Source organism: Collinsella aerofaciens (assembly GCF_902501475.1).
GTDB lineage: Bacteria > Actinomycetota > Coriobacteriia > Coriobacteriales > Coriobacteriaceae > Collinsella > Collinsella aerofaciens_AL.
Genome location: NZ_CABWIF010000055.1, coordinates 1 through 56,304 on the forward strand (window position 1 = coordinate 1; position 56,304 = coordinate 56,304).

Annotated in this window: 51 protein-coding genes and 1 tRNA gene; 38 read left to right on the forward strand and 14 right to left on the reverse strand. The window is 61.0% G+C overall.

Annotated features, from left to right (window positions below; all coding sequences use genetic code 11):
* Nucleotides 1-172: 172 nt before the first annotated feature.
* The 3 genes from GDJ93_RS08330 to GDJ93_RS08340 all read right to left on the reverse strand — a co-directional run bounded on the left by GDJ93_RS08330 (nucleotide 173) and on the right by GDJ93_RS08340 (nucleotide 2,687).
* Nucleotides 173-1,474, reverse strand: a complete 1,302-nt coding sequence (locus GDJ93_RS08330; protein WP_152068444.1) for an ATP-binding protein — start codon at nucleotides 1,472-1,474, stop codon at nucleotides 173-175.
* A 473-nt stretch (nucleotides 1,475-1,947) separates the two neighbouring features.
* Nucleotides 1,948-2,032: transfer RNA gene (locus GDJ93_RS08335), tRNA-Leu, on the reverse strand.
* 31 nt (nucleotides 2,033-2,063) lie between these two features.
* The gene (locus GDJ93_RS08340; protein WP_006235902.1) at nucleotides 2,064-2,687 is read right to left on the reverse strand and encodes a hypothetical protein; all 624 of its coding nucleotides are present in this window, start codon (nucleotides 2,685-2,687) and stop codon (nucleotides 2,064-2,066) included.
* A 163-nt stretch (nucleotides 2,688-2,850) separates the two neighbouring features.
* Here GDJ93_RS08340 and GDJ93_RS08345 point away from each other — a divergent pair, with 163 nt between their 5' ends.
* Both GDJ93_RS08345 and GDJ93_RS08350 read left to right on the forward strand, forming a co-directional pair.
* A complete protein-coding gene (locus tag GDJ93_RS08345) occupies nucleotides 2,851-3,138 on the forward strand; it encodes a PTS sugar transporter subunit IIB (protein WP_006235903.1) in 288 nt (95 codons plus the stop codon).
* A gap of 11 nt (nucleotides 3,139-3,149) precedes the next feature.
* Entirely contained in the window at nucleotides 3,150-3,524 is a 375-nt protein-coding gene (locus tag GDJ93_RS08350; protein ID WP_035137716.1) for a VOC family protein, read from the forward strand.
* A 75-nt stretch (nucleotides 3,525-3,599) separates the two neighbouring features.
* On the opposite strand, the gene GDJ93_RS08355 is transcribed toward GDJ93_RS08350, so the two are convergent.
* Genes GDJ93_RS08355 through GDJ93_RS08365 form a run of 3 tightly spaced genes read right to left on the reverse strand, consistent with a single transcriptional unit; the run spans nucleotide 3,600 to nucleotide 6,210 of the window.
* Entirely contained in the window at nucleotides 3,600-4,895 is a 1,296-nt protein-coding gene (locus tag GDJ93_RS08355) for a sensor histidine kinase (protein WP_152068445.1), read from the reverse strand.
* A complete protein-coding gene (locus tag GDJ93_RS08360) occupies nucleotides 4,879-5,649 on the reverse strand; it encodes a response regulator transcription factor (protein WP_152068446.1) in 771 nt (256 codons plus the stop codon). The genes GDJ93_RS08355 and GDJ93_RS08360 overlap by 17 nt, the downstream gene beginning before the upstream one ends.
* An 18-nt stretch (nucleotides 5,650-5,667) precedes the next feature.
* Nucleotides 5,668-6,210: a UBA domain-containing protein gene (locus tag GDJ93_RS08365; protein WP_152068447.1), complete on the reverse strand. Its 543-nt coding sequence runs from the start codon at nucleotides 6,208-6,210 to the stop codon at nucleotides 5,668-5,670.
* Nucleotides 6,211-6,563: 353 nt separating this feature from the next.
* Here GDJ93_RS08365 and GDJ93_RS08370 point away from each other — a divergent pair, with 353 nt between their 5' ends.
* Both GDJ93_RS08370 and GDJ93_RS08375 read left to right on the forward strand, forming a co-directional pair.
* Nucleotides 6,564-6,803, forward strand: coding sequence for a hypothetical protein (locus GDJ93_RS08370; protein WP_152068448.1), 240 nt, complete (start codon nucleotides 6,564-6,566; stop codon nucleotides 6,801-6,803).
* Nucleotides 6,804-6,888: 85 nt separating this feature from the next.
* Nucleotides 6,889-7,614, forward strand: coding sequence for a metallophosphoesterase (locus GDJ93_RS08375; RefSeq protein ID WP_152068449.1), 726 nt, complete (start codon nucleotides 6,889-6,891; stop codon nucleotides 7,612-7,614).
* Nucleotides 7,615-7,629: 15 nt separating this feature from the next.
* Here the strand turns inward: GDJ93_RS08375 and gluQRS are convergent, their stop codons facing one another.
* A complete protein-coding gene (gluQRS, locus tag GDJ93_RS08380; protein ID WP_226812556.1) occupies nucleotides 7,630-8,640 on the reverse strand; it encodes a tRNA glutamyl-Q(34) synthetase GluQRS in 1,011 nt (336 codons plus the stop codon).
* Between the two features lie 508 nt (nucleotides 8,641-9,148).
* On the opposite strand from gluQRS, the gene GDJ93_RS10015 reads away from it, so the two are divergent.
* On the forward strand, nucleotides 9,149-11,092 hold the full coding sequence (locus GDJ93_RS10015; RefSeq protein WP_193221502.1) for a DUF2207 domain-containing protein: 1,944 nt from the start codon (nucleotides 9,149-9,151) through the stop codon (nucleotides 11,090-11,092).
* A gap of 138 nt (nucleotides 11,093-11,230) precedes the next feature.
* Here the strand turns inward: GDJ93_RS10015 and GDJ93_RS08390 are convergent, their stop codons facing one another.
* Nucleotides 11,231-11,872, reverse strand: a complete 642-nt coding sequence (locus GDJ93_RS08390) for a GNAT family N-acetyltransferase (RefSeq protein ID WP_055310399.1) — start codon at nucleotides 11,870-11,872, stop codon at nucleotides 11,231-11,233.
* A 277-nt stretch (nucleotides 11,873-12,149) separates the two neighbouring features.
* Here GDJ93_RS08390 and purH point away from each other — a divergent pair, with 277 nt between their 5' ends.
* Nucleotides 12,150-13,757, forward strand: coding sequence for a bifunctional phosphoribosylaminoimidazolecarboxamide formyltransferase/IMP cyclohydrolase (gene purH, locus GDJ93_RS08395; RefSeq protein ID WP_152068450.1), 1,608 nt, complete (start codon nucleotides 12,150-12,152; stop codon nucleotides 13,755-13,757).
* A gap of 277 nt (nucleotides 13,758-14,034) precedes the next feature.
* Entirely contained in the window at nucleotides 14,035-14,745 is a 711-nt protein-coding gene (locus GDJ93_RS08400; RefSeq protein WP_152068451.1) for a hypothetical protein, read from the forward strand.
* 18 nt (nucleotides 14,746-14,763) lie between these two features.
* On the opposite strand, the gene GDJ93_RS08405 is transcribed toward GDJ93_RS08400, so the two are convergent.
* Nucleotides 14,764-15,945, reverse strand: a complete 1,182-nt coding sequence (locus GDJ93_RS08405) for a PucR family transcriptional regulator (RefSeq protein WP_152068452.1) — start codon at nucleotides 15,943-15,945, stop codon at nucleotides 14,764-14,766.
* A 217-nt stretch (nucleotides 15,946-16,162) separates the two neighbouring features.
* On the opposite strand from GDJ93_RS08405, the gene GDJ93_RS08410 reads away from it, so the two are divergent.
* The 4 genes from GDJ93_RS08410 to GDJ93_RS08425 all read left to right on the forward strand — a co-directional run bounded on the left by GDJ93_RS08410 (nucleotide 16,163) and on the right by GDJ93_RS08425 (nucleotide 20,244).
* A complete protein-coding gene (locus GDJ93_RS08410; RefSeq protein WP_152068453.1) occupies nucleotides 16,163-17,194 on the forward strand; it encodes an ornithine cyclodeaminase family protein in 1,032 nt (343 codons plus the stop codon).
* Nucleotides 17,195-17,218: 24 nt separating this feature from the next.
* Nucleotides 17,219-18,349 carry an aminotransferase gene (locus GDJ93_RS08415; RefSeq protein ID WP_152068454.1) on the forward strand — a complete coding sequence of 377 codons (1,131 nt, stop codon included), beginning with the start codon at nucleotides 17,219-17,221 and terminating at the stop codon, nucleotides 18,347-18,349.
* 170 nt (nucleotides 18,350-18,519) lie between these two features.
* Nucleotides 18,520-19,191 carry a response regulator transcription factor gene (locus tag GDJ93_RS08420; RefSeq protein ID WP_152068455.1) on the forward strand — a complete coding sequence of 224 codons (672 nt, stop codon included), beginning with the start codon at nucleotides 18,520-18,522 and terminating at the stop codon, nucleotides 19,189-19,191.
* 9 nt (nucleotides 19,192-19,200) lie between these two features.
* Nucleotides 19,201-20,244, forward strand: coding sequence for a sensor histidine kinase (locus GDJ93_RS08425; protein ID WP_152068456.1), 1,044 nt, complete (start codon nucleotides 19,201-19,203; stop codon nucleotides 20,242-20,244).
* Between the two features lie 201 nt (nucleotides 20,245-20,445).
* On the opposite strand, the gene GDJ93_RS08430 is transcribed toward GDJ93_RS08425, so the two are convergent.
* Nucleotides 20,446-20,883 carry a universal stress protein gene (locus tag GDJ93_RS08430; RefSeq protein WP_006235921.1) on the reverse strand — a complete coding sequence of 146 codons (438 nt, stop codon included), beginning with the start codon at nucleotides 20,881-20,883 and terminating at the stop codon, nucleotides 20,446-20,448.
* 264 nt (nucleotides 20,884-21,147) lie between these two features.
* Here GDJ93_RS08430 and GDJ93_RS08435 point away from each other — a divergent pair, with 264 nt between their 5' ends.
* The 4 genes from GDJ93_RS08435 (at nucleotide 21,148) to GDJ93_RS08450 (ending at nucleotide 27,464) form a co-directional block, all read left to right on the forward strand.
* Complete coding sequence (locus GDJ93_RS08435; protein ID WP_152068457.1) at nucleotides 21,148-22,122, forward strand: undecaprenyl-diphosphate phosphatase; 975 nt, start codon at nucleotides 21,148-21,150, stop codon at nucleotides 22,120-22,122.
* Nucleotides 22,123-22,414: 292 nt separating this feature from the next.
* On the forward strand, nucleotides 22,415-25,315 hold the full coding sequence (locus GDJ93_RS08440) for an ATP-dependent helicase (protein ID WP_152068458.1): 2,901 nt from the start codon (nucleotides 22,415-22,417) through the stop codon (nucleotides 25,313-25,315).
* Nucleotides 25,316-25,686: 371 nt separating this feature from the next.
* Nucleotides 25,687-26,709 carry a hypothetical protein gene (locus tag GDJ93_RS08445; protein WP_152068459.1) on the forward strand — a complete coding sequence of 341 codons (1,023 nt, stop codon included), beginning with the start codon at nucleotides 25,687-25,689 and terminating at the stop codon, nucleotides 26,707-26,709.
* Nucleotides 26,697-27,464, forward strand: coding sequence for a hypothetical protein (locus tag GDJ93_RS08450; protein WP_152068460.1), 768 nt, complete (start codon nucleotides 26,697-26,699; stop codon nucleotides 27,462-27,464). The genes GDJ93_RS08445 and GDJ93_RS08450 overlap by 13 nt, the downstream gene beginning before the upstream one ends.
* Before the next feature lie 242 nt (nucleotides 27,465-27,706).
* On the opposite strand, the gene GDJ93_RS08455 is transcribed toward GDJ93_RS08450, so the two are convergent.
* Both GDJ93_RS08455 and GDJ93_RS08460 read right to left on the reverse strand, forming a co-directional pair.
* A complete protein-coding gene (locus tag GDJ93_RS08455; RefSeq protein WP_370739726.1) occupies nucleotides 27,707-28,639 on the reverse strand; it encodes a type I phosphomannose isomerase catalytic subunit in 933 nt (310 codons plus the stop codon).
* Nucleotides 28,640-28,713: 74 nt separating this feature from the next.
* Nucleotides 28,714-29,433 carry a GntR family transcriptional regulator gene (locus tag GDJ93_RS08460; protein WP_152068462.1) on the reverse strand — a complete coding sequence of 240 codons (720 nt, stop codon included), beginning with the start codon at nucleotides 29,431-29,433 and terminating at the stop codon, nucleotides 28,714-28,716.
* A gap of 282 nt (nucleotides 29,434-29,715) precedes the next feature.
* Between GDJ93_RS08460 and GDJ93_RS08465 the strand changes: the two genes are divergently transcribed.
* The 3 genes from GDJ93_RS08465 to nhaA all read left to right on the forward strand — a co-directional run bounded on the left by GDJ93_RS08465 (nucleotide 29,716) and on the right by nhaA (nucleotide 33,384).
* A complete protein-coding gene (locus GDJ93_RS08465) occupies nucleotides 29,716-30,669 on the forward strand; it encodes an ROK family protein (RefSeq protein WP_226812558.1) in 954 nt (317 codons plus the stop codon).
* 166 nt (nucleotides 30,670-30,835) lie between these two features.
* On the forward strand, nucleotides 30,836-31,759 hold the full coding sequence (locus GDJ93_RS08470) for a manganese-dependent inorganic pyrophosphatase (RefSeq protein ID WP_006235927.1): 924 nt from the start codon (nucleotides 30,836-30,838) through the stop codon (nucleotides 31,757-31,759).
* Nucleotides 31,760-32,025: 266 nt separating this feature from the next.
* Nucleotides 32,026-33,384 (forward strand): Na+/H+ antiporter NhaA, encoded by a 1,359-nt coding sequence (nhaA, locus tag GDJ93_RS08475; protein ID WP_152068464.1) that lies wholly within the window; start codon nucleotides 32,026-32,028, stop codon nucleotides 33,382-33,384.
* Between the two features lie 99 nt (nucleotides 33,385-33,483).
* Here the strand turns inward: nhaA and GDJ93_RS08480 are convergent, their stop codons facing one another.
* Nucleotides 33,484-33,738 (reverse strand): hypothetical protein, encoded by a 255-nt coding sequence (locus GDJ93_RS08480; protein WP_152068465.1) that lies wholly within the window; start codon nucleotides 33,736-33,738, stop codon nucleotides 33,484-33,486.
* A 158-nt stretch (nucleotides 33,739-33,896) separates the two neighbouring features.
* Here GDJ93_RS08480 and GDJ93_RS08485 point away from each other — a divergent pair, with 158 nt between their 5' ends.
* The 7 genes from GDJ93_RS08485 to GDJ93_RS08515 all read left to right on the forward strand — a co-directional run bounded on the left by GDJ93_RS08485 (nucleotide 33,897) and on the right by GDJ93_RS08515 (nucleotide 40,849).
* On the forward strand, nucleotides 33,897-35,201 hold the full coding sequence (locus GDJ93_RS08485) for an aspartate aminotransferase type Ic (RefSeq protein ID WP_152068466.1): 1,305 nt from the start codon (nucleotides 33,897-33,899) through the stop codon (nucleotides 35,199-35,201).
* 66 nt (nucleotides 35,202-35,267) lie between these two features.
* Nucleotides 35,268-35,582 (forward strand): STAS domain-containing protein, encoded by a 315-nt coding sequence (locus GDJ93_RS08490; protein WP_152068467.1) that lies wholly within the window; start codon nucleotides 35,268-35,270, stop codon nucleotides 35,580-35,582.
* 153 nt (nucleotides 35,583-35,735) lie between these two features.
* Nucleotides 35,736-36,308 carry a twin-arginine translocase TatA/TatE family subunit gene (locus GDJ93_RS08495; RefSeq protein WP_193221503.1) on the forward strand — a complete coding sequence of 191 codons (573 nt, stop codon included), beginning with the start codon at nucleotides 35,736-35,738 and terminating at the stop codon, nucleotides 36,306-36,308.
* The gene (tatC, locus tag GDJ93_RS08500; RefSeq protein ID WP_193221504.1) at nucleotides 36,308-37,102 is read left to right on the forward strand and encodes a twin-arginine translocase subunit TatC; all 795 of its coding nucleotides are present in this window, start codon (nucleotides 36,308-36,310) and stop codon (nucleotides 37,100-37,102) included. Before GDJ93_RS08495 ends, tatC begins: the two co-directional genes overlap by 1 nt.
* Before the next feature lie 6 nt (nucleotides 37,103-37,108).
* Nucleotides 37,109-37,465: a hydrogenase maturation nickel metallochaperone HypA gene (hypA, locus tag GDJ93_RS08505; protein ID WP_152068469.1), complete on the forward strand. Its 357-nt coding sequence runs from the start codon at nucleotides 37,109-37,111 to the stop codon at nucleotides 37,463-37,465.
* Between the two features lie 54 nt (nucleotides 37,466-37,519).
* Nucleotides 37,520-38,203 (forward strand): hydrogenase nickel incorporation protein HypB, encoded by a 684-nt coding sequence (gene hypB, locus GDJ93_RS08510; protein ID WP_152068470.1) that lies wholly within the window; start codon nucleotides 37,520-37,522, stop codon nucleotides 38,201-38,203.
* A gap of 54 nt (nucleotides 38,204-38,257) precedes the next feature.
* On the forward strand, nucleotides 38,258-40,849 hold the full coding sequence (locus tag GDJ93_RS08515) for a DNA topoisomerase I (RefSeq protein ID WP_152068471.1): 2,592 nt from the start codon (nucleotides 38,258-38,260) through the stop codon (nucleotides 40,847-40,849).
* 151 nt (nucleotides 40,850-41,000) lie between these two features.
* Here the strand turns inward: GDJ93_RS08515 and GDJ93_RS08520 are convergent, their stop codons facing one another.
* On the reverse strand, nucleotides 41,001-41,984 hold the full coding sequence (locus GDJ93_RS08520; RefSeq protein WP_152068472.1) for a zinc-ribbon domain-containing protein: 984 nt from the start codon (nucleotides 41,982-41,984) through the stop codon (nucleotides 41,001-41,003).
* A gap of 247 nt (nucleotides 41,985-42,231) precedes the next feature.
* On the opposite strand from GDJ93_RS08520, the gene tmk reads away from it, so the two are divergent.
* The 13 genes from tmk (at nucleotide 42,232) to GDJ93_RS08585 (ending at nucleotide 56,087) form a co-directional block, all read left to right on the forward strand.
* Entirely contained in the window at nucleotides 42,232-42,915 is a 684-nt protein-coding gene (gene tmk, locus GDJ93_RS08525) for a dTMP kinase (protein ID WP_152068473.1), read from the forward strand.
* Nucleotide 42,916: 1 nt separating this feature from the next.
* Complete coding sequence (locus tag GDJ93_RS08530; RefSeq protein WP_152068474.1) at nucleotides 42,917-44,044, forward strand: DNA polymerase III subunit; 1,128 nt, start codon at nucleotides 42,917-42,919, stop codon at nucleotides 44,042-44,044.
* Nucleotides 44,035-45,735 (forward strand): PSP1 domain-containing protein, encoded by a 1,701-nt coding sequence (locus GDJ93_RS08535; RefSeq protein ID WP_152068475.1) that lies wholly within the window; start codon nucleotides 44,035-44,037, stop codon nucleotides 45,733-45,735. Before GDJ93_RS08530 ends, GDJ93_RS08535 begins: the two co-directional genes overlap by 10 nt.
* A 102-nt stretch (nucleotides 45,736-45,837) precedes the next feature.
* On the forward strand, nucleotides 45,838-46,644 hold the full coding sequence (locus GDJ93_RS08540) for a ComF family protein (RefSeq protein ID WP_226812559.1): 807 nt from the start codon (nucleotides 45,838-45,840) through the stop codon (nucleotides 46,642-46,644).
* 11 nt (nucleotides 46,645-46,655) lie between these two features.
* Nucleotides 46,656-47,765: a hypothetical protein gene (locus tag GDJ93_RS08545; RefSeq protein WP_152068476.1), complete on the forward strand. Its 1,110-nt coding sequence runs from the start codon at nucleotides 46,656-46,658 to the stop codon at nucleotides 47,763-47,765.
* Nucleotides 47,766-48,498: 733 nt separating this feature from the next.
* Nucleotides 48,499-49,524 (forward strand): substrate-binding periplasmic protein, encoded by a 1,026-nt coding sequence (locus GDJ93_RS08550; protein ID WP_226812567.1) that lies wholly within the window; start codon nucleotides 48,499-48,501, stop codon nucleotides 49,522-49,524.
* 317 nt (nucleotides 49,525-49,841) lie between these two features.
* Nucleotides 49,842-50,426, forward strand: coding sequence for a ribosome hibernation-promoting factor, HPF/YfiA family (hpf, locus tag GDJ93_RS08555; protein ID WP_035137685.1), 585 nt, complete (start codon nucleotides 49,842-49,844; stop codon nucleotides 50,424-50,426).
* Between the two features lie 80 nt (nucleotides 50,427-50,506).
* Nucleotides 50,507-51,460: a DegV family protein gene (locus GDJ93_RS08560; protein ID WP_117769910.1), complete on the forward strand. Its 954-nt coding sequence runs from the start codon at nucleotides 50,507-50,509 to the stop codon at nucleotides 51,458-51,460.
* 98 nt (nucleotides 51,461-51,558) lie between these two features.
* On the forward strand, nucleotides 51,559-52,638 hold the full coding sequence (locus tag GDJ93_RS08565; protein ID WP_152068478.1) for an NAD(P)-dependent oxidoreductase: 1,080 nt from the start codon (nucleotides 51,559-51,561) through the stop codon (nucleotides 52,636-52,638).
* A gap of 5 nt (nucleotides 52,639-52,643) precedes the next feature.
* Entirely contained in the window at nucleotides 52,644-53,072 is a 429-nt protein-coding gene (locus tag GDJ93_RS08570) for a hypothetical protein (RefSeq protein WP_152068479.1), read from the forward strand.
* 15 nt (nucleotides 53,073-53,087) lie between these two features.
* Nucleotides 53,088-53,786 (forward strand): HEAT repeat domain-containing protein, encoded by a 699-nt coding sequence (locus GDJ93_RS08575; RefSeq protein ID WP_152068480.1) that lies wholly within the window; start codon nucleotides 53,088-53,090, stop codon nucleotides 53,784-53,786.
* A gap of 6 nt (nucleotides 53,787-53,792) precedes the next feature.
* Nucleotides 53,793-54,878, forward strand: a complete 1,086-nt coding sequence (locus tag GDJ93_RS08580) for an isocitrate/isopropylmalate dehydrogenase family protein (protein ID WP_152068481.1) — start codon at nucleotides 53,793-53,795, stop codon at nucleotides 54,876-54,878.
* A 126-nt stretch (nucleotides 54,879-55,004) separates the two neighbouring features.
* Nucleotides 55,005-56,087 (forward strand): hypothetical protein, encoded by a 1,083-nt coding sequence (locus tag GDJ93_RS08585; RefSeq protein ID WP_152068482.1) that lies wholly within the window; start codon nucleotides 55,005-55,007, stop codon nucleotides 56,085-56,087.
* Nucleotides 56,088-56,304: the final 217 nt, after the last annotated feature.

Here is a 56,304-nt window from a genome sequence, read left to right on the forward strand (position 1 = left end):
GGGAGCCCCTTCCATGAATGCGGCGTGGCCGCCACGGTTGGATTAGACACTCACCATTGTCGGCCTAATCCGCGGTCTTTCATGCAGCAGGGGCTCTCAATGTTTTTATGTCCTGCTCATATCGTCTCTGCCGGCACCTGGGGACAGTCCTTGCAGGGCGTCCCCACAGCGCCTATGCCAGCTTGTCGATTTGCCCAATCTCCCAAAGCGGAATATTGACGAGCATGCCCTCGTCTCTATATGCCGCCAGGGAGCTCCTCACGCAACGCTCGAGTTTGAATTTTTCGCAGGCTATTTTCAGACTCTTCGCTTTAAGGTTCTCTGCCGCCTTGACCTCAAGCGGAAGCACAGTTCCCGCATGGTCGATGGCAAAGTCGGTTTCGGCATTGCCAGAGGTAGAGGACCAATACGCGGGAGTTTTGTCCTGGAGCAAAAGCTCCTGCGCGACGTATTGTTCGGTCAGCGAACCTTTGAACTCGGTAAAAACAGCGGATCTGTTAAGAACGATGGCCGGAGAGAGACCGGAGAGCGCTCCGAGGATGCCGGTGTCGATGCAGAACAGTTTGAAGCCCGAGAGGTCTTCATAGCTCGAGAGCGGCGCCTTTAGAGCGGAGACACGTGGCACCTTATGAACGATTCCGTAGTCCGTGAGCCACTGGAGGCTTTCCTCGAAATCGCGTGCGCGCGCTCCGGGGCGAAGGGCGCCATAGACAAACTTCTTGTTCTCCTTTGCAAGCTGGCCGGGAAGGGATTTCCAAACCAACCTCATGCGCTCGACGATGCGGGCGGGTGCATGTTTGCCAAAATCGGATTCGTAAGCCTCGATGATTTGCTGCTGAAGCCTTCGGGCTTCGATGAAGTCGCGTGTCTCGGCGAAAGTGGAGACAACTTCGGGCATACCGCCGACAACAAGGTATTCCTTGAGCAAGCGTTCGAGCTTTTCGGCAACGTTTGCCAGAAGGTTCATGTCTGCGGCAAGGATGGCGTCGGCGAGCGGGTTGCCGTCGACGGCACGAACGAATTCGGCAAACCCCATGGGACGCATGGTGAGCTGGTCGATTTTACCGACGGGAAATGACTCATTTTCGCGTCGGAGCGCGAGGCCCATATAGGAACCGGCTGCCACGATGTGGTATTCGGGTGCAAGTTCGTTGAAGTACTTGAGCGAGGTGATCCCGCGTAGCGCCTCTTGGATCTCGTCGAAGATGATGAGCGTGTCTGCCGGCGTTACGGTTTGGCCACGTAGGAGTTCTATCTGGGAGATGATGCGCTTGGGGTCGAGGTCCCCATCGAACAGCGAGCGTGTGCTCGGCTCGAGCATAAAGTCAAAACGAATGACGTTTCGATACTGCTGGCTTGCGAATTCGTTAAGAAGCCAAGTCTTTCCTGTCTGGCGGGCTCCCTTAAGCAAGAGAGGTTTGCGATTCGCCCTTGATTTCCAAGCGATAAGTTCACTCATAAGCTGTCGCTGCATATTGCCTCCCAACCCTCTCGGCTAGTATAAGGCCATTTGGGCGTTTCCATCGGAAAATGTGGGAGACAGCCACGTTTTTCCATCGGAAAATGTGGGAGACAGCCACGTTTTTCCATCGGAAAATGTGGGAACACCAACCTAAGTTGCGGTGGAATAGTTCCTAAATGGGCTGGTAAACTGCCAAAACAGGAACTATTCCACCGCAACTTAGAGCCCCGCCGTCGTGTAAAAGAAACGAGCCCGCATCCCCGGGGGACACGAGCTCGTAAAAGCCAAATGGTAGGGGCGGTGGGACGTCCGCGTATTTGCTGCGCAAATCCGCATCGGCTTCGGACGCCTGCCGGCGCCCTCGCCGGCTCGCTACGGACGCTGCGCGTCCGCTTAACGCTCGCCCCCTCGCGGGTTCGAGTCCCACCGGCATCTAAAAGAAGCGAGCCCGCATCCCTGAGGAACACGGGCTCGAAAGCTCCATATGGTAGGGGCGGTGGGACTCGAACCCACAATCCTTGCGGCGAGAGATTTTAAGTCTCCTGCGTATGCCAATTCCGCCACGCCCCCGTGAGACTAGAAGTCTAGCACAAGCCGTCCGTTACGCGTTGACGGCCATCGAGTGTTGGCCCGACTTCTCCAGGAACTCCTGGAACTTGGCTTCGTCGCCCTTGTTCTGGTACTGCAGGGCTAGCAGGTACTCCAAGCGGCAGCGCTTGACCGGGTCGTCGCCGACATCCTCGAGCATGCGCTCCAGCTCGGGAATGTCGTTGTGGCGCTTGAGGATCATCGTGTCGTACATCAGCTGACACTCGTGCGCAACTGCCTCGGCCTGACCGCCCTCAAAGCCCTTGATCTCGTGCAACAGCTCTTTGGACTTTTTGCGGTCCTCCTGGCCAACATAGTAGTTAAAGGCCTTAATCACCAAGTCGACGCGCTGCATCTTGGGGAGGTTGAGTCCCAGCAGTAGGTCGAACATCTCGCTGGCGCGCTCGTGGTCCTCGCGCAGCAGATAGGAGTTCAGACGCAGGTAGTCGCGGTTGTAGCGCGGGTACAGCATGCTGGTGAGTTTGCCGTCGAGCAAACGATCGAACTCGTCCCACTGCTTGGCAGCCATAAGCTGCTGCAGGCGCTTAAACGTGGTGCGTTTTTTGACGCTAAAGAACACCGACACGGCGATGCAGATGATAACGACGGCGGTCCAGAGGGTGCGGGAATCGGGCATATTAGGGTCCTTAGTCGCTCATAAAGCGAGCGGTATGACAACACGTACTAGATGTATTATACGCAGCGCGCAAGCAAACTGGCATAAAAGCTCATCGAGGCCGAGTGCCATCGCTCGCTGCGGTACACTTACCTAAAGTAAACCATGAAGGGAGACATTACCTATGAAGAAGATCGTTTTGGCTTGCGGTGCTGGCGCTGCTACTTCCACGCTCGTTGCCCAGAAGGTCGCTACTCTGCTCGACGCCAACGGTTATGCCGACAAGTACGAGATCGTGCAGTGCGCCATCTCCGAGGCCAAGGATTACTGCGACGAGGGCGCTGACCTGCTGATCGCCACCACCGTTGCCCCCGAGGGCCTCACCTGCCCGTACGTGAGTGGCGTGCCCTTCATGACCGGCATGAACCGCGTCGCTGCCGAGAAGGCCGTTCTCGACGTCATGGCTCAGTAGGCGCTGACTGCATGAGTGAGCAGAACGCCAACCCGGTAGAGCTCTTTGGTATGCGCGTTGCCCATGTGGGCATTAACGCCACCGACCCGGCAGACGCCCTGGAGATCGCGGAGCTGTTCTCGACGATGATGGGCCTGCCCGTCACCGAGACCCCGGTTTCGTACTTCAACGATTCGCTGGTCGAGATCATGAAGCAGAACGGTCGTGGCACCAAGGGCCACATCGGCTTTGCCGTTAACGACATCGATGCAGCTGAGAAGTGGTTTGCCGAGCGCGGGCTCGAGGTCAACGAAGAGTCGCGCGCGCTGCTGCCCGACGGTGGTACCAAGCTCGTGTACTTTAAGCGCGAGTTCGCCGGTTTCGCCGTGCACCTGTGCCGCGAGTAGCGCACAAGCTGCCATAGCTGGCAAAAAGGGATAGGGTCGCGTGGCCCTATCCCTTTATTTATGCCGAGGGGCTTCCTATCGTGGCAGGCGAATCGTAAAGCGGCTGCCGACCCCTTCGACCGAGGTCACACCGATGACGCCGCCGTGGCTGTCGACGATCCACTTGGCGATCGCAAGCCCCAGACCCGAACCCTGTGCGCCGGCATCGCGCGCGTTGTCGGCACGGTAGAACCGCTCGAACGCGTGAGCTGCGGATTCCTGGTTCATGCCGATGCCCTCGTCCTCAACACTTATGTCGATCGTGTCCGCGCCCGCATCCGGCGTTATGCCAAATGTGACAGTCGTTCCCGCATCCGAGTACTTGGCGGCGTTTTGCACGATCACGCGCAGAGCCTGCTTCACGAGCGCCACGTCGACGGGCGCGTCGCAGCGCGGGTCGCTGGCAAGCAAGGTGTCAAAAGTCAGCCGATACGTGTGCTCGGCATCGATCATCTGTGACTCCTCGCATACCTCGCTGACCAGTGCAGCCAAGTTGGTATGCGCGCGCCGCAGGACCGTGCGCCCGGCATCGCCGCGCGCCAAAAACAGCAGCTGTTCTACGAGCTCTTGCATGTGCTCGCTTTCGGCCTTGAGGGACGCGATAGACTCCGCCAGCACGTCCGGGTCGTCTTTGCCCCAGCGGTCGAGCATGTTTACGTAGCCCTGAATCACCGCGATGGGCGTGCGCAGCTCGTGGCTCGCATCGTTGACAAAGCGCATCTGCTGCAGCTTGGCCTCTTGCATCTGACGCAGTAGGCGGTTGAGTGCGACCTCGATGCTTGCCAGGTCGGCGTCGCCGGTAGTGACGCTCGGCGAGTCGACGCTTGCGCGCTCGATGGCCTGCTCCAGCGTTTCCATCTTGCCGCCGGAGAGCTGCATGCGGCCGAGTTCGTCCACGCGCAGTGCCAAGTCGTTGAGCGGCGCCATGGTGCGGCGCACGCGGCGGGCACCGCCGAGCATGTTGAGCACGCTGATGACCTGCCAACCCACAACGACAAGGTAGAGAGGCCATAGCGCGACGAGGTCCTGCGCGAGGGGGAAAGTCTTGGTGGTACGCGCAAGCTCGACGGTATAGGTGAGCGTTGCCAGGTCCCAGCCGCGCGCGGGCGTCAGCGACATGCCGTGAACGGTGGCGCTGGGGATCCATCCTGCGGTAAACGCGCCGTCGGGCAGCGTCTGGTTGTATCCATAGACGAGGATCGCCGTCGCAATCACCATCAGCAGCAGATCGAGCCAGACGTAGCTTATCAGGCGGCGCCACATATAGCTCCAGTTGATGGCACGGGCGATGGATGTGACGCGCTTGGTCTCGGCGTTACGCGCGGCAGACATAGCCCACCCCGCGCACGGTCTGGATGATGCGGGCACTGCCGCCGTCCTCGATCTTGGCGCGCAAGTGCGCGATGTGTACGTCGACGTTGTTGGTGTCGCCCACGTATTCGTAGCCCAGCGCCTCGTGCGCGATGCGCTCGCGCGTGAGCACGGTTTCGGCATGCGCCATAAGCAGGGCGAGAACGTCGAACTCGCGGGCAGTCAGCACGATGGGCGAGCCGCCGACCGTGACTTCGCGGCGGTCGGGATCGAGCGTGACCGAGCCCGCGGTGAGTGCAGCGGGGGAGGGCACGGCAGAGGTCTTGGCCGAGTCGCCAGTCGGGGGTATCGCAGCGGCACCCGTAGCGCTCTCCCCGGCACCGACGCCGCCAACGCCCGAAGCCGCCCGCACGGCCTCCGCGCGCTTCAACGCCACGCGGATCCGTGCGGGCGGCTCCTCAATCGCAAACGGCTTGGTCAGGTAATCGTCGGCGCCGGCGTCGAGCCCAGCCACCTTGTCCATCACGGCATCGCGCGCGGTGACCATGATCACCGGCACGTCCTTGTGCTTACGTACGCGCCGCAGCACCTCCATGCCGTTGAGCTGCGGCAATAGCACATCGAGCAGAATCAGATCGTAGTTGCGCTCCAGCGCCAGGTCCACGGCGGTGCGGCCGTCGGCGGCGTGCTCCACCTGGTAGCCCTCGTGCTCCAGTTCGAGCGTCACAAAGCGGGCGATTTTCTCCTCGTCCTCTACGATCAGGATCCGTGTCATGCGTGCCCCCGTCTGCGATTACTTGTCGTCGTTGAGATTTTGCTTGATGTCATCCGCGGCATCGGCGGCATGATTCATTAGGTTGTTGATGCTGCCGGGCACGTCGCCGTCGCTGTCGATGCGGTAGCGCATGCCAAAGAACAGGCCAAGCAGCATCAGCCAAATCGTGGCGCCCCAGGCAAACAGGGCGACGATGGGAATCAGGATAGGAATGTTGAGGATGATCGCGTCGCGGCGCGTGGCGATAAACTTGGTGTCCAGGCTCAGGCGGAAGAGCTTTTTGAGGTACTCCCACACGCCGTCCATCTTCTTGGAGAAGTCGGTCTTTTCGCTCGACTTCTCGTAGGCGGCCTGCGCGGCGACCATCTCGGCCGAGGGTTCATCGACCGGCTCGGACTCGGTGGCGGCATGCGCCGACGTGGTCTGCGTCTTGCCCTGCGACTCGAGCCAAATGATGGCATCCAAAACGTTGCCGTCGGCAGCGTCGAGCACGGCCTTGGCATCGGTGTAGCTCACGTTGCACTTGGTGCGGATGGTTTCAACTTTTTCGAGGTCGTCCATGACCTGTCCTTTCGTTCGATGGGCGCGACGCCGGGCGATCTGCCCGGGCGCGAGCGTTGCGTTCGGCGGCCTGCGTGGCGCCGCCCCGCCCTTGGTCGAACTCTATAGTGCAGGTTATAGATTAAGCGACTCTTGAGCCAAGATTAATGTTGGATGAGTTTTTGGGTAGCGGTGGGAAAAGTATTAGACCTCGATAACGGGGGATGTGGTGCCGGTGCAAAACGGCGTCAAAGGTTGGTCGAGCAGGCGGTTTCTCCATTGATGTCCGCACGACATGTGACACTTACCCTGCCGCCCTGCTCTGCCGCGGTGGCATATACCCGAACGGCGACCCTCTAAGGAGTTCGATACCAATGAGCGACAACACCAAGCATCTCGCAAAGAAGTGCGTCAAGGACGCGGGGCCGTGCCTCGCGCTGTGCCTTGCCGGCGCAGCGGTCGCGCTGCTGGCTGTTCTGGGGCCGTTTGATGTGCTCCGAAGTGCCAGTTCTCTGCGCGTTTGCATGGCTCTTGCCGGCGCCATGATGACCGGCGGCGTGCTCGATCTGATCTTTTGGGTGTTTGACCCGTTTGGATGGAAGAGCGAGGGGTAGGTCCCAAAGGATGGAAGGGCTGGAACGGTTGACTTAGTGATCGTGCAGAATGTGGGCTAGCGACTTACAGGGAAGTGGTGATCCGATGACGGTCTATGTGACGGGCGATATTCACGGCGGCGTCGACATGCAAAAGCTTCGCGACTGGGATCTTGGGGATGGTCTGACGAGTGACGACTATCTCATCATCGCGGGCGACTTTGGCTTTCCGTGGGATTTCTCTGCCGAGGAATGTGCCGACATCGCCTGGCTGGAGTCGCGCCCCTATACCGTGCTGTTTGTCGACGGCAACCACGAGCGTTTCGATCACTGGTCGGAGCGCCCCATGGAGTTGTGGCACGGCGGGCTGACGCAGCGCCTGTCGGATACCTCTCCCATACGGCGCCTGACGCGTGGCGAGACTTTCGAGCTCGATGACTCAATGATCTTTACCATGGGCGGCGCCACGAGCGTGGACAAGGAATATCGCATTCCGTATTCCAGCTGGTGGCCGCAGGAGCTGCCGGACGAGCGCAACTTTGAGGAGGCGCGGGCAAAGCTCGACAGCGTGGGTTGGAAGGTCGACTATGCGATTACCCATACCTGCTCCACGCGCATGCTTTCGCCCACGCTTTACCCGGCACCTGGCTGGAATTATCCCGATGCCGATCGACTCACCACGTTTTTCGACGAGCTGGAGGACCACCTGGACTACAAGCGCTGGTACTACGGGCATTTTCATCGTGACGCCAACCCAGCCGAGTGCCACACCGTGCTCTACGACTGTATTGTCCGCCTGGGCGACGAACTCCAGCCCTGGGATGTCGCGTAGGGGCGGGGTGGCTGGCTACTCGACCGTTACAGTGATGTTTTCCCGATGCGTGCGGATAACATCCCAGCTAAAGTGCTCGACCAGCTGTTCGGCAGAGCGCGGCGTGGTGTCTGGCGCGATGCCTGTTTGCCCGGCGAGCCAGCCCAGCAGTGCCTCGGGTGCGCCAAAGCGGGTGCGGAGCTCGCCCAGGTCCAGGTCGCGGTCGCGCTTGGAAAGGCGGCGGCCGTCCGGTGACATGAGCAGTGGAATGTGCGCGTAGTGCGGCGTGGGCAGTCCCAACAGGTGCTGCAGATAGATCTGGCGCGGCGTGGACCCCAGCAGGTCGCATCCGCGCACGACCTCGGTGACGCCCATGGCAGCGTCGTCGACCACCACGGCCAGCTGATAGGCAAACACGCCGTCGCTGCGGCGCACCAAAAAGTCACCGCACTCGGTGGCGAGTGCTTCGCATTGGGCTCCGTACGTGCGGTCCACGAATTCGATCACGTCGCTGGCGAGGTCGTCGACGGTGGGCACGCGCAGGCGCGTGGCCGGAGCACGCAGGGCACTGCGGCGGGTGATTTCATCAGCAGAAAGACCTCTGCAGGCGCCGCGGTAGATGGGCGTGCCGTCGCTGGCGTGCGGCGCGCTCGCGGCGTGGAGTTCGGCACGCGTGCAAAAACAGGGATAGGTGAGGCCGGCGTCTTGCAGCTGGCGCAGGGCGTCCTCGTACAGATCCAGGCGATCGTGCTGGTAGTAGGGGCCTTCGTCCCACTCGAGCCCCAGCCAGGTCAGATCGTCAATCAGTTGAGCGGCAAGTTCCGGGCGCTTGCAGCGATCGTCCAGGTCCTCGATGCGCAGCACGATGCTGCCGCCCTGGCTGCGGGCCGAAAGCCACGAGCACAGGCAGCTGAACACGTTGCCCAGGTGCATGCGGCCCGAGGGCGACGGGGCGAAACGGCCCACGACGGGCGCGGGGGCGGAGGCGGGTGGCGTCGCTGGCGCGTCCGCGGCGGGCGTTGCTATGTTGCGTGTTTTGATATCCATGCGGACGAGTATAGCGCGGGGCTTGGCAGGGAAGGCGTTGCCGCGCTCACAAGTTGGCGGCGGTGCGCATTGCGCACGGTGGGTTTGCGGCTCAAGGTCTCGATCGCTGCGTACCGACTTAGCCTCACAAACGACAGAAACCCCGGCAGCTCTTCGCAACTGCCGGGGTTTCCGCGGAAAAGGGGGACATGATCCTCGAGCGAACGGCAAAGGGGCAAACCGTTTTCGCTCAACTGCTTTATGCCCCTCGGCTGGCGGCTCAATCAGCGCGTGCCGCACCCACACAAAGCCGCTACACCTGTGACAGAGCTGTGAAGTGGTATCTATTGCTGGCGCAGGCCATGCCAAGGAGTGTCCCAGATTGCCGGCAGATAAGGAACGTCCCCAGGTGCCGGCCGCGGGCGTGACTTTCGTCCCGTTTGATACTCCGCTGGCCTAGATGTTCGTCATGTGCGCCCGTAAACGTGGGACAATGGCGTTGCTGGTATCACAGACAAAGGATGTGCCTATGAACGCCCCCGTTGCCAAAACCTGTCGGCAGCGCCGCCCGTTTGCGCGATTTGCTTCCGTCTGCGCACTCGTCGCGCTTGCATTGCTGCTACTGCCCGCCGCCGCACACGCCGACGGTTATTCCATGACCCAAACTTATATCAGTGCCACGGTTGAGGCCGATGGATCGCTGACCGTTGTCGAGGGACGCCAGTTTGATTTCGACGACGACATCAACGGCGTGTTTTGGGAGATCAATGCGGGCACCAACCAGCAGGGCGGCACGGCGGGCGTTGACGTGCTGAGTGTCGAGGAAGAGGACACCGCGTTTAACAAAGTCGATAGCGCGAACAAGGGCGATTCTGGCGTCTACACGGTCGAGCAGACCGGTGACGGCGTAAGGATTAAGGTGTTCAGCCCTCACGAGAGCGGCGACAGCGCGATCTATTACGTGAGCTACACCATGACCGGTGCGGTTATGAACTGGGCCGATACCGCCGAGCTCTACTGGAAGTTCGTGGGCGACGGCTGGTCTGCGGATTCCGACGATGTCGAGATGGAAGTGCGCTTCGCAAATGCCGCTGCCGGGACGGCGGCCGTCAAGGGCGATAACTTCCGCGCATGGGGCCACGGCCCGCTGACGGGCGATGTATCGCTCGATGCGGACGAACCCATGGTCACCTATACCATTCCCCGTGTGCATCAGGGCGAATTCGCCGAGGCACGCATCGCCTTCCCTAGCGACTGGGTGCCGCAGCTTACCGCCTCGGGCGAAGAGCGCATGTCAACGATCCTGAGCGAAGAGAAGGAATGGGCCGACGAAGCTAACGCCCGCCGCGCTCACGCTCGCATGATTGCCAATGCACTTGCCGTGCTAAGTGTTGTTGCGGCGGTGGCCTTTACCGGCACAATCGTTATGCTCAAGCTGCGCAAGCGCAGGCCCAAGCCGTTTTTCCAGGACGAATATTTCCGCGATGTGCCTTCGGCCGACCATCCCGCCGTGCTTTCGGCCCTCATGAGCTGGAACGAGGTGCCCGATCAGGCATATATCGCCACGCTCATGAAGCTCACTGACGACCGTGTGATCAAGCTGGAGCAGGCGACCGTGACCAAGGCCAAGAAGGGTCTGTTGGGGCGTGAAAAAGAAGAGCAGACGTATCGCGTGACGGTGAGTGATGCGGGCTGGAAGTCGGCCAAGGGCATTGACCACATGGTGCTCAAGGTCTTCTTTGCCGGTGCTAAGCCTGACGAGAACGGCGATCGCTCGCGCACGTTCGACGAGCTGCAGCACTACGTCAAGCAGCACGCTACACCCGTGGGCGACAAGCTCGAGGACTATCAGAACACCGTTAAGGGCAAGTTGGCCGATAGCGAGTACGTTGCCTCGGACGGCATTGTTGCAACGGTGTTTTGCCTGGTTCTTGGTATTCTGATCGCCTTTGTTCCCGTGGGATCCATCTTCTTTACCGACGGCGCACAGGCGAACATTATCGCCGCGGTTATCTCAGTGCCGATTGTGCTGGTGGGTATTGGCGTGGGCCTTACGTTCCGCCGCTTTACGCCGGAGGGCGCCGAGGTGGCGGCTCGCTGCAAGGCGCTCAAGCATTGGCTCGAGGATTTCACACGCCTAAAGGAAGCCGTCCCGGGCGATCTGGTGCTGTGGAACAAGCTGCTGGTGATGGGCGTGGCGCTGGGTGTTTCCAAGGAAGTGCTGCGTCAGCTTGCCGAGGCCGTGCCGCCCGAGGTGCGCGAGGCCGACGGCTTCTATGACAATTATCCCTGCTACTGGTGGTACTACCATCATTACGGTATCGAGTCTCCGCTCGATTCGTTCGATGACGTGTATCACGAGACCATCCGCGAGCTGGCTTCGAGCTCCGATAGCTCGAGCGGCGGCAGCGGCGGCGGCTTCTCTGGCGGCGGTGGTGGCGGCGTCGGCGGAGGCGGCGGCGGAACGTTCTAGCGCGCTCTGATTTTTGGGATGGATCTTCTCCGGCGACTGCCGACGGATCCATCCCATTTTTATGCGCTACCTACGAAGGCTGTCCCCAACGACTAATCACTGGGAACATCCCTAAATGACTAGGTATGGCTGCCGGGTTTAGGCTGTTAGATCGAGTTCGTAGAGGAAGCTTTCGCGCGGCATGTCGTGACGGCGCTCTTCGCGGTTGGCGCGGTGCGTGGCCGTGCGCTTAAAGCCGTGCAGCTCGTAGAACTTCCACGAGCAGTTGGAGTCGGTGTACAGGTGCGCCCTCGTCGCTCCAAGCGAGGACAGGTGCGAGACCGCGGCATCGAGCAGAACCGTGCCAACGCCCAGGCCATGGACATCGCGATCCACGGCAAGCAGCGTGACCTCGTTGTCGTGCGGCAACGGGCTGCTCTCGAGCAGGCGGTTGTTGGTTCGGATGGTTGCGCGCACAAACGAGAGATACTCGGCGCACGCATCGGGCTCTAGCTCACGCATCTGCGATAGCAGCGCGCGTTCGGTATCCATCCAATGCTCGTTGATAGTGGCGCCGGAGCTCTGTCCCGCACGCGCGAGCGAAATGCCACGCGCCTGACCGTCGATTACGGCAACCTGTGAAAACGTCGACGACGAAAGGCAATAGGCGAGGTCGCACGCGGCCTCAAGGCGGTTGTACTCATCGTTATCCGAATTGTTATGCCAAAGCTGCTGCAGAATCAGCGCGATGGCGTCGAAGTCTTCGGTATCAAACGGTCGGTAGAGAACCCGCGAGACCATGGTGCCTCTTTCTTTTGCGGATGCATATCGAGCACAGTTCTACCACGCCATTGGCATCTAATTATGGTGCCCCTGTGTTCCATGAACTCACCGTGCCCGGTGCCATGCCCATCCCCTCCGCTCGCAAACTTTTTCTGCACATGCGCCCGTTGCGGGGTGCATCGATGCGCTCGATGCGCTACATTAAATCAGTATTTTCAATGCCGCTGCGCGAGCGCTGCAGATCGACGTATCACCGACTCACAGAGCACGGCGGCGTACCAGACAGGAGGACTGCATGGGATCTGATGTGAAGATCGCACGCGCGTTGATCTCGGTTACCGATAAGACGGGCGTCGTCGATTTCGCACGGACGCTGGTTGACGACTTTGGCGTCGAGATCATCTCTACGGGCGGCACGGCTCGTGCCATCGAGGACGCGGGCATTCCCGTAACCCCCATCGAGGAGTTCACGGGCTATCCCGAGATGATGGACGGCCGCGTTAAGACCCTGCACCCCAAGGTTCATGGCGCGCTGCTGGCCCGCCGCGATTCCGAGCAGCACATGCAGGAGGCGGCTCAGCACGGCATTAAGCTGATCGACCTGGTCGTCGTCAACCTGTACGAGTTCGAGAAGACCGTTGCCAACCCCGAGGTCACCTTCGCGGACGCTATCGAGCACATCGACATCGGTGGTCCCTCCATGCTGCGCTCTGCCGCCAAGAATGCCACGAGCGTTACCGTCATTTCCGACCCGGCCGACTATGATGCTGTCCTGGCCGAGATGCACGAGACCGGTGGCTGCACCACGCTTTCCACCCGTCGTCGTCTGCAGGTGAAGGTCTACCAGACCACCGCCGCCTACGACACGGCCATCTCCCGTTGGCTTGCCGCCCAGGCAAGCGACGTGGCGGACACTTCTGCCAAGCTCGAGATTTCGCTGGAGAAGGTCGACGACCTGCGCTATGGCGAGAATCCGCAGCAGAAGGCTACGGTCTACCGCTTTGCCGAGGGCTGCGAGAACACCGCGAGCTCGCAGTTCCCGCTTGTGGGCTCCGAGCAGATCCAGGGCAAGCCGCTCAGCTACAATAACTATCTGGATGCCGACGCCGCTTGGAACCTGGTCCGCGAGTTCGATGAGCCGGCCTGCGTGATCCTCAAGCACCAGAACCCCTGCGGTTCCGCCGTTGCCGAGGACATCACCGCCGCCTACGACCGCGCCTTCGCCTGCGATCCCAAGAGCGCCTTTGGTGGCATCATCGCCTGCAACCGCGAGGTTCCCTATGAGCTGGTTGAGCACTTTGCCGATCAGAACAAGCAATTCGTCGAGGTTATCATCGCCCCGAGCTACACTGCCGAGGCGCTCGAGCGCATGGCTAAGCGCCCCAACCTGCGCGTGCTGGCTACCGGCGGCGTGGACCATGGCGCCCAGGTGGAGCTGCGCTCCGTCGACGGCGGCATGCTGGTGCAGGAGGTCGACCATGTGACCGAGGATCCCGCGACTTTTACGTTCCCTACCGACCGCAAGCCCACCGACGCCGAGATGGCCGAGCTCGAGTTTGCCTGGAAGGTCTGCAAGGGCATTAAGTCCAACGCCATCCTGGTCTCCAAGGATAAGGCCGGCATTGGCATGGGCCCGGGTCAGCCTAACCGCGTTGACTCCGCACTGCTTGCCTGCGAGCGTGCCGAGGACTTCTGCGAGCGCGAGGGCGTGGAGAAGGGCGGCTTTGCCTGCGCAAGCGATGCGTTCTTCCCGTTCCGCGACAACGTCGACGTGCTTGCCGCGCACGGCGTGACCTGCATCATCCAGCCCGGCGGCTCCAAGCGCGACGACGAGAGCATCCAGGCCTGCAATGAGCACAATATTGCTATGGTGTTTACGGGCGCTCGCCACTTCCGCCACTAATATCGTTACGCGGTTTTACCAAACCGCGTAACAGCTCGACGCTGTGCCGGCACCAAGCACCTCATCTCGCCGCTCAAACCGTCGCTCGCGTACAGAAGTACGCGTCGCTCCTCTTTCGCAGCGACCTGAGGCACTTGGTGCCGGCTCGCTGGCTTGTGCTCCACCAGTGGTATTGGCTCGCCCCGAACTAAAGCTATCTATTGCCGTCCGTGCCGGTTGGTGTGGGCGGCTTTTTTGGGTATAACGGTGCGGTGTATGTTTTTGAGAAAGGTTGGATATGGCCGTTGTGGATGATGCCGAGCTGTTTGGCAATGCCGAGGATCAGCGTGCGTATGAGGACTTTTGCGCCAATCAGGAGGCGGTCGAGAAGTTTACGCTCGACAAGCCCGCGCTTGTCTGCCGTTGGCGCATGTCCAACAAAAAGGTGCCCATGCTCAACCGCCACATTCGCGCGCTGTCCGAGCGCCTGGTGCAGGGCGAGCCGCTTACCCATAACATGCTCAGCTGGGCCAAACAGCACGTTGAGTGGTCGCTTGCCGAGGGCGATTACACTGCGCACGACGGCGTACTCATGCTGGTGATCGACATCAACGGCAACGCCGCCATGACGGTGGGGGAGTACGAGCCGCTCGCCGATACGTCGGCCAAGGCGCTGCGCGCCCGCTCCGCCGAGGCCCGCTCCGAGGCCGACGAAACCGGCGTGGCGCCCGAGCTGCTTGCTGCCGTCAACAATGGCGAGCTTGCCTTTGTGGCGCCGGCGGACGAGTTTCTGTGCGGCACGGCGACGCTCATCGAGCAGCTGGCCCAGACCAAGGGCATCCCGGTCACGCGCGTAGATATTCCCGCACAGCTCAAGGGCGCCTTGTTCCTGGTGAGCGACGAGCACGGCGTGGTCCCCGCAACCGAGGCCGACGCCGCCGAGGCCGACGCCGCCACGGTAGCCTTCTTCGCCGAAGGCTACGAAAAGCTCCGTGCCCGCCGCTCCTAACCTCAAGGCGGGGTGGGCTTACTGAAGTGAGCGAGCGCGTTCGATTGCGTAGGCGAGCGACAGCTGCTCCATCTCCGGGGCGCATTTGTAGCTCAGTCCGGTGAGAGCTGTCACCTTATCGAGGCGATATCGAATCGTGTTCGGGTGCTGGCCAGTCTGCTTGGCGGTTCGCTCGATACGTCGGTCGTTCTCGATGAATGCGGCGAGCGTGGATTCCAGCTCGCTGCCATGCTCACTGTCGTGCTCGCGTATCGGCGAGAGAATCGCTTCCGAGAACGATCGCATCTCCGGGGTTTCCGCAAAAGGCATCACGGTTCTCAGGATGCCGAGCTGCGTATAGCGGACGGGACCCTCGGCTCGTTGACAAGATAGGCGCTGTGCGTAAATCGCCTGCGAGATCGCCTGCGCCACCGCCTCGTCTCCAAACAGAATATCGCTGATGCCGAGCCCTTCCGCTCCGCCATCGATGTCGCTAGCCTCGATGAGCTCCGTGAGCGCCTGCACGATTCGCTCTACATCGAGCGTCTGTTCCGAGTCACTTGTCGCTACGAATAACAAACCTCCGTCGTAGGGTGCCAGCATGTTGTGGCATCCGGCGAGGGTCGATTTTGCACAGAGACGTTCGATTTGCAAAAACGTACGCGGGTCGAGGGGCTCTGCAAACGATGCGAACAGGGCGACCGCTTCGTCCAGAAATGACGGGTTGAGACCTCGGATGCGTCGGCAGATGGACTCGGGCGATACGTCTGTCCTCAGGGCATCGATCTCGCGCTGCGCGAAGTCGATGGACGCGAGCTGCTCGATATGCCGTTTGACCTCATAGATGACGCTGTCAAAGAACAGTGAGTCGTCGGTCGTGAGAAAGACCGGGTAGTGCCGCGCGTTGGCGTAGCGGATGGCTTGGTCGGGAATCGGGATGTGCAGGACGTTTTTGATGATGAGACCGCTCGTTCCCTTGGCGACGAGGTATTTCACGGCTTCAGTGATGAGGTATGGGTCGTCCTTCGCATAGAGGAAGGTGCTGAGGACGATCTCGTCTGAGCTGAAGTTGACGCGCTGGTACTTGTTCTTGAGGCCGGGCATGAGTTCATAATCGAGGATCCCGACGCCAGAGACGGCACGCGAGACGCCATCGCTGCCGGCGATTAGACGGACTGACCCCTCATATTCCCGTGAGAAGTCCGAGATGGTGTATAGCATCAGCATCACCTTGTAAATAATTACAATAAGCACCTGTACAAATAGGATAATCGCACATCCGTATGCCTTTGATGCGATAAATAGTTCAAATACCTGCTGATAGAACGAAAAATCAGATCGAGAATCGTTGTAGATTCCAACAAGAAATGATCCTTGGCGGCATCGTTACTAAACCGTACAGTGAAGCAACGTAAAGCTTTCGCTGAGAGGAGCGATGATGGGGCAGATGGTGGTGCTTTCGGCCGAGGAAGTTTCCAAGGTGCTGACGATTGAGGATGCAATCGCTGCCGTGGAGGAGGCATATCGCCAGAAGGCAACGGGCAAGGGTGTTGCGTGGCCGATGGTATATGAGCAGTTCGAACCCGGCGTGGCCGATATGGATATCCGCTCGGGCGAGTTGGCGGGAAGCGGCCTCTTCGGTCTCAAGCTCACTGCTTGGTTCTCTCAGAATCCCAAAAAGGGGCTGCCCGAGATCTTTGGCACCACGCTGCTGTGCGACAACGCGACGGGAGAGCCGTTGGCGCTGCTCAATGCCTCCGCCGTCACTGGACTTCGCACCGGTGCCGCCGCTGCGCTCGGTGCCAAGTGGCTGGCTCGGGCGGATGCGTCCAAACTGCTTGTTGCGGGTGCCGGCCACATGAGCACCTATATGGTGGCGGGCGTGCTCGCCGCCTGTCCCAAAGTGAGCGAGGTCAAGGTGTGGGAGCCAGTTTCCGATGCCGCGCCCGAGGCCCGCGTCGAGCGCATGCGAGACGAGGTCGCCCATATCTTGGGCGCCTGCGAGCATGCTCGCGAAGCATCCACCTATTCCATCGAGGCGGCGGCCGACGGCCAGGGCGCCGCGGCAGAGGCCGACATCATCGTGACGATCACGCCGGCGACCAAGCCCATCATTCCCGATTCATGGGTGCGTCCTGGTACGCATATCTCCTGCGTCGGTGCCGACATGCCCGGCAAGCAGGAGCTCGCCTCGGCACTTGTTGCCCGTGCCGCTGTTTACGTCGACGACCGCGAGCAATCGGTCGCATTCGGTGAGCTGGAGATTCCAGTTGCCGAGGGTGCCATCACGCCCGAGGACATCAGAGCGGAGCTCGGCGAAGTCATCGCCGGCACGGCTACGGGGCGTTCGGATGACGAGCAGGTGACGGTGTTCGATACGTCGGGCATCGCCGTTCAGGACCTTTCGGCATCGAAAATCGCCTACGACCGCGCCATCGAGGCGGCGCTGGGCACCGTGGTGGAACTGTAAGAAAGTCAAGGAAAGGAAACGACAATGCAGATCAAGGATTTCGCCGTCGAGCAGTGGATGAACGAGTGGGAGACCAAGTGCACCCACAACGTTGCGGAGACGTGCGTCTACTCCCTCACGCTCGACCAGCTGTTCGAGCTTACGAATACCGACAAGAAGGCGTGGCTCGATAACCTGTGCTCGCGCCGATTCACCTACGGAGACATCGAGGGACAGCCCGGCTTCCTCGAGGGGGTCGCGCGTCTCTATAAGACGGTCGAGCCCGGGCATATCGTGCCCACGCACGGCGCGACCGGTGCCAACTCCCTGGTTATTTCCACGCTCGTCGAACCGGGCGATCACGTAGTTTCCGTCAAGCCCACCTACCAGCAGCTTTACTCGATTCCCGAGATGTGCGGTGCGAAGGTCGATATCCTTCAGCTCGATCGCAAGAACGGCTACCACGTCGACGTCGACGCGCTCGATGCCCTGGTGACCGACGATACCAAGCTCATCTGCATCAATAACCCGGACAACCCCACGGGCGCCCTGCTCGACACCGATACGCTCAAGGCGATTGTCGAGGTCGCACGCAAACACGACGCGTGGGTACTCTGCGACGAGGTCTACCGTCTGCTTACTCAGACGGATGAGTACTCCGAGTCCGTGATCGACCTGTACGACAAGGCCATCGTCACCGCATCCATGTCCAAGGTCTGGTCGTTCGCCGGCCTGCGTCTGGGCTGGGCGGTCACCAAGAGCCCGGAGCTCCGTCGCGCGCTGCTCTCGCATCGTGACTACAACCTGATTTCCGCCGGCATATTCAGCGAGACGGTGGCGGAGCTGATTCTGGGCAACGCTTCCGTGATCCTTGAGCGCAGCCGTCGCATCGTCCGTCAGAACCTTGCTGTTCTGGAGAAGTGGGTCGAGAGCGAGCCACACCTGTCGTTCGTCAAGCCCGAGGCGGGTACCACCGCACTCGTATATTACGACTACGACATCGACTCCAGGACGTTCTGCATCGACATGATTAAGAAGTCCGGCGCGCTCGTCACTCCGGGCGATTGCTTCGAGGAGCCCAAGAGCATGCGCATCGGCTATGCATACTCCGATAACACCGACGACCTGCAGAAGGGCCTGGATGCCATCTCCGCGTACGTGCGTACGCTCGAGTAGAGACTCGTGGTCGAAGTGATGGGGCCGATCGGTTTAGGACCGGTCGGCCCCTATTTTCTCTCAAGACTACCGAACGCTTTTGTCACATTAGGTGCCCACGGGGTCGTATCGCTGCGACGCTGTGGGCATAATGGTGTGAAAGGTGCAAGTTACGTGAAATGGGAGGACACATGGCGCTGATTTATGTCGTTGAGGACGACGAGCCCATTCGTCGTGAGCTTGTCGACATCCTTGCCCGCGCCGGTTTTGAGGTTGAGACATGCGAATCGTTTGAGCATGTCTCGTGCGATATTCTCGCCGCCGCGCCCGACCTAGTGCTGCTCGACCTCACGCTTCCCGTCAAGGACGGTCAGCATATCTGCCACGAGGTTCGCCGCGAATCCGAGGTTCCCATCATCGTCCTCACGTCGCGCACGACCGAGATTGACGAGGTCATGGCCATGACGCTCGGCGCGGACGACTTTGTTCCTAAGCCCTACAGCGCCCGTGTGCTCGTGGCGCGCATCAACGCACTGCTGCGTCGCACCGCGGCGTCAGGCGAGCGCAGCACGCTCGTCCACAAGGGGCTGGAGCTCGATCTTGCTCGCTCCATGGTCACCAATACGCAAACCGGTACCAGCACCGAGCTCACCAAAAACGAGCTGCGTATCCTCTCGCTGCTTCTGAGCCGCGCGGGCAAGATCGTCTCGCGCTCGGCCATCATGCAGGACCTGTGGGACTCCGATGCCTTCGTGGACGACAATACGCTCACCGTCAACATCAACCGCCTGCGTACCACGCTCGAAAAAATCGGCATCAAGGGGTATTTGACGACGCATCGCGGCCAAGGCTATTCGGTCTAGGGGCCGGCTATGTCGTTTGGCAAGTTCTTTAAAGATGCGCTGCTTCCCGTCGCCGTGTGGACGTGCGGCGTGCTGCTGAGCTGCTTTGTGCTGACGGTCGCCGGTGCTTCGACATCTATTGTGGTCGTGGCGGTCGGCGTGTCCTTTATCTTTGGTATGCTCGGCATCGTGGTCGAGTACGCGCGCCGTCGCCGTTTTCTGCGTCAGCTGGAGCGTGCGGCCGAGGAGCTCGAGAGTCCCGCATGGGTGCAGGAGATGGTGCAATGCCCGACCTATGCCGAGGGCGAGCTCGAGTACGAGGTCTTGCGTCGCGTGGGCAAAGCTGCTTGCGACGAGGTTGCCGAAGGCCGGCGTCAGACCGATGACTATCGCGACTATATCGAGAGCTGGGTCCACGAGGCCAAGCTGCCCCTGGCGGCGGCCCACCTGATTTTGGAAAACCTGGACGGCAGCGAAGACGACCTGTCGCGCGTGGATGACCTGGGCCGTGAGCTGGCTCGCGTGGAGCGCTATATCGACCAGGCACTGTACTACGCGCGCTCGGAAGTCGTGGAGCGGGACTACCTGATTCGCCGCTGGGATCTCAAGACCTTGGTGACGGGCGCGATTAAAGCCAACGCGCGCGAGCTCATCGCGGCGCACGTGGCCCCGGTGTGCGAGAACCTCGACTTTGAGGTCTTTACCGACGAGAAGTGGCTCGAGTTTATCTTGGGGCAGCTCATCCAGAACAGCATTAAATACGCGTGCGAGGACGGCGCGAAGATCGTGTTTTCGGGCGCGTTGCTGGACGAGGGTCTGGCGAGTGAGCGCATTGAGCTCACTGTTGCCGATAACGGCTGCGGCGTGAGTGCGGCAGACCTGCCGCGCGTGTTCGAGAAGGGCTTTACCGGCGACAACGGCCGCACCACCAAGCGCGCAACGGGCATCGGCCTCTATCTGGTGGCACGCCTGTGCTCCAAGATGGGCATCGACGTCACCGCGGCATCCGATTCCGGCGAAGGCTTTGTCGTAACATTCGCGTTTTCAACGAACAAGTTTCAATATTTCGAGTAGTGCACGCGGCAGACGTCCGCCCAAACAAAACGTGCCGCCCCAAACGGGGCGGCACGCCATTTTTCTATCAGATAACTCGCTGAAGTACGGTGACGAAGGCGCAAGGCCGGGAGGGGTTATCTAAGCCGACATCCCGCAGCCGCGAAGCGGCGAGGACGTCGGCGTGATAACCCCGCAGGCCTTGCGCCGGCGGGAAGGAACCTACTTTACGACCAAGATGTCGCAGTCGGTGTTGCGCAGCAGGAACGTCGAAATCGAGCCCAGGAGCGCATACTTGATCGAGGACAGGCCGCGTGCGCCGCAGAGCACCAGGTCGGGCTTGACCACGTCGAGCATCTCGTCCTTGAGCGTCTCGCGAATACGGCCGGCGCGAATCATGACCTCGACCTCGGGAATGTCGGGATTGGCCTTGGCCTCTTCGAGCTGCTTGGCGATGGAGTTCTTAAATGCCTCCTCCAGTCCGTTGACCAGATCGACCGGATAGGAACCAGCGCTCTCGAGTGCCGTGGAATCGATAACGTGGCCGATAATCAGCTTGGCGCCGTTGTTCGCGGCGACCTTGATGGCGCGTGCGAGCACAAAATCCTGCTGCTCAGTACCGTCGAGTGAAACAAATACCTTGGTGTAGCCCTCGTTCATGGTTTCCTCCTTGGTCTATCGCACGGGCGTGGGGCTCGTGCGTCGGGCGGGCGCGGATGCGTGGCCGCCGGACACTTTATCTTGTTGCAGTTATACCCAAGGATTTGGGTTTGACCGCTCGCAATTCTGTGAACGGGCGAGTTTTTTGGTAAGGGTAGGCGCAGGCGCGCCGCCAACGGTTTATAATGGGAAACGGTTTATAATGGGACATCGCCCGCACCGTCCGCAGAACAATATCGGCGGGTGTCTAACGAGGGGGTCCCTTTGGATATCATCGAGCTTCTAAAATCTGCCTTCATGGGCCTGGTCGAGGGCATCACCGAATGGCTGCCTGTTTCGTCGACCGGTCACATGATCTTGGTGGACGAGTTCGTCAAGATGAACGTGAGCGAGACGTTCTGGAATATGTTTCTGGTCGTGATTCAGCTTGGCGGCATTTTGGCCGTCTGCGTCCTGTTCTTCTACGATCTCAACCCGTTTTCTCCCAGCAAAGGCAAGGAGGGCCGTCGCGACACCTGGGTGCTGTGGGGCAAGATTGTGCTCGGCTGCATTCCCGCCGCGGCGATCGGTCTGCCGCTTAACGACTGGATGGAGGAGCATTTCTACAATGCTCCCGTCGTGGCGCTGGCGCTCATTGTGTACGGCGTGCTGTTTATCGTGATCGAGAACTGGCGCGCGAACAAGCGCGACCAGGCCTCTCTTGCCGGTTCGTTTGGTTCGCGTGCCGTGGTGGCGGGCGGACGCCCCGCTGGTGCGCATTTTGCCACTCCCGCTGCGGCTGCCGCTGCAGACGATGACGATAACCTGGACTTTGGCTCCATCACTACGCTCGAGGATCTGAGCTGGAAGACCGCGCTGGGTATCGGTTGCTTCCAAGTGCTTTCGCTGATTCCGGGCACATCGCGCTCCGGCTCCACGATCATCGGCGGCCTGCTACTGGGCTGCACGCGCTCGGTGGCGTCTAAGTTCACGTTCTTCCTGGCCATTCCCGTCATGTTTGGTGCGAGTGCGCTCAAGCTGGTCAAGTACTTTATTAAGGGCGGTACCTTCGGCACCAACGAGATCGCCATCCTGGGCGTGGGCTGCGTCGTCGCCTTTGTGGTGTCGCTCATTGCCATCAAGTGGCTTATGGGCTTCGTGCGCCGTCACGACTTTAAGTGCTTCGGCGTCTACCGCATCATCCTGGGCATCGTGGTGCTCGCGTACTTCTTTGTCCTGGAGCCTATGCTCGGCCTGTAACTTGGTTGACGCTGCGCGGCGGCCAGAGCGACAACTTGTCATTCAAAGAGGGTGGCATGACCAAAAGGTCTATGCTGCCCTCTTTTCATGCCAATTTGTTCGCTCTGGCCGCTGCTCGCTACCGTGGCCATGACATCGGTGGCTCCGTGATTGGCTCAATGGGGCGGGCCTGACGATCGCGCACGGAGTCGTGGTGTGATTTGCGTCGGTGTCCGCGCGGCTCGGTATACTGGTACGGCTCAAACTATGGCGCTGCCCGCAGGCGCGCCGTCCGTCAGATGAGGAGTCGCCCATGACCCAGCCCCTGCCCTGGGAAAAGAACGCCGCGGTACCCGTGCCGCCCGCGCCGGAACCCGTGCCGCTCGATGCATACACCGCCCCTGCAGCGCCGGAGCCCGAGCTCGTCCCGCTCGACATCTACGACGCTCCCGCGCCGGCGCCCAAGCCCGCCAAGCCGCTCGTCGACATTGACAGCCTTAATCCCGCCCAGCGCGAGGCGGTCCTGTCCACCGAGGGTCCGTTGCTGGTGCTCGCCGGCGCCGGCTCGGGCAAGACCCGCGTCTTGACCTTCCGCATCGCACATATGCTCGGCGACCTGGGTGTTAAGCCTTGGCAGGTTCTTGCCATCACGTTTACCAACAAGGCCGCGGCCGAGATGCGCGAGCGTCTGGCGGCGCTCATTCCCAGCGGCACCCGCGGCATGTGGGTGTGCACCTTCCATGCCATGTGCGTGCGCATGCTGCGTGAGGACGCCGACTTGCTGGGCTATACCGGTCAGTTCACCATCTACGATGATGATGACTCAAAGCGCATGGTGCGTGACATTATGCAGGCGCTCGGCATCGAGCAAAAGCAGTTCCCCATCAACATGATCCGCAGCAAGATCAGCTCGGCCAAAAACGCCATGATCGGCCCCGAGGACATGCTCAAGAGCGCCGATAGCCCCAACGACAAAAAGGCCGCGCAAGTCTACCTGGAGCTGGAGCGCCGCCTGCGCGCCGCCAATGCGATGGACTTCGACGACCTGCTCGTGCGCGCGCTTGAGCTGCTGCGCACCCGCCCCGAGGTGCTCGATAAGTACCAAGAGCGCTTCCGCTACATTAGCGTCGACGAGTATCAGGACACCAACCACGTCCAGTACGAAATCGCCAACCTGCTGGCCGCCAAGTACCAAAACCTCATGGTCGTAGGCGACGATGACCAGTCCATTTATAGCTGGCGCGGCGCCGACATCACCAACATCCTGGACTTTGAGAAGGACTTTAAAAACTGCAAGACCGTCAAGCTGGAGCAGAACTATCGCTCCACGGGTCACATCCTGAGCGCCGCCAACGCCGTGGTGCGCCACAACTCGCAGCGCAAGGACAAGCGCCTGTTTACGGCCGAGGGCGATGGCGAGAAGATCCAGGCCTTCCAGGCGAGCGACGAGCGCGACGAGGGCCGCTGGATTGCCGGCGAGATCGAGAAGCTGCACGCCAAGGGTACGAGCTACGACGACATCGCCGTGTTCTACCGCACCAACGCCCAGTCGCGTATTCTCGAAGATATGTTCCTGCGCGCGGGCGTGCCCTACAAGATCGTGGGCGGCACGCGATTCTTCGACCGTGCCGAGATCCGCGACGTCATGGCCTACCTCAAGATGATCGTGAACCCGGCCGACGAGATGAGCGTCAAGCGCGTCATCAACACACCTCGCCGCGGCATCGGTTCCACCTCGATCCAAAAGATCGAGCAGCTGGCGCGCGACAACCACTGCTCGTTCTTCCAGGCTTGCGAGATCGCGTGCGCCGAGACCGGCATGTTTAGCGCCAAGGTGCGTAATGGCCTGTCGAGCTTTGTGTCGCTGGTGCGCGAGGGCCGCCGCATGGACGGCGAGCTCAAGGACGTCGTCGAGATGATTGTCGATAAGACGGGCTTGCTGCAGGCATTTCGCGCCGAGGGCACCATGGAGTCCGAGAGCCGCGCCGAGAACATCCAGGAATTCCTGGGCGTCGCTGCCGAATTTGAGGAGACGCACGAGGACATCGAGGGTACGCTCGAGAGCTTGGAAGAGCTGCGCGCAGCCGGTGTTGCCGACGTTCCTGCCGGCGCCGAGCCCGAGCCCGTCGTGGTGAGCGCGCCCGCGCCCGAACCGGGGCCGTCCGCCCCGGCATCCTCGTTTGAGGCACTCGTCGGCGCGCGCGATGCTGCAGGTTCCAATCCGCTCGATAGACTAGCCGCCCCGGCGCTCTCACCGCAGGATGCCCTGGCCGCTGCCATCGCGGGCAACGCGTATGCCGCGCCGACGGAGATGCCGGCGGGTGCCGTGCATGCCGACGAGATTGAGCGCACCTACGGTCCGCTCACCTGTAAGGCGCTGCCGGCACTCATGGAGTGGCTGGCCCTGCGCTCCGACTTGGATTCCCTGGCCGGCGAGACGCATGCCATCACAATGATGACCATCCACTCCGCCAAGGGCCTGGAGTTCCCGGCGGTGTTCGTGGCCGGCATGGAGGAGGGCATCTTCCCGCACGTGCACGACTTTGGCGGCAGCGATGACCCGGGTAAGCTCGAGGAGGAGCGTCGCCTGGCCTACGTCGCCATCACGCGCGCCCGTAAGCGCCTGTTCTTGACCTATGCGGCCACGCGTCGCACCTACGGCTCGACCTCTGCCAACCCGCGCTCGCGCTTCCTCAACGAGATTCCGTTTGAGGATATCGAGTTTAGCGGTATCGGTTCTGCCGGTTTTGAGGGAACGGGCTGGGAGAAGCGCGGCGACCGTCGCGGCACCTTTGGCTCGGGCATGGGCTCGGATATGTATGGCGGCAAGGTGTTTGGCTCGCATACGCGCTCGACCGGCGGTTCCGGTTCGCGCGGTGGATCGAGCTTTGACGATTTCTTTGGCGGCAGCAGCTACGGGACCGAGCGCCATCGTGGGGTCTCGCCCGACGCCGGCCGTGTTGCCTCGACCTTTGGCTCGGGCACACCGCGAGCCAAAAAGCCCTCGTCCAAGGTGTCCCCGACGGTGGAGCGCAAGGTTGATCGCGCCAGCGCGTCGCAGGACTTTGTCGCGGGCGATACCGTGAGCCACAAGACCTTTGGCACGGGTACCGTGATCTCGGTCGCCGGAGACATGATCGAGGTCCAGTTCGAAAAGACCGGCCAGACCAAAAAGCTGATGAAGGGCTTCGCGCCGATCGTTAAGCTGTCATAATCCCGGCGGACCTGGGCGGGCGTATGGGGCAACATCGCCTGCTCGGGCAGTCCTGCGCAAGACGGAGGCCACATTAAGTGGCCTCCTTTGCGTGCGGAACTCGCGATCGATGCTGCCCCATACGCCCGCCCAGGTCCTTGGGTAACGCTGCTTGCGAACGTCGCTTTGCTCGTTCGCTTTTTGATCTGGAGAGCCGGGTGGGCTGATAGAAAAATAGATGTGAGTAGGGGCTCTCCCATTTGATGAGCGGGGGAGCCTCTTTATTGCGTTTGGATTGTTTCTTATGACTTTAGGGATTGAGCGTTTTATACGATTCAGTATAATTTCAGATAGATACTAAAATGTAACTGAAATGAAAAGGGTGATTGGACATGCTGCTAAATTGTCTCCCAAAAAGACTCTTCTCTTTAGAGCTCGCCATCGACCCGGAGCCAGTTGAGATGCAGATTCCTCGCATGTATCTTGAACGGTATTCGCTTCGCTTGGCACGGCTTGGCATGTCTGAGCAGGGCCGTTTTATTGTTGCGGAACCTAAAGAACCGCCCAGTGTCATTTCGGCGCGAAATCTCGTCAATGCAGTGCTTACGTTAGATGCTCGTCCGGTGGCAATTTGCTGGGATGCTATGGATTTAGGTTTTATGCGCGCGCTTTCTTCGGAGGGAATCGCATATATCCGAGATGAGCGAAATGCGTTCCTGCCGTTTATCGGAGCCGTTATTTCCGATGAAGTGCTGGGTGCTTCTCCCGCTGCTCCGCTTTCGTCCCAATCTCAACGAATCGTCCTAAATCTCATTGCGGGACGATGGGTTGACTGCTCCGCCGGCGACCTAGCGCGTCTGTGTGGCAAAAGCGCGGCAAGCGTCAGCGGCTATCTTTCGGAAATCGCCGCTATAGCTCCTGGGTTGATTATGCGGGACGGCAAAAAGCGTATATTGTGTGACGCCGGGCTGTCGACCGAGACGTTGCTAGATGGGTTTGAGGACTATCTTCGCACGCCAGTTTTAGAGCGAATCCGGCTCAAGAAGGTTATCGAGAGAACAGAGCTACGTGCCGTTGATGCGCTGCTTTCCGGTGTGTCTGCCCTTAGCTATATGTCCGACCTTGCCCATGAAGACTCTGCTCCAACCATTGCTCTCGAAAAATATCAGCTAGAGGCCTTGAAAGAGCATATGGGCGACAGATGGCTGGAGGCTCAGTGGTACGAACCGGCGGCAGTTGTGATTGAGGTCTGGTCGTATCCCGTGGACGCGCCGTCCGATATTAGTTTTGACGCGACTGGTTTGCAGTGTGTCGACCCGTTTTCCTTATACGTTGCTTGCGCAAAAGCAGATTACAAAGAAGATCGTCTGCTCGACGCGGTCGAACAGCTCAGGAGGACGATATGTCAAAAGTGAGGGGAATAGAGCGATTTGCCGATGCCATGAGCGGCTGTAAAGGCGGTTACGTCCTTATTGGTGGAGGGGCCTGCAGCGTTCTATTTGACAATGAGGGCGATTCGTTTAGAGCTACTGAAGACTTGGATGTCGTCGTAATTGTTGATGGGAAAGGCGTTGAATTCGCCACTGCATTGTGGGCATTTATCAAAGCTGCCGGATATGAGACTGGAAAGGTCGGCGATGGAAGGTGCACTTACTATCGGTTCTGTTTGCCCGAAGGATCAAGGCAAGTCCTAGACTATCCCGGCCAAATTGAGCTATTTGCCCGACATCCTGATTTTGTGCTCGAAGATGAAACGAGCGAAGTGGCACCTCTTTCCTTTGACGGGGCCGTATCAAGTCTTTCGGCAATTATTCTCGACGATGGCTACTACGAATTTATTCGCGACAACGCAACGAACGTAGAGGGCATTACGTTGCTCGATGCGCTCCATATCATTCCCCTCAAGATGCGTGCACACATTGATATCAATAGGAGCTATGAAGAAGGGCGCCATTGCAACGATAAAGATCGACGAAAGCATCGCTCGGATATTGTTCGACTTGCGGGTTTGTTGCCGCCTTCGGCTCGCTTGGAGCTAATAGAGCAAATGAGGGCTGATGCCGGAGACTTCTTTGCGGACTTTTCTTCTTATGTAAATCGGCAGACCGATCGTAAAGAGAGAGCACGTCTTCAGGACACATTATCGTTTCTCGAAAAGGTCTACCTATAGGCACCTTGATTCGTTATGTATGGCGAGGGGCTCTCCCGTTTGATGAGCGGGGGAGCCCCTTGTTGCTTTTTGATTGTCGTAACTAGCCAGAGGCTCGTCGGGACGGGGCGCGGGGGTTTGGTCGATCGCGAGTTCCGCACGAGCCGGAGAGCACTTAATGTGCTCTCCGTGCGAGCAGGACTGTCCGAGCAGGCGACCAAACCCCCGCGCCCCGTCCCGACGAGCGCTTGGGGACCGGTGACCTACAGGTGGCTGATGATCAGTTCCATCTTGCCTTCGAGGTCGATGGAGCTGACGGTGCTCGGGGCCAGCAGGTGGCTTCCCTTGTGGACGGGGTCGCCGCAGACGGTGCCTTCGCCGTCGATGACCGACAGACACATGAAGGGCCAGCGCTGGTCGAGGGTCTTGCTGCCGTTGACGCGCACGCGATCGACGGTGTAGCAGGAGTTAGACTCGAGCTCGGTCACGCCATCGACCTCGGGTGCGGTCACCGTGCCGTCGGTCGGAGCCTGAGCATCAAAGTCGATGCAGTCGAGGCTCTGCTCAATGTGCAGCGGGCGCAGGTTGCCGTCAGTGCCGGGACGGTCGTAGTCGTACAGACGATACGTCACGTCGCTCGACTGCTGCGTCTCCAAAATGAGCGTGCCGGTCTTGATGGCGTGCACGGTACCGGAATCAATCTGGAAAAAGTCGCCCTTGTGAATCGGCAACACGTTGAGCATGTCGTCCCAACGTCCTTCCTCGATCATTTGTGCGGCCTCGGCGCGGTCCTTGGCACGCTGGCCGACGATGATCGTGGCGTCGGGCTCGCAGTCCAGCACATACCAACACTCGGTTTTGCCCAGGCTACCGTTCTCGTGCTTGGCGGCGTACTCGTCGTTGGGATGAATCTGGATCGAAAGGTCGTCCTTGGCGTCCAGAATCTTAATGAGCAGCGGGAACTCCTTGCCCTCGCAGTTGCCAAAGAGCTCGCGATGCTCGGCCCACAGCCACGACAGCGTGTGGCCGGCATACGGGCCCTCCGCAATCTGGCAGTCGCCGTTGGGGTGGGCCGAGATGGCCCAGCACTCACCGATGGGGCCATCGGGAATGTCGTAGCCAAATACGGTTTCGAGCTGGCGACCGCCCCAGATCTTCTCGTGGAAGATCGGCGTCAGCTTAATCAAATCGGACATGTTCATACCCCCATTGTGTTGCGCGGGCGCTGCGTAAAACTGTTCAAAGCGAGCGCCCGGATGACTACAAAAACCTATGCCAACGTTACGTTGTGCAACTCAAAGCGGTCGCCAACGTTGCGCGAGACCGAATACTCAAAGGCCGCGCCGCTGTCCAAAAAGCCAATCTGGGTGAGCTCGAGCAGGGGAGAGCCAGGTTTGGTGTCCAGGCGATCGGCTTCTTCCTCGGTTGCTGCCACGGCGCGAATGGTGCGGTGGAAGCTCGAAATCTTCAGCCCGCATTGCTCGCGGACAAAGCGGTAGACCGATCCGTACAGGTCCTTCTTTTTAAGGCCCGGAATCAGCTCGAGCGGCATGTAGGTGTACTCGATAACGATGGGCTTCTCATCGGCCTGACGCACGCGCACGATGTGATAGGCAAAGTCATCCTCGGCAATTCCCAGCTGGGCTGCGATGTCCGCTGGTGGATTAACAATCGAGAAATCGTAGACCACCGAGGTCACCTTCTCCCCGCGGTGCTCATACGAAAAACCCTGGGCACGGTCGTTTTTGCCCTGGAAAAACGCCTGGCCGGGAAGCCCCGCCGTGTCCTTAACGTAGGTACCCGATCCACGACGGCTGGTAATAAGACCTTCCTCGGTGATTTGCTCGATAGCTCGTTTGACGGTGATTTTGGAAACGCTATAGAGCTCGCAGAACTCAACGACGGTGGGAAGCTTGTCGCCCGGTTTAAGAGCGCCATCCTCGATACTTCGACGAATATCTGCAGCTATCGCCTCGTATTTGGGAATCATGGAACCTCCTTTCCAACTTGATTGAGTATAAAAGAAAGTATAGTTAACACCTAAGCATCCCTATTATATATTGAAAAAGTTCGAGAAAGATATAATTAAAAGTCGCTTTGCGTATAAATCAGAGCGCTCTAAATAGATAGACATATGAGTAATGTCGTGTTAAGCGGCCATTTGCGTTTCCCCAGATAAAACCTGCCAAAACAAACCTGTCCCTTTTTGGTAGGTTTTTGCTTTGGGAGCGGTACCATACAGGCAATGTTTAAACGAGAAGGGTGGGCCCCCATGGAACCCAAGCAGTACTACATCGGCATCGACGTCGGCGGCACTTCGGTTAAGGAGGGCCTGTTCGACGAGGACGGAAATCTGCTGGCCAAGGCCAGCGTGCCCACGCCTCCCATCGTTGACGCTGCGGGCTTTGCCGCGGTGACCGAGGCTATCGACCAGGTGGTCGCCAAGGCGCAGATTCCGCGCGCCTTTGTAGCAGGCATTGGCCTGGCCGTTCCGTGCCCCATCCCGGCGTCGGGCGATGCCAAGGTCAAGGCCAACATTGCCATTAACCTGCCCGAGCTCAAGATCGCCATCCAGGAGCACTGCCCTGATGCGGTCGTTAAGTATGAGAACGATGCCAACGCCGCTGCCATGGGCGAGGCCTGGCTCGGTTCTGCCAAGGGCGTGCAGAACGTGGTGATGGTCACCATCGGTACCGGCGTGGGCGGCGGCGTTATCGTTAACGGCGACGTGGTATCGGGCGTTGTGGGTGCCGGCGGCGAGATTGGCCACATGTGCCTGAACCCGGCCGAGGAGCGCACCTGCGGCTGTGGCGGCCATGGCCACCTGGAGCAGTATTCCAGCGCCACCGGCGTGGTGAGCAATTACCTGGCCGAGTGCAAGAAGGCGGGCGTCGAGCCCATCGAGCTCACCGGCCCCTCCGATTCCAAGGACGTGTTCCAGGCCTGCCGCGAGGGCGACAAGCTCGCGCTGGCCGCGGCCGACACCATGGCCGACTATCTCGGCCGTGCCCTGGCGCTTATTGCCAACGTGGTCGACCCCGAGATGTTCCTGATCGGTGGCGGCGCGTCCGCTTCGGCCGATGTCTACCTCGATAAGGTTCGCGAGCACTTCCAGCGCTACGCGCTTTCCGCCTCGCGCGAGACGCCCATTAAGGTCGCTTCGCTCGGAAACGACGCCGGCATCATCGGTGCCGCCTACGTAGCCCTGCGCGCCGCCGGTAAATAGCTGGTGCAAGGGGGTCAGGTTACTTTGCACCAACATGGTGCAAAAGGGACAGCCTTGGCCCCCATACCTGCCACAAAATATGCCGTGGCCCTTCCGTCTGCGAAGGCTCGGCATCGGCGTGCTACCATAGCTACGTCCAAGTACACATATCAAGTGGAGGATATCCATGGCAAACGTTCTTGTCTTTGGTCACCAGAACCCCGATAACGACGCCATCATGAGCGCCGTCGTCCTGTCCCAGCTGCTTAACCAGGTTGAGTATGCCGGCAACACCTACGAGGCTTGCGCTCTGGGCCAGCTTCCGGCCGAGTCCGCCAAGCTGCTCGCCGATGCCGGCATTGCCGAGCCCCGCGTGATCGAGTCCGTCGAGGCCGGTCAGCTCGTCGTCCTCACCGACCACAACGAGTCCGCCCAATCCGTCGCCGGCCTTAAGGACGCCACGGTCTTTGGTGTTGTCGACCATCACCGCATCGGCGACTTCGAGACCGCCGGCCCGCTGCACTACATCTGCCTGCCCTGGGGCTCCAGCTGCACCATCGTCACCAAGCTCGCCGGCGTGCTCGGCGTTGAGCTTTCCGACGTCCAGGCCAAGCTGCTGCTTTCGGCCATGATGACCGACACGCTCATGCTCAAGAGCCCCACCACCACCGATGTCGACCGCGCCGTCGCCGCCAAGCTCGGCGAGCAGGTGGGCGTCGACCCGGTCAAGTTTGGCATGGAGGTCTTCCTTACCCGCCCGTCCGGCTCCTTCACCGCTGCCGAGATGGTCGGCAACGACATCAAGATGTTCGAGCCCGCCGGCAAGAAGCTGCTCATCGGCCAGTACGAGACCGTCGACAAGAGCCGTGCGCTTGGCATGATTGACGAGATCCGCGAGGCCATGCGCGCCTACGCCGCCGAGAAGGGTGCTGACGGCATTGTCCTGTGCATCACCGACATCATGGAGGAGGGCTCGCAGGTCCTGCTCGAGGGCGAGACCGAGGCTGCTCAGAAGGGCCTGGGCATTGCCGATGAGCACGACGGCGTCTGGATGCCGGGCGTCCTCTCCCGTAAGAAGCAGGTCGCTGCCCCCATCATGGCCGCCTGCTAGGTTTAGTTGACCGAACGCCACGACCGGATCGCGGACGCCCCGCGCTCCGGTCGTTTTTTGTGCATGCGCCGCGTCGTCTCTTGGACAGGCGTGCCCGTGCCGTTGAGCAAATAATGTTCAACCTGTGGTTCCGCTTTTCGGCCACGCCTGCGTGCTTGTCGTGCAGGGTAGGCTAGATGCAAGCGTAATACGTTAGAGCGCGGCGCCGCCACTTGGGCGGGCCGTGCTTTTTTAAGACGGGAGCTTTCCCGTGAAAGGAGCCGCCCATGGCAGCAACCGAGCAGCTGTTCAACGTCCGTGAGCGCAAGCGCTTTGAACGCCACGACATTTGGGAGCGCATCGCCGAGAACGGCACGATTTCCGCCGCGGTTATGGTCATCGCCGCCATCGCCGCCGTCATTTGCGCCAATACCGATGCCTACGAGGCCATCCATCACTTTTTGGAGACCCCGCTGTATGTGGGTCTGGGCAACCTTACGGCCGGTCTTACCGTTGAGCTTTTCGTCAACGACTTCCTCATGGCGATTTTCTTTTTGTTGGTGGGCATTGAGCTTAAGTACGAGATGACGGTCGGCGAGCTCAAGAATCCGCGTCAGGCCATGCTTCCCATGCTGGCGGCCGTGGGCGGCGTCGTCGTTCCTGCCTGCATCTACCTGATCTTTAACCATGCCGGCGCCCGCAACGGTTGGGCCATCCCCATGGCAACCGATATTGCCTTTGCGCTGGGCGTGCTGTCGCTTTTGGGCAATCGCGTGCCCAACGGCGTGCGTGTGTTCTTCTCGACGCTCGCCATCGCCGACGACCTCATCTCCATCGCCGCCATCGCCATCTTCTACGGTCAGAGCCCCAATCCGTTTTGGTTGGGCGCCGCCGCGCTTGTGACGTGCGCGCTCGTGTGGCTCAACAAGACGCAGCACTACCGCCTCGCCCCGTATTCGGTGCTGGGCCTGCTGCTGTGGTTCTGCATGTTCAAGAGCGGCGTGCACGCTACGCTTGCCGGCGTCATCCTGGCCTTCACCATCCCGGCCAAGTGCGGCGTCAAGCTCGATAGCCTCACCGATTGGTTGGGCGAGTGCCTGCCGCTGCTCGATGACCGCTACGACGCCGAGGCGCACATCCTGGGCCAGCATGACTTTACCGTCTCGACCACCAAGGTCGAGCGCGTCATGCACCGCGTGACCCCGCCGCTCATCCGCATGGAGCGTCTGATCTCCACGCCGGTCAACTTTGTGATTCTGCCGATCTTTGCGTTCGTGAACGCACAGGTTCGCCTTGTGGGCGTGGACATGAGCGTGCTGCTTACCGACCCGGTGACCCTCGGCGTGTACTTTGGCATGCTGCTGGGTAAGCCGATCGGTATCTTTGGCGTGACGTTTGCCCTGGTCAAGCTTAAGGCTTGCGAGCTGCCTCATAACGTTAACTGGCATATGATCGCCGGCGTGGGCATTTTGGGTGGCATCGGCTTTACCATGTCGATCCTCATCAGCGGTCTCGCCTTCCCGACGGCCCAGTTCGAGGTTCTGGCCGCCAAGGCCGCCATTCTTGCCGGTTCTGTTACCGCGGCCGTGCTGGGCATGATCTACATGAGCGTGGTCTGCAAGCACCCTTCGCCCAAGGACGAGTAGGAGCGCGAAAACCGGGGCCGGACATGCCCCGGATGCCCTCGTGTGAAAAAATGCCGTTTGTGAGCACTGTCACAAACGGCATTTCATTTATTTGCCATTTTATTCCACGGTGCCGTAGACGGCGCCCCAGCCGTGGGCGGCAAGGGCCGAGTTAAGCTGGTCGCAAAGCGATTGGCGGTCGTAGTAGCCGGGCGGCAAAAGATTCACGATTTCCATGAGATCGGGCGCCAGGTCCAAGATCTCCGCCTGAACGATTAGATCCAGGCGGTCAATGGCCTTACGGTCATAAAACAAGCCGTCGACCAGACGCTGCAGGTCTCCGAACTCCTCGGCTTGAAAAGAGCCGTATTCCATACTGCCTCCTTGGATGTGCCATGCGGCTATACGGGTCATACGGTGGATATCGTAATTCATTGCGATGGACTTAATCTATCACGGCTTCATACCGTTGCGGCGGTAGCGGTCTATACTTAGACAAACTGCAACGTCCCGCTTTGCGAAAGGTCGCACCCATGCAGACGATCTACCAGAAGATGGAAACCACCGAACTCGATGCCGCCATCGAGGCGCTCAAAGCCGAGGTTGCCGAGGTCAAGGCCAAGGGCCTGGCGCTCGACATGGCGCGCGGCAAGCCGTCGCCCTCCCAGGTGGACATCTCGCGCCCCATGCTCGATATCCTCAATGCCGACGCCGATCTGCACGACGGTAACGTCGACTGCTCCAACTACGGCTGCTTTGAGGGCATCCCCTCGGCACGCAAGCTGGCGGGGGAGTTCCTGGGTTGCCCCGCCGATCAGACGCTCGTACTGGGTTCGTCGAGCCTTTTGATCGAGCACGATATCGCCGGTATGTTCTGGCGCTGCGGCTCGTGCGGCAGCGAGCCTTGGGAGGCTTATGAGGCCGCGCACGACGGCAAGAAGGTCAAGTTCCTATGCCCGGTTCCCGGCTACGACCGTCATTTTGGCATCACCGCCGACCTGGGTATCGAGAACGTCCCCGTCGCGATGACCGGCAACGGCCCCGACATGGACGAGGTAGAGCGCCTGGTTGCCACCGACGACTCCATCAAGGGCATCTGGTGCGTGCCCAAGTATTCCAACCCCACGGGCATCACCTTTAGCGAGGACACCGTGCGCCGCTTGGTCGAGATGCCCACGGCCGCGCCCGATTTTCGCATCTTTTGGGACAACGCCTACTGCGTGCACGACCTGTACGACGAGACCGACGAGCTCGCCAACATCTTCGATCTTGCCCGCGCGGCGGGTACCGAGGACCGCGTGGTGGCATTCGCCTCGACGTCCAAGATCACCTTCCCGGGCGCGGGCATCGGCTTTATCGGTGCGAGTCCCGCGGTCATCGCGGAGTTCTCCAAGCGCCTGAAGGCCGGTCTTATCAGCGCCGACAAGCTCAACCAGCTACGCCACGTGCGCTTCCTTCCCACCATCGAGGCGGTCAAGGAGCACATGAAAAAGCATGCCGAGTTCTTGCGTCCGCGCTTTGAGGCCGTCGAGCGCAAGCTCACTGAGGGCCTGGGCGATACGGGTTGCGCTACTTGGACGCATCCCCGCGGCGGCTACTTTGTGAGCTTTGATGGCCCCGAGGGCTCGGCCCAAAAGGTCGCCGCGCTTTGCGCCGACCTGGGTGTCAAGCTCACGCCGGCAGGTGCCACCTGGCCTTATGGCAAGGATCCGCGCGACACCAACATCCGCATCGCGCCGAGTTATCCCACGGTCGAGGACCTGGAGGCCGCACTCGACGTGCTGGTGCTGGCCGTCAAGCTCGTCGCTGCCGAGCTTGCTCGTGCCGAGCGCGCCTAACGCGTAGGGCCCCGCAAATCCGCGTCCAGTACCATCCGCACTCTCGATACGCAAAGGAGCGTATACATGGATTTGGGTATTTCCACCAACCCCACGCCGGAGCTCTACACCATCAGGGTGACCGGTGAGATTGATATCTCTAACGCCGACAGCTTGCGTAACGCCATCGACTTGGCGCTCGAGCAGCCCACCGAGGCCGTTGAGCTCGACTTTGCCCAGGTGAGCTATATCGACTCGACAGGTATTGGCGTACTTGTGGGCGCCGCGCACCACGCAGCCGATCACGGCAAGCGGTTTGGCTGCGTCAACGTGCAGCCCCCGGTGATGCGCGTGGTTCAGTTGCTGGGTGTCGACCAGGAGATTTCAATTACGGCGGCATAAGCCCTGCCCCAAAAAGGGCGTGCCGTTTGGTATATGTTTGTGATGCGCTCGGATGTTTTGACGTCCGGGCGCTATACTTGACCGAATGAATAGACGAGTTCCGGCCGAATGGCGCGGTGCGGGCTCGACTCACATCGAGCCTTGGAGGTATGTGTGTTTGGTATTGGAGAGGGTGAGCTCGCGATCATCGTGGTCTTCGGCTTTTTGCTGTTTGGCCCGGATAAGCTCCCGCAGATGGGCCGCACGATCGGCCGTGCCATCCGTCAGTTCCGCGAGACGCAGGAAAAGATGACGGCTGTTGTTCAGTCCGAGATTATCGATCCGGTAAGCGAGGCCGCTTCGGCTCCGGTCAAGCCCAAGAAGGCTGCCGTCGATGACGATTCCGATGCGGACGAGGATGCCGTCGAGACGGCCGCGCCCGCAAAGAAGGAGACCTTTGCCGAGCGCCGTGCCCGCCTTGCCGCCGAGAAGGCCGCGAGTGAGGGTGCTGCCGAGGACGAAGGTGCTGCTGGTGAGGCTGAGGGCGCCGAGTCTGCCGCTGCCGCCGTCGAGCCCGAGCCTGCTGCAGAGCCGGAGCCCGAGCCCGAGCCGGCAGAGCCCACGACGGCTGACCTCTACGCCCGTCGTCCCCGCAAGCGCAAGGCCGTCGTCGACCAGCTCGCTCGCGAGCTCGAGGCCGAGGACGACGCCGCTGCCGCCCATGCCCCGAAGGGAGGCGATGAGTAATGCCTATCGGACCTGCGCGCATGCCGCTCTTCGATCATCTGGGTGAGCTCCGTCGCCGCCTGACCATCGTGGTCGTGTCAGTCTTTGCCGCCGCCATCGTGCTGTATTTCGCCACGCCCGTGGTGCTCGACATCCTGGAAGACCCCATCCGCTCCTTTGTGCCGGACGGTAAGTTCTACATCACCACCACGCTCGGCGGCTTTGGTCTGCGCTTTTCGCTGGCCCTCAAGATGGCCGTTGTCATGTGCACGCCTATGATTATTTGGCAGATTCTGGCGTTTTTCCTGCCGGCGCTTCGCCCCAACGAGCGCAAGTGGGTTGTGCCCACGGTGCTCGCCTCGACGGTGCTGTTCTTCCTGGGCGCAATCTTTTGCTACTTCATCATCATCCCTGCGGGCTTTGAGTGGCTCATCGGCGAAACCTCGGCCGTCGCTACGGCGCTGCCCGATCTGGAGAACTACGTCAACATGGAGCTGCTCTTTATGATCGGCTTTGGTGTGGCGTTTGAGCTGCCGCTCATCATCTTCTACCTGTCTGTCTTCCATATCGTGTCCTATGCGGCCTTCCGCGGTGCCTGGCGTTACGTATACGTTGGCCTGCTTGCGGGCTCGGCTGTGATTACGCCCGACGGCTCGCCCGTTACGCTGGGTCTCATGTATGGCGCCCTGCTCTCGCTCTACGAGATTTCGCTCGCCATCGCCCGCGTGGTCATTACCGCGCGCGATGGCAAGGAAGGCTTGTTTGTGAGCCGTCTGGATCTGTTCTCGAACGACGACGAGGACGACGAGGAGTAAATCCGTATGCACGAGGTTGGCATTGTCAACGGCATACTCGATACAGTGATTCGCGCGGCGCGTGGGGCGGGGGCCTCGCGCGCTGTTTTGGTAACGCTGCGCATTGGGGATATGACCGAAGTTGTGCGTGAGGCGCTCGACTTTGCGTGGGAGACGTTTCGCGACGAGGACATGCTCACGCGCGGCTGCGAGCTTGCCGTGGAGGAAGTCCATCCACAAAGCGAGTGCCTGGACTGCCGCGAGGTCTTTGAGCACGACCGCTTCCATTGCCGCTGTCCTCAGTGTGGCGGCACCAACGTGCGCCTGCTGCACGGCCGCGAGCTCGACATCGCCAGCATCGAGATTGAAACCCCCGACAATTAACCAGCCTGCCATTTGGGGACGGGGTATAAATGGTAGAAGTAAGGAGTGCCGAGTATGGCCGAGAAAACTATTGATATCGCATCGCCGATTCTGTCGCGCAATGAGCGCCTGGCAGATCAGCTGCGTCAGCGATTCAAAGAGACAGGCACCTATGTGATCAATGTGCTGTCGAGTCCCGGCTCTGGTAAGACCACCACGATTCTGGGCACCAACGAGCGCCTGCGCGACAAAGCCGGCCTGCGCTGTGCCGTCATCGAGGGCGATATCGCCTCGGATGTCGACGCCATCACCATGAAGGAAGCCGGCATGCCCGCCATTCAGATCAACACGGGCGGTCTGTGCCACCTCGAGGGCAACATGATCATGGAGGCCGTTGACGCGTTCGACCAGGCAGTGGGCCTTCAAAACATCGATGTTATCTTTATCGAAAACGTGGGCAATCTGGTCTGTCCGGTCGACTTTGACCTGGGCGAGAACCTGTCCATCATGATTCTCTCGGTGCCCGAGGGCGACGACAAGCCCATTAAGTACCCGGGCATCTTCCAGCACGCTGGCGCACAGCTGCTCAACAAGGTTGATGTGGCCCCGGCTTTCGATTTTGACATGGATAGGTATACTAAGACACTCGATGACCTCAATCCGCAGGCGCCGCGGTTTGCCGTGAGCGCACGCAAGGGCGAGGGCATGGATGCCTGGTGCGATTGGCTCATCGGGCAGATCGAACAAACAAGGGCGTAAGTCGGCCGTCGTACGTGCGGGCGCAGCCGCAGACACACGAGATAGGAGCCTCTTTTGAAGCTCATCATCGCCGAGAAAAACGACGCCGCGCGTCAGATTGCCGAGCGTCTTTCCACGGGTAAGCCCAAAAAGGACAAGGTGTACAACACCGCCATCTACCGTTTTGAGTGGAAGGGCGAGGAGTGCGTGACAATCGGCCTTGCCGGTCACATCCTTGCGCCCGATTTTTGCGACAGCGTGCTGTTCGATAAAAAGCTGGGTTGGTATTCGGTCACCGAGGACGGCGAGATGCTGCCGGCCGACATACCCGATGGCCTGGCGCGTCCGCCCTATGACACCAAGCGCAAACCGTTCCTTGCCGACGGTATCTCCATCAAAGGCTGGAAGCTCGAGAGCCTGCCCTACCTTACCTGGGCGCCTGTTATCAAGCTGCCGGCCGAGAAAGAACTCATTCGCTCGCTCAAGAACCTTGCCAAGAAGTCCGACAGCGTCATCATCGCCACGGACTTCGATCGCGAGGGCGAGCTGATTGGTTCGGACGCCCTCAACAAGGTGCGCGAGGTTGCGCCCGACTTGCCGGTTGCCCGCGCCCAGTATTCTTCGTTTACCAAGGCCGAGATCACGCAGGCCTTTGATAACCTCGTCTCGCTCGACCAGAACCTGGCCGATGCCGGCGAGAGCCGTCAGCACATCGACCTCATTTGGGGTGCGGTGCTCACGCGTTACCTGACGCTCGCCAAGTTTGGCGGCTTTGGCAACGTGCGTTCTGCCGGCCGCGTGCAGACCCCGACGCTCGCCTTGGTGGTCGAGCGCGAGCGCGAGCGCATGGCGTTTGTGCCCGAGGACTACTGGCAGATTCGCGGTATGGGTGCCGCGCAGGGCGCCGCCGAGGACGACCGCTTTAAGATCGCGCACAAGACGGCGCGTTTTACCGATAAAGATGCTGCCGAGACGGCATACGGCCACGTTGACGGCATCAAGACGGCAACCGTCGCCGCGGTGACGAAGCGCTCGCGCAAGCAGCAGCCGCCCACGCCGTTTGCGACCACCTCGCTGCAGGCAGCCGCTGCGGCCGAGGGCATATCGCCCGCACGCACCATGCGCATCGCCGAGTCCCTCTACATGGCGGGTCTCATCAGCTATCCGCGCGTCGATAACACCGTGTACCCCGCGACGCTCGATCTGGGCGCCGTGGTAAGCGACCTGGCAAAGATCAACCCGGCGTTGGCGCCCGTGTGCAAAAAGGTGCTCGCCGGCCCCATGAAGCCCACGCGCGGCAAGGTCGAGACCACCGACCACCCGCCTATCTACCCCACGGGCGAGGGCGATCCGTCCACGCTCGACGGCGGCCAGCGCAAGCTCTACGACCTCATCGCCCGCCGCTTCCTGGCGACGCTCATGGGTCCCGCGACCATCGAGAACACCAAGCTTGAGCTCGACGTTAACGGCGAGCCGTTCGTGGCCTCGGGCGACGTGCTCGTGACCCCGGGTTTCCGCGAGGCCTATCCGTACGGCCTTAAGCGCGATGAACAGATGCCGCCGCTTGAGCAGGGCGATACGGTCGACGTGTTCGACATTAAGCTCGAGGCCAAGCAGACCGAGCCGCCCGCTCGCTACAGCCAGGGCAAGCTCGTGCAGGAGATGGAAAAGCGCGGCCTGGGCACCAAGTCCACGCGTGCGAGCATCATCGAGCGCCTGTATGCCGTGCGCTACCTCAAAAACGATCCCGTGGAGCCGAGCCAGCTGGGCATCGCCATCATCGATGCACTGTCGCAGTTTGCCCCGCGCATCACGAGCCCCGATATGACCAGCGAGCTTGACGGCGATATGACCCGCGTGGAGCGCGGCGAGGATACCGAAGAGCATGTAGTGACGCACTCGCGCGCGCTGCTGGCTGGTGTGCTCGACGAGCTGCTCAAGCACACGCAGGAGTTGGGCGACGCCATCAGCGACGCCGTCACGGCCGATGCGCGCGTGGGCGCTTGCCCCAAGTGCGGCAAGGACCTGGTTATGAAGACGAGCGCCAAGACCCGTGGCAGCTTTATCGGCTGCATGGGCTGGCCCGACTGCGACGTGACCTATCCGGTGCCGAGCGGCGTCAAGGTCAGCCCGCTCGAGGGCGAGGCGGCCGTATGCCCCGAGTGCGGCGCGCCGCGCATTAAGTGCCAGCCGTTCCGCCAGAAGGCCTTCGAGATTTGCGTGAACCCCACGTGCCCCACCAACTACGAGCCTGACCTTAAGGTGGGCGAGTGCAAGGTGTGCGCCGAGGCCGGACGCCATGGCGACCTGATCGCGCACAAGAGCGAGAAGAGCGGCAAGCGCTTTATCCGCTGCACCAACTACGATGACTGCGGCGTGAGCTATCCTCTGCCGGCGCGCGGTAAGCTCGAGGCGACGGGTGAGACATGCCCCGAGTGCGGCGCCCCCATCGTGGTGGTCAACACGGCGCGCGGTCCGTGGCGCATCTGCGTGAACATGGACTGCCCGACCAAGGAGAAGAAGCCCGCCCGCGGCCGCAAGACCACAACCAAGGCGAGCACGGCAAAGAAGACCACGGCAGCCAAGAAGACGACGGCTAAGAAAACTACTGCCGCCAAGAAGACGACCGCAAAAAAGACGACCACCAAGAAGGCCGCCGACAAGTAACCGAGCACATATAGACGCGGCGGGGCCGGGCGCGCAAATGCAAATGCGCGCCCGGCCCCACTTCTAAGTTGCGGTGAAATAGGGACTGTTTTTGCTGGCAAAAGGCCTAATTAATCCCTATTTCACCGCAAGTTTTGATCAGTTGTTGGGATTACTTCACCTCGACAGGCTTGGCGCCGGGATAGCGCTCCTCAAAGTCTAGGCGGTACTTATTGTCATTGGTGCCCGCCACGTTGTCGCGCGACAGCGGCGCCACGATCTCATTCTTGTGGTCCTCAGGCTTGGCGTATTTCAGGCTGATCTCCCAGGCATCACAGATTGCGTCAATGCGGTGATCCAGGTCGTCGTACAGGGCGATGATGTCCTTCCAGGAGCTGTAGTTCTTGGAGCTCGTCGGGACGTCTAGGTCCTCGACGATGTCGTAATACTGCTCGATGGTGTCCTCCGTGCGCTCGGCGACGTCGGCGAGATTTTGACGGGTGGTTCGATCCTCTTCCAGATAGCTGCCGTTGAAGTTCTGCGCGCAGCCACGGACGTAGTTGTCGAGGTCTTCTAGCAAGTCGTAGTATTCGCTCAGTCGGCGGTAGAGATTCTGCTCGGAGAGCGTTGCTTCGCCGCCATCCTCGTCGTCATCGTCATCATCGTCGTACAGGCTGTTGGGATCGCCGAGAGGCTTTAGGTCATCGTCGTCGACGTCATGGTGCAGCTTAGCTACCTCGGCAGTCGTCTGCGTGGCGGCGTTGTCGAAAGGCTTGATCACAAAGAAAACGACCAGGGCGATGATGATCGCCACCAGCACAACGATAACGGCGATAAGCGGCCCGGTGCCGCTCTTTTTGGGAGCGGGGGTCTGTGGCGAAGCGGGCGCGTATGCGGGAGCCGGCTGCTGTTGGGACGAGCCGCTCGCGACGGGTATGCGCTGCGTGGTCTCGACGGCCGCGGGGCCTGCGGCGGGGTCGGGGCGATAGGCGAGGGGGTCGTCCGCCTTGGCTTGCGGCGTATCAAGGGAGCCGGTCTGCTCAAAAGCGGGCTGGCTATCGCTCGCGGTTGTTTGCTCAACGGGTGCACCGCACGAGGTGCAGAACTTGGCATTATCTGCAAGAAGCTTGCCGCACGAGGCACAATACCGAGACATTGCCACTCCTTTCGCCACATTTCAATGCAATACGACGATTATACCCAGCGCCCCAAATTCCCCTTCATAAGTTGCGGTGAAATAGGGACTGTTTGGCGGTCTCAGAGCTTCAATCAGTCCCTATTTCACCGCAACTTCGGGGATGCCTCGATGGCTAGGTTGGATTTGGGGCGCGCCGAGCACTGGGGTATCATGGCTTGGTTGCTATAACTCGCATTTACGCGCCTTGTAGGAAGGGGCTGCGCCCATGGCTTTTGAGCCCGCTCAACATAGCTTTATCACGCTCGAGGGCGTCGATGGCGCCGGCAAGTCCACGCAGGCGCGCCTGCTTGCCCGCGCTCTTGAACTCGCTGGCTACCAGGTTGTGAGCCTGCGCGAGCCGGGCGGTACCGCCATCAGCGAAAAGATCCGTGCTCTGCTGCTCGACCCCGCCAACACGGCGATGGGCGACACCTGCGAGTTGTTGCTCTACGAGGCGGCGCGCGCTCAGTTGGTGCACGAGGTCATCGTGCCCGCCCTTGCTGTCGGTAAGGTGGTCCTGTGCGATCGCTTCTACGATTCCACGACCTGCTACCAGGCGTTTGCCGATGGCCTCGATCGCCAGATAGTACGCGACGCCAACAACCTGGCCGTCGCGGGTACGCACCCGGCGCTCACGCTCGTCTATCACATCACGCCCGAGCAGGCGGCGCTGCGCATGGCCGACCGCGGTGCGGCCGACCGCATGGAGGCCAAGGGCATGGCCTTCCAAGAGCGCGTCTACCAGGGATTTTGCGCCATTGCCGCCGAGGAACCAAACCGCGTAAAGCTCATCGACGCGACCGCGACCATCGAGGAAGTCTTCGAGAAGACGGTCGAGCAGGTTCGCGCCTACGGCCTCGATATTTCCCAGGACGCCGTCACCGCCGCGCTTGCCCAGGAGGCCGAGTAACATGGCCCCCGCTCAGGCAAGCCTGCTGGCCAAGCTCGACACCCAAGAGCGCGTGCGCGACTTTTTGACCAACGCCGTCGCCAGCGGCCGCGCATCGCACGCCTACCTGTTTTTGGGCGCTCCCGGCGCCGGCAAGCTCGATGCCGCATGGGCGCTCGCCCAGGCCTTCCTGTGCGAGCAGGACGGCTGCGGCGCATGCGACAGCTGCGTGCGCGTTGCGCGGCACACACACCCCGACGTGCACTATTACACGCCCGAGAGCGCCACGGGCTACCTCATTGCCCAGACCCGCGAGTTGCTCGATGACGTGCCGCTGGCGCCCATCCGTGCCAAGGCCAAGGTCTACATCATCGACCGTGCCGAGCAGCTGCGCGCTAACACCGCCAACGCACTGCTCAAGACACTCGAGGAGCCGCCCGAGGGCGTAATGTTTATCTTGCTGGGCACCTCCGCCGACGTGATGCTGCCCACCATCGTGAGCCGCTGCCAGTGCGTGCCGTTTCGGCTGGTGTCGCCCGCCGTGGCCGCGCGTGCCGTGAGTCGCGCGACGGGTCAGGATCTCGCGCGTTGCCGCATGGCGGTCGCCGTGGCGGGGAGTCCTACGCGCGGCATCGAGTTCCTTAAGAGCGCCGAGCGCCAGGATGCTCGCCGCCAGATGCTCCGCGCCATCGACTCGCTCATCGCTGCCGATGAGGCCGATGTGCTCAGCCGCGCCAAGTCGCTTATTGTCGCCGTTAAGGCTCCGCTCGCCGAGGTCAAGTCCACGCAGGAAAAGGTGCTCGAGCAAAATGCCGATTATCTGTCGCGTGGAGCATTGAAGCAGCTTGAGGACCGCAACAAGCGCGAACTCAACGCGCGCGAGCGTTCGGGTATCATGGAAGCGTTGGCGAGCGCACGGACGCTCATGCGCGACGTGCTGCTGACACTTCAGGACGAGGCGGCCGACGTAGTGAACGAAGACGTGCGCGACACAATCGGTCGGCTTGCCGCCGCGACCAATATTGCGGGTGCCACCCGGGCGCTCGAGGCAGTCGCGACCGCCGAGCGCAACATCGCCAGAAACGTTACTCCCCAGCTGGCCATCGAGGTCATGCTGTTCGATATCAGGAAGGCACTGAAATGCCGTTAGTCGTACCCGTTAAGTTTACCTACGCCTCGCGCGATCTGTGGTTTGACCCGCAGGATCTGGATATCCTCGAGGCCGATTATGCCATTTGCTCCACCGAGCGCGGAACCGAGATCGGCCTGGTCACGGCCGATCCCTTCGAGGTGCCGCAAGACGAGATCGGTCAGCCGCTCAAGCCCGTGCTGCGCGTGGCGAGCGACATCGACCTGCAGCTTGCCGACGACCTGGCCATCCAGGGCGACGAGGCGATGGTCGATTTCCGCCGCCTGGTCAAAGAGCTCGACCTCGAGATGAAGCCGGTCGGCGTCGAGTACCTGTTTGGCGGCGAGAAGGCCGTGTTCTACTTTGCGGCCGAGGAGCGCGTCGATTTTCGCCAGCTCGTCAAGGATCTGTCCTCGACGCTGCACATTCGCGTCGACATGCGCCAGATCGGCGTGCGCGACGAGACTCGCCTGGTGGGCGGCTATGCCCAGTGCGGACAGGAGCTCTGCTGCACGCGCTTTGGCGGACAGTTTGAGCCCGTCTCGATTCGCATGGCAAAAGAGCAAGACCTGCCGCTCAATTCCTCCAAGATCAGCGGCGTGTGCGGTCGTCTGATGTGCTGCCTGCGCTATGAGTTCGAGGCGTACAAGGACTTTAAGAGCCGTGCGCCCAAAAAGAAGACGCTCATCGATACGCCGCTTGGCAAGGCGCGTATTCAGGAGTATGACACGCCGCGTGAGCAGCTGGTGCTGCGCCTGGAGAACGGTAAAGTCTTTAAGGTCAACCTGGCCGATATGACGTGCTCGGAGGGCTGCAAAAAGAAGGCCGCCGAGCAGGGCTGCAGCTGCCGCCCCGACTGCGTGACGCGCGACGTGCTCGAGCGCATCGAGTCGCCCGAGATACGCCTGGCGCTCATGGAGCTCGACCGCGAGAACGGCGTCGACGTGGGCGATGGCCTGTCGAGTGCCGACCGTCTGGCCGGCACGTCGATGCCCAAGCGCCGTCGTCGCGACGTCGATTCCGATGCCCGCGCTGCTCAGAGCCAGGGCGAGGGCCGTGGCCGCGGAAAGGGCCGCGGCAAGGCCGAGGCGCCCGAGGCCGAGGAGGCCGCCGGTGGCCGTCGCCGCCGCAAGCGTGCGGGCTCGGGCGATGCTACCGAGGCTGCAGCCGCGGGCAAGAACGCCTCTCGCGAGCGCGAGGTTCAGCAGCCCCAGCAGCAGAATCGCGGCGGTGGCATGAACCCCACACGTCGCCGCCGCCGTCATCTGTCGAGCGAGGAGCGCGAGGACGCCTTCCGCGCCGCAGCTGCTCGCGAGGCTGGTGCCGCTTCCAAGGGCGCCTCGGCCTCCGATGCGCCTGTCGACAAGAGCGGCAAGTCACGTGGCGAGGAGGAGCGCGCGCCGCGTCCGCGCCGTCGCCATTCCTCGGGCGCGCAGCAGAAGCCCTCAGTGCCCTCCGTGGCCGATCAGGTCTCGGATGGCGAGGTCAAGGTCACGCGCCGTCGTCCCGGGGATGGCGGGGGAGCGGCTGCCAAGGCTTCGCGTGGCGCCGCTCGCGACGAGCGCGAGCCGCGCGAGAATCGCGGTGGCGAGGGCTCGGCCGACCAGGGTCAAAAGCGCCGTCGCCGTCGTCGTTCCCGCAAGCCGCGCCAGGATGGTGGCGAGGGCTCGACCCCGTCTTCGTCCGCACCACAACCGCCCGCCGGCGAATAACGCCCGCGAGCGGATTTAACCCGCCTTGCCCCGAGCGCATCGGGGTATCATAGCGCCGAATCAACAACCCTCCCTGCGATCGAGCGTAGGGAGGGTTGTGTCTTGAAGAGCCATCTGAACATATTGAGCCGTCTGCAGAGTGCCGGTGCCCTACCGTTTGCGGACGAATTGCTACCGTTTGCCGAGCTCGCGACGTACGAGGCGCTCGAGGCATTGTCGCCAACACGATGTACCGGCTGCGAGCGCGCCGGTGCGCTTATTTGCCAAGACTGCCTGGCCGCGCTCACGCTCATCGACCCACGTCATAGCTGCACCCGATGTGGCGCCCCGTTTGGGGATTTGCTGTGCACTGAGTGTTCGGTCGAGGGCACGTCTTCGGCAATGGCGGAGGCGCTCGACCGCTGCCTGGCGTGCGCCGTCTATGCGCATCCGCTGCCGCGCATCATTAAAGCGTACAAGGATGCGGGCGAGCGACGTCTGGCTCCGTATCTGGCGGAGCTGCTCTACGACACCGCCCTGCATGCCCAGGTCGTAGCTCCCGATCGCTACGGAGGCGTGCTTTCCGGTGCGGATGCGGTGGTGTTTGTGCCTGCGACGGCGGCAGCGTTTCGGCGGCGTGGTTTTGATCATATGGAGGCTATTGCGCGCCCATTTTGCGAGCTGTCGGGTGTTCCTCTGCTCGATGCTCTCGTCAAGTACGGGCATGGCGACCAGCGCGAACTCGGTCGTGAGGAGCGCCGCGAGCGTGCCCGAGGTATGTACGAGACGGTTGAGGACGTGCACGGCCGCCGCCTGCTGCTTATCGACGACGTTATCACCACGGGTGCGACGATGGCAGCGGCTTCGGCGGAACTCAAGCGCGCCGGCGCTGCGGCAGTCGATGGCCTTGCTATCGCACGCGTTTGGTAGGGGTGGTTCAGATGGCAATAAAGATCGGGCAGCGTGGCAAGCCTGCAAGCGAGCAGCTGGCTGCTTCCGTAATTCTGACGGGTGCCTCGGCGCTGCGCATGATGCGCGCCGAGCGCCGGCAGATGGGCTACATAAGCTGGAAGGACCTTAATCCCGATGAAGAGCGCCGTGTGCTGCGCACGTCGTCGCCCTCGACCGAGGACATCTATCTTCCCGATTTGGTGCGGATTGGGGCCGCAAGCGGCGAGGTGCAAGAGGATTTGTGCTTGCTGGTAGGGTCTGCAGCGCAGCGCCGCCGTATTCTTGGCGTGAGCTGGTCCGTATGCTCCGAGTTGCCCGCCGGCTCGATTCTAGAGGTGGAACCGGGGGTGTACAGTCTATCTCCCGAGGCCCTTTGCGTAGCCGTCGCGCGCGAGGTCGGCTGCATCCAGGCATTTGCCCTGGCCCAGGAGCTGTGCTCTAAGATTTCACTGAGTGACCGCGGGAAGTATCTGCCTCCCTACACCTCGCCTGTCGTGAACAAATTGGCAAAGGACAAAGACCAGCCGCCAGATGTCGGTTACTTTGAGGTCGAGTCCGTGCTGACACCCGATTGCCTGGTAGATTACCTCGCGGCATGCAAGGGGAGCGCGGCCAAGCAGCTGCGGCGGCTGTGTCCCTATCTGTCGGAAAACCTGCGTTCACCCATGGAGTGCATCATGCTTACCATGTTTTCGCTTCCGTTTTCCTATGGCGGATTTGCCTGTGGTCCCTTTAAGACCGACTACAAGATCGAGTTCAACGACCGTGCACAGGCGATCTCGGGGATGCCGCATGCGGTTTGCGATGCCTTTCAGGAAGCAGCCCGGTTTGACTTGGAATACAACGGTGAGCTGGGCCATTCTTCTCGGAGGGGACGTATCCATGATGAAAAGCGCAACACGGGCTTGATTACTATGGGAATCGAGGTCGCGACGGTCAACAACGAAATGCTCTGTGACATGGAAGCGATGGAAGCACTCGCATGGCGCATCCACCAGCGTATGGGTAAGCGATATCAGAATCGCGTAGAGGCTCGTCGAAAGAGGCAAGATGCTCTGCTGAATACGCTCCGAGCGTGCTTTGGGCTCAAACCAGCGTAAAACTATGGCTTTATAGGGGGTCTGTTTATATGCTCTGTGCAAAAAACGGCAAATATGAGTACTGTTACTAGATTAGTGACAGCAAAAACAAAGAAACTTGGGCCGATAATCTGGATTCAGCGAAGAGATAATAAACGAATGTGGAATATCTTGGCGCCAAGCAGGCTGTGCGGAACTCAAAAAGGGCTCGTGAGGCGGTAATACGCTGCTACTAAATTGGTAACAGTACTCATATTTGCCGTTTTTTGCACACGGCACCCTGAGACGGGTGCCCCGGAGCTCCCCGTAGGGGAGCTCCGGGCTTCATAGGGGCACGAATGGTCCGCTCCGACCCGCAAAATCTGTACTCGCGATGCGAATAACGCCCCTAACCTTAAACTTTAGCTTGAACTTAGCTATAATGCGCTACGTTCCTGCCAGGCTGTGGTTGCGGACGGACGAAATGCCCGTCCTAGTCCAAGACAGACGCGGTCAAAGGGATCCACGTAAGCGACCGCGTGCGCGCGGCGCGATCATGGCGCGTCCTAGATGTAAGCCGCACCGTCCGTTCTACTTTCTTTGGGGCAATACCGCCTCGCGGGCGAGCGGGCCAGTCGTGAAGGTGGCTGCGGCCTCCCGAGCAAACACCCCGGTGCGCAAGTGTGGGGTCAAATACCAGGTCAGCTGGTGGGAACAACCTGATATTCCGCGCAACGCACGGATCGTATACGACACAGAAGGCAGGGTAGTGGACATGGTGAGGGGCAGCTTGATGCACGCGGCTCGGTTAGGTGCTGGGGCCGCAGCGGTCATCGCCGTTTTGGGCCTGAGCGGATGCGCGTTCAACCCGCTGTCTACGTTCACGACTCCCACGATCGACCAGATCGAGTACGAGACCGTCACGCCGGCGGTGTCGGACGATGCCCTGGTCACTCCCGGAACCCTGACGGTCGCCCTCGATACTTCCGATGCGCCGCAGGCAATGCAGGGCGCCGACGGCGAGCTCACGGGATATGCGGTCGACGCCGCCCGCGCCCTCGCAAGCCGCATGGGCCTTAAGGTTGCCTTTGTCGATGCGTCCTCGGCAGGTTCCGCGCTCGGCGACAAAAAGGCCGATATCTTTATCGGCGAGATTAACTCCACGGACGGGGACATTAGCTCGCTCGGCACCTGCCTGTACGATGCCACTTCCGTGTTCGGTAAAACTAGCGATGGTGGGTCGCTAAGCGTTTCCACCGATACCCTTAACACGTCCACCCTGGGCGTTCAGGCGTCCTCGGCCTCGCAGGAGGCGCTTGCTAAGCAGAGCATCACCGCCAACCAAAAGACCTACTCCAACATCAACGAGTGCTTTGAGGCGCTCGAGTCCGGCGAGGTCGACTATGTGATCTGCGACTCCACGGCCGGCGGCTACCTTGCACGCCTGATGAGCGAGATCTCCTATGTCGGTGCGCTCGAGGCGCCCTCGACGCTTGGTGTTGTGGGCCTCTCGTCCAATGACGAACTATGCCGTGCCGTGAGCGATGCCCTCGACGGTATTACGGCCGACGGCACGCTCGAGGCGGTCCACTGCGTCTGGTATGGCACGATGCCCTACGACCTCACCACTAAGACGGTTTCGGGCGCTAACGTGCAGCCGGGCGACTCTGAGTCCAGTGAGACCACGTCCTCCGGCAGCGAGTCCTCCGATTCCAACAATGAGACCGCATCCTCCGAGGACAAATCGTCCAGCCAGGAAGGCGCCATCACCGACGACGACATTAACAAACTCAATAGCTAGTTATTGCTAGGGGTGGTGTCTCCTATACGTTGGAAAGGACACCTCTTCACGGTTTCAACACGCACTGCCGGGCTTCCCCGATGGGGGAGCCCGGCTCTTTCATTCCAATAAAACCAGCAGGTCAAAGCCAATTTTTGGGACCAAATACAAAGCCGCCGACGCCCTCCTATAGCGCACTTTGCCACAGAAAAGTGCGAGACTTCGGTATGCGGTATCAAGCAATCGTTATTCGGGTCTTTAGGAATCCGCGTGATTAAATGCACGGCAATGGGTACATAGCCAGTACAGTAAGTCCCCGAGGCAGATTGGAGCCACGTATGGATATCAAGGTTTCTGGACGCAAGACGACGGTAACCGATGCTCTGCGTGCGCATGTGGATGAGAAGATCGGCGAGGCGCTCAAGGTTTTCGATATCGAGCCCATGACGGTCGACGTTGTACTTCGCTATGAGAAGAACCCCTCGAACCCCAACCCGGCAATCGTCGAGGTTACGGTTCGTGCCCGCGGTTCGGTGATTCGCGTTGCCGAGCACGGCGCAGATATGTACGCCGCCATCGACCTCTCCGCCGATAAGGTCACCCGCCAGCTGCGCAAGTTCAAGACCAAGGTCGTGGACAACCGCCAGGGCGGTGCCAGCGCAGCGGATGTCGCACCGGTCGAGCGCGTCGAGGATCTGGCCGACCTGCTGCTGCCCGAGGAGGAGGACGACCTGCTCGTCCGCGAGAAGGTCATCGATGTCACCCCGATGACCGAGGAGCAGGCGCTGGTGCAGACCGATCTGCTCGGCCACGACTTCTACGTGTTCGAGAACGCGACGACTGGCCTCATCAATGTGGTGTATCACCGTAAGAATGGTGGATATGGCATCATCAAGCCCCGCATCGAAACACTTGACGAGTAAAATACGTTAACTTGCATGAGTTAACGGCTGGCGGCCATCCCATGCGGATGGCCGCCTTTTTTACGTAAGGAGTCGCTTTGATGGACAAGGCTGCATCTACCGGCCATTCGGACCGTTGCCGCATCGTCGTCGATACCTGCTGCGACTTTAGCCCCGAGGTCGCCGCGAACCTCGATGTCGATATCCTGGGTTTCCCCTTCATTATCGATGGCGAAGAGCGCACGGACGACATCTGGTCGAGCATCACACCCAAGGAGTTCTACGACCGGATGCGCGCCGGTGCCCGCGTGTCCACCTCGGCTGTGTCGCTCGGTCGCTATATCGAGTTCTTTACCGAGTGCGCCAAAGAGGGCACGCCCACGGTCTACCTGTGCTTTACCTCGGCGCTGTCGTCGAGCTACAACTCCGCGTGCCAGGCGGCAGATGCCGTGCGCGCCGAGTATCCCAACTTTGAGCTCTACGTGGTCGACAACGCTCTGCCCTGCGCGACCGGCGCGCTCTTGGCGCTCGAGGCCGTGCGCCAGCGTTCGGCGGGACTGACCGCCAAGCAGCTGGTCGATTGGGCAAACGAGGCCAAGACCTACGTGCACGGTTACTTTACGCTCGAGAGCTTCGATGCGCTGGCTGCCGGCGGCCGCATTCCGCCCGCGGCGGCGCAGCTCACGGCAAAGCTCGACGTCAAGCCCGAGCTCTCCTACGACCTGGCCGGCTCGCTGTCGCTGATCGGCGTCAACCGCGGCCGCAAGAAGGCGCTCAAGTCCATCCTCAAGTCGTTCCGCGAGAACTACGTGCCCGACCGCACCATGCCCATCGCCATCATGACGGCCGATGCCGAGAAGGATGGTGACTGGCTCGAGGCCGCCGTTCGCAAGGAGGAGGGCTGCGCCGACGTCACGATTATCCGTAGTTCCGTCGGTCCTACCATCGGCTCGCACGTGGGGCCCGGCATGGTGGCACTTGCGTTTTGGGGTAAGAACCGCGCCGAGAAAGCCTCGCTTTCCGACCGCATCGCTCGCCGCGTGCGCGGGCAGTAGGCAAGCGATGCGTCCGTAATCGCCCTCGACTCACAGCCCAAACGCTGGCACCGAGTATTCAACCTGGTAATAACACCCAACCCAAAAGGAAAGGTTTCATGGCAAACAAGCTCTCTGTCGCATTTATCGGCACCGGAATTATGGGTGCCCCCATTGCCGGCCACATTCTGGACGCTGGCTATCCCGTCACGGTCAACAACCGCACCAAGTCCAAGGCCGCAGCGCTCGTTGAGCGCGGCGCCGTCTGGGCTGATACGCCGGCAGATGCCGCGGCGAACGCCGACGTTGTCTTTACCATGGTGGGCTATCCCTCCGAGGTCGAGGAGCTCTACCTGGCGGGCGACGGCCTGCTCGCGTGCACTAAGCCCGGCGCGGTCCTGATCGACCTCACCACGAGCTCGCCTGAGCTGGCGCGCGACATTGCCGAGGCCGCCCAGGTCTCCGGCCGCATGGCGTTTGACTGCCCCGTCACCGGCGGCGAGTCGGGTGCCATCGCCGGCACGCTCACGGCTATCGTGGGCGCCACCGAGAACGACATCGCGCCGGTCCGCGACATCCTTTCCACCTTTGCGGCAACCATCTGCTGCTTCGATGGCGCCGGCAAGGGTCAGGCTGCCAAGCTTGCCAACCAGGTGTCGCTGGGCGCCTGCATGGTCGGTATGGCCGATGCGCTGGCCTTTGCCGAGCTGAGCGGCCTTGATCTTGAGAAGACCCGTCAGATGATCCTGGGTGGCACCGGCAAGTCCGGCGCCATGGAGAGCCTGGCGCCCAAGGCGCTCGACGGCGACTACAAGCCCGGCTTTATGGTCGAGCACTTCATTAAGGACCTGCGCTTGGCGCTCGCCTATGCCGACGACCGCGAGCTTGCGCTGCCCGGCGCCGACGTGGCCTTTACGCTCTACGACATGCTTGATGCCATCGGTGGTGCCAAGTTGGGCACCCAGGCCGTCACGGTCCTCTATAAGGAGGAGGCCGACGCCATCGCCGCCGGTCTGGACTGGTCGCAGTATCGTCCCGAGGAGCATGGTGCTCACGAGGAAGGCTGCGGTTGCGGCGAGCATGGCGAGGACCACGAGTGCTGCGGCGGCCACGGCCATGACGACGGCCACGAGTGCTGCGGCGGTCACGGTAATGACGACGGCCACGAGTGCTGCTGCGGCCACCATCACGGGGAGTAGCGCCCATGAGCTGGACGTTCGTGGTGCTTGCGCTGGTGCTCTTTCTCTTCGCGATCTACATTGGCTTTTTGTGCGGCCAGTGGGCGTGCGAAAAGCGCGTCATCACCAAGCGCGACTACTGGATTGCCAACTTTGCGGGAGCGGCGGCAGTCGTTCTGCTGACCTGGGTGTTCTCGCTGTTCCCGCTGGTGCAGTTTGCGCCGATCGGCTGGCTCGGCGGCTTTATCGCCGGCCTTAAGATGAGCTTTGGCGAGTCCGTCGGTCCGTGGCGCAAGCACGACGAGGTCTTTAACGTCAACAAGGCTCATCGCGCCGCCGCCGATGCGGGCGACGCCGAGGAGCGCCGCCGTGCGCGTCGCAATGGCGCGGCCGACCGACAGCTCATCTCGGTCACCGATGACAACAAGGGTGCTGGCAAGCACGCTAAGAAATAGTAAAAAGAGGTAACTATGGCAGAAAACAAAGACGAACAGCTCACCGACGAGGAGCTGGCACAGCTTCAGCTGGCAGAGGAGAACGAGAACGCCGTCGACCGCCTGGTCAAGGAGCTCGGCTGCCCCACGCGCCGCATCCGTCAGTTTGCCGCCCGCGTGCTGCACCTGCTTGCCGAGCGCGATCCGCAGCGCGTCGTGCCCTGCGTGCCCGCGCTGATCGAGGCGCTCGACCGCCCCGAGGCGCAGACCCGCTGGGAGGCCCTCGATGCCCTGACGGCGCTCGCTACCACCTGCCCCGAGCACCTGGGCGATGCCTTTGAGGGCGCCGAGACCGCGCTGTTCGACGAGATTTCCTCCACGCTGCGTTATGCCGCCTTCCGCCTGCTGTGCGTGTGGGGCGCCACGAGCGTCGAGCGTTCGCGCGAGGCTTGGCCCATCCTGGACGAGGCCATTCAGTGCTACCACGGCGACCTCGAGTATCGCGATATGCTCGGTTGCCTGTACGAGTTTGGCCAGGGCGAGATCGACGCCGAGGTCGCCGAGAAGCTCGCGCTGCGCCTTAAGTTCGATGCCGAGAACGGCAAGGGCAGCTATCTCAAAGCCCGTTCGAGCGAGATTTGCGAAATGCTTGTTAAACGCTTTGACCTTGATCTCTCCAAAAAGAAGAAGCGTGCTAGCGTTAAAAAATCTGACGACGCCGAAAACGAGGAGTAACAGATTATGGCGCACGATGTAGTCCTGATTCCCGGTGACGGTATCGGTCCCGAGATTACGCAGGCCATGCGCCGCGTGGTCGAGGCCACCGGTATCCAGATCAATTGGAATGTCCAGGAGGCCGGTGCCGGCGTCATGGACGAGTTTGGCACGCCACTGCCCCAGCACGTGCTCGATGCGGTCGCCGAGACCAAGGTTGCCATCAAGGGCCCCATCACCACGCCGGTCGGCACAGGTTTCCGCAGCGTCAACGTTGCCCTGCGCAAGCACTTTGACCTGTACGCCTGCGTGCGCCCCTGCCTGTCGCAGCCGGGCGACGGCTCGCGCTTCCGCGACGTCGACCTGGTCATCGTGCGTGAGAACACCGAGGACCTCTACGCCGGGATCGAGTTCGATGAGGGCGCTGCCGAGGTCGAGGAGCTCTCACAGCTTGTCGAGCGCTCGGGTCAGAAGACCTTCGCCGCCGATTCCGCCATCTCAATTAAGCCCATCTCCATCGCCAAGAGCCGCCGCATTGTGGAGTACGCCTTTGAGTACGCCCGCCGCTGCGGCCGCAAAAAGGTGACGGCCGTGCACAAGGCCAACATTATGAAGGCGACCGATGGCCTGTTCCTGCGCGTTGCGCGTGAGGTGGCCGCCAACTATCCCGATATTGAGTTCAACGACAAGATCGTCGACGCCACCTGCATGGGCCTGGTCCAAAACCCCAACGACTTCGATGTCTTGGTGCTGCCCAACCTGTACGGTGACATCGTGAGCGACCTGTGCGCCGGCCTGGTAGGTGGCCTGGGTATGGCCCCCGGCTCCAACATCGGTGCCGACTGCGCCATCTTCGAGGCAACGCATGGCTCCGCGCCCGATATCGCTGGCCAGGATATCGCCAACCCCACGGCCGAGATCCTCTCTGCTGCGATGATGCTCGATCACCTGGGCGAGAACGATGCTGCCAATCGCATTCGTGCCGCCGTATCTGCCACGCTCAACGAGGGTGAGCAGGTTACCGGTGACGTGCGTCGTGCCCAGACCGGCTCCGTCGAGGGCGCCGTGGGCACGCAGGCCTTTGCCGATGCCGTTATCGCGCACCTGGCCTAAGGCATGCGTGCTGCAAACGCCTAAATAGTACTTAAGTGTTTGCGTATAACCTGAGAATCAATACGCCCGGCGCTCTGTCGGGCGTATTCTATTGAGGACTATGTTTCCTAACAAGGAGTAACTGATATGGGTCTGATTCAAAAGAAGGACGAGAAGGACGAGATCGACGGCATCCAGATCATCGAGCGCGGCGAAGGCCCCGACGGTGATGAGGACGAGAAGATCGACCTGGTCGCCGGTACGTCTGCCGAGCACATTGCCGCCGGTACGACGGCCGAGGAGGAGGACGCCCGACTGGAGGCTCAGATTGCCGCGGATGCCGCTGACGAGAACCTCATGCCCGAGGAGCAGGACGAGGGCGACTCCGATGAAGACGACCATGCATCCAAGCACAAGAAGACGATGATTGCCGCCTTTGTGGTTGCCGTCGTGATTGCTGCCGTGGTCGGCTTCTTTATCGGCAACGGTGGTTTTGGCGGCAAGGGTGTCGGCTCGTCGACCCTGACCGAGGACCAGCTCGATTCGACCGTGGCAAGCTACAGCTACAACGGCAAGAAGAGCGACATCACTGCGCGCGAGGCCATCGAGAGCCAGTACAGCCTTGATACCGTCAAGGATAGCGATGGCAACTACACCGCTCCTTCTGCCGACGTCATCCTGTCCTACGTGCGCAACAAGATCCTGCTCGACGCTGCCGAGGACGAGGGCATCACCGTCTCTTCTAAGGAGATGAAGAAGTACGCCGAGGATTCCATCGGCACTTCGGACTACAAGACCATGGCCAAGCAGTATGGCGTGTCCAAGGACCAGGCCAAGCAGATCGTCCGCCAGTCCGCGACGCTGCAGAAGCTCTACAAGAAGAAGGTGGGCGATAGCTCCGCGACCATGCCGACCGCTCCGACCGAGCCTTCTGACGGCAACGAGGAGACCGCGAGCAAGGACTACGCCGACTACATCATCAACCTTGCCGGCGACGAGTGGGATAGCGAGAAAGGCACTTGGAAGGACGCCGATGGCACCTACGCTAAGGCGTTCGCCGACGATGCCTTTACGGCCGATAGCGCGACCTATAAGCAGGCCATGACCGCCTATTACACTGCCTACCAGCAGTACTCTTCGCAGGCTTCGAGCGCCAGCTCCAAGTGGACCGAGTACGCCAACGGCCTGTACGCCAAGGCCAACATTAGCATCTACGGCCTGTTTGCGTAAAGATTGCCTGAGCTTTCGAGTACGAAGCCGAAATATCTGATGAAGCCCCCTGGAACGGACATCGTTCTAGGGGGCTTGTTGCGTTGTAGGAAAGGGCGGGGAAGAGAGTGGTAGGGGAGGGGTTTTATATACAAATTCTTGAAGACTTTATTCACGTAAAGTGAAAACGATTTCGGCCAAACTGGTAGTAACAATGTGGTACCACTGTTCATCTGGT

Bases quoted from the DNA above. Each gene is read 5' to 3' on its own strand.
- GDJ93_RS08550 (WP_226812567.1), top strand. From the start codon at position 48,499: ATGGTGAGGGGCAGCTTGATGCACGCGGCTCGGTTAGGTGCTGGGGCC.
- GDJ93_RS08410 (WP_152068453.1), top strand. From the start codon at position 16,163: ATGGGGCAGATGGTGGTGCTTTCGGCCGAGGAAGTTTCCAAGGTGCTG.
- GDJ93_RS08460 (WP_152068462.1), bottom strand. From the start codon at position 29,433: ATGATTCCCAAATACGAGGCGATAGCTGCAGATATTCGTCGAAGTATC.
- GDJ93_RS08405 (WP_152068452.1), bottom strand. From the start codon at position 15,945: ATGCTATACACCATCTCGGACTTCTCACGGGAATATGAGGGGTCAGTC.
- GDJ93_RS08480 (WP_152068465.1), bottom strand. From the start codon at position 33,738: ATGGAATACGGCTCTTTTCAAGCCGAGGAGTTCGGAGACCTGCAGCGT.
- GDJ93_RS08415 (WP_152068454.1), top strand. From the start codon at position 17,219: ATGCAGATCAAGGATTTCGCCGTCGAGCAGTGGATGAACGAGTGGGAG.
- GDJ93_RS08560 (WP_117769910.1), top strand. From the start codon at position 50,507: ATGGACAAGGCTGCATCTACCGGCCATTCGGACCGTTGCCGCATCGTC.
- GDJ93_RS08440 (WP_152068458.1), top strand. From the start codon at position 22,415: ATGACCCAGCCCCTGCCCTGGGAAAAGAACGCCGCGGTACCCGTGCCG.
- hypB (WP_152068470.1), top strand. From the start codon at position 37,520: ATGGCCGAGAAAACTATTGATATCGCATCGCCGATTCTGTCGCGCAAT.
- GDJ93_RS08365 (WP_152068447.1), bottom strand. From the start codon at position 6,210: ATGGACGACCTCGAAAAAGTTGAAACCATCCGCACCAAGTGCAACGTG.
- GDJ93_RS08425 (WP_152068456.1), top strand. From the start codon at position 19,201: ATGTCGTTTGGCAAGTTCTTTAAAGATGCGCTGCTTCCCGTCGCCGTG.
- GDJ93_RS08430 (WP_006235921.1), bottom strand. From the start codon at position 20,883: ATGAACGAGGGCTACACCAAGGTATTTGTTTCACTCGACGGTACTGAG.
- GDJ93_RS08585 (WP_152068482.1), top strand. From the start codon at position 55,005: ATGGGTCTGATTCAAAAGAAGGACGAGAAGGACGAGATCGACGGCATC.
- gluQRS (WP_226812556.1), bottom strand. From the start codon at position 8,640: ATGGATATCAAAACACGCAACATAGCAACGCCCGCCGCGGACGCGCCA.
- tatC (WP_193221504.1), top strand. From the start codon at position 36,308: ATGCCTATCGGACCTGCGCGCATGCCGCTCTTCGATCATCTGGGTGAG.
- GDJ93_RS08570 (WP_152068479.1), top strand. From the start codon at position 52,644: ATGAGCTGGACGTTCGTGGTGCTTGCGCTGGTGCTCTTTCTCTTCGCG.
- purH (WP_152068450.1), top strand. From the start codon at position 12,150: ATGGGATCTGATGTGAAGATCGCACGCGCGTTGATCTCGGTTACCGAT.
- GDJ93_RS08485 (WP_152068466.1), top strand. From the start codon at position 33,897: ATGCAGACGATCTACCAGAAGATGGAAACCACCGAACTCGATGCCGCC.
- GDJ93_RS08580 (WP_152068481.1), top strand. From the start codon at position 53,793: ATGGCGCACGATGTAGTCCTGATTCCCGGTGACGGTATCGGTCCCGAG.
- GDJ93_RS08360 (WP_152068446.1), bottom strand. From the start codon at position 5,649: ATGACACGGATCCTGATCGTAGAGGACGAGGAGAAAATCGCCCGCTTT.
- GDJ93_RS08470 (WP_006235927.1), top strand. From the start codon at position 30,836: ATGGCAAACGTTCTTGTCTTTGGTCACCAGAACCCCGATAACGACGCC.
- GDJ93_RS08420 (WP_152068455.1), top strand. From the start codon at position 18,520: ATGGCGCTGATTTATGTCGTTGAGGACGACGAGCCCATTCGTCGTGAG.
- GDJ93_RS08330 (WP_152068444.1), bottom strand. From the start codon at position 1,474: ATGCAGCGACAGCTTATGAGTGAACTTATCGCTTGGAAATCAAGGGCG.
- GDJ93_RS08355 (WP_152068445.1), bottom strand. From the start codon at position 4,895: ATGTCTGCCGCGCGTAACGCCGAGACCAAGCGCGTCACATCCATCGCC.
- GDJ93_RS08400 (WP_152068451.1), top strand. From the start codon at position 14,035: ATGGCCGTTGTGGATGATGCCGAGCTGTTTGGCAATGCCGAGGATCAG.
- GDJ93_RS08575 (WP_152068480.1), top strand. From the start codon at position 53,088: ATGGCAGAAAACAAAGACGAACAGCTCACCGACGAGGAGCTGGCACAG.
- GDJ93_RS08565 (WP_152068478.1), top strand. From the start codon at position 51,559: ATGGCAAACAAGCTCTCTGTCGCATTTATCGGCACCGGAATTATGGGT.
- GDJ93_RS08345 (WP_006235903.1), top strand. From the start codon at position 2,851: ATGAAGAAGATCGTTTTGGCTTGCGGTGCTGGCGCTGCTACTTCCACG.
- GDJ93_RS08465 (WP_226812558.1), top strand. From the start codon at position 29,716: ATGGAACCCAAGCAGTACTACATCGGCATCGACGTCGGCGGCACTTCG.
- GDJ93_RS08375 (WP_152068449.1), top strand. From the start codon at position 6,889: ATGACGGTCTATGTGACGGGCGATATTCACGGCGGCGTCGACATGCAA.
- GDJ93_RS08490 (WP_152068467.1), top strand. From the start codon at position 35,268: ATGGATTTGGGTATTTCCACCAACCCCACGCCGGAGCTCTACACCATC.
- hypA (WP_152068469.1), top strand. From the start codon at position 37,109: ATGCACGAGGTTGGCATTGTCAACGGCATACTCGATACAGTGATTCGC.
- GDJ93_RS08455 (WP_370739726.1), bottom strand. From the start codon at position 28,639: ATGTCCGATTTGATTAAGCTGACGCCGATCTTCCACGAGAAGATCTGG.
- GDJ93_RS08340 (WP_006235902.1), bottom strand. From the start codon at position 2,687: ATGCCCGATTCCCGCACCCTCTGGACCGCCGTCGTTATCATCTGCATC.
- GDJ93_RS08520 (WP_152068472.1), bottom strand. From the start codon at position 41,984: ATGTCTCGGTATTGTGCCTCGTGCGGCAAGCTTCTTGCAGATAATGCC.
- nhaA (WP_152068464.1), top strand. From the start codon at position 32,026: ATGGCAGCAACCGAGCAGCTGTTCAACGTCCGTGAGCGCAAGCGCTTT.
- GDJ93_RS08370 (WP_152068448.1), top strand. From the start codon at position 6,564: ATGAGCGACAACACCAAGCATCTCGCAAAGAAGTGCGTCAAGGACGCG.
- GDJ93_RS08450 (WP_152068460.1), top strand. From the start codon at position 26,697: ATGTCAAAAGTGAGGGGAATAGAGCGATTTGCCGATGCCATGAGCGGC.
- GDJ93_RS08535 (WP_152068475.1), top strand. From the start codon at position 44,035: ATGCCGTTAGTCGTACCCGTTAAGTTTACCTACGCCTCGCGCGATCTG.
- GDJ93_RS08545 (WP_152068476.1), top strand. From the start codon at position 46,656: ATGGCAATAAAGATCGGGCAGCGTGGCAAGCCTGCAAGCGAGCAGCTG.
- GDJ93_RS08530 (WP_152068474.1), top strand. From the start codon at position 42,917: ATGGCCCCCGCTCAGGCAAGCCTGCTGGCCAAGCTCGACACCCAAGAG.
- GDJ93_RS08350 (WP_035137716.1), top strand. From the start codon at position 3,150: ATGAGTGAGCAGAACGCCAACCCGGTAGAGCTCTTTGGTATGCGCGTT.
- GDJ93_RS08390 (WP_055310399.1), bottom strand. From the start codon at position 11,872: ATGGTCTCGCGGGTTCTCTACCGACCGTTTGATACCGAAGACTTCGAC.
- tmk (WP_152068473.1), top strand. From the start codon at position 42,232: ATGGCTTTTGAGCCCGCTCAACATAGCTTTATCACGCTCGAGGGCGTC.
- hpf (WP_035137685.1), top strand. From the start codon at position 49,842: ATGGATATCAAGGTTTCTGGACGCAAGACGACGGTAACCGATGCTCTG.
- GDJ93_RS08445 (WP_152068459.1), top strand. From the start codon at position 25,687: ATGCTGCTAAATTGTCTCCCAAAAAGACTCTTCTCTTTAGAGCTCGCC.
- GDJ93_RS10015 (WP_193221502.1), top strand. From the start codon at position 9,149: ATGAACGCCCCCGTTGCCAAAACCTGTCGGCAGCGCCGCCCGTTTGCG.